This is a genomic window from Ruegeria sp. CDSA034, assembly GCF_059612275.1.
This window is the reverse complement of the sequence record NZ_JBXWQH010000010.1, coordinates 112,819-164,655: the sequence shown is the minus strand read 5'-3', so window position 1 is coordinate 164,655 and position 51,837 is coordinate 112,819. Positions and strand designations below refer to the sequence as shown.

Here is a 51,837-nt window from a genome sequence, read left to right as displayed (position 1 = left end):
GTCACAAAATGGGGCAGAACAATCAGCCAAATCACTCCATCACTCATAACAACACCAATCAACGCTGCAGTGAATTAACAGTGGACATGGCGTTGTCATATTGGCTTCACCCTTATCAACAAATGCTGATGCTCGGGCTTTTAGGGCAGAATGATGGGGTACGGAGGCGCGTTAAACATCTGCACAAACTGGGCTTAAGAACAGTACCGCTTCACTATCGATACGTTCCGCAAGATGCCGATACTAAATGTCTGGTTTCGGCATCTGGTTGTCCTCAAACATGAAAAGGACTAATTGGAGGCCTTGGTTTGAGAGGATGGCTGTAATCGGTAATCTTCTTTATTAGGATCGGCAAAACAACATGATAGACTTAAGTAAAATTCGGCCATTGCGAAGAAGCCGCAACTACGAAATTTATCAGCATCCGTTTATTGAGCGCGCGCTGTTGAAAGTCCGGGTGGATGAACCGGTGCGTAACCACGTAATTCCTCGATATGCCGAGAGGCGCTATGGCAACCTCCGTCAATGGAACCGGGAAGCAAACGAATACTTAGCCGCGTTGACACGAGGCTGCCCCGAGATTGAACGCCTTGCGGATTTTATGGGGTATGCTCCAACATCTCAAGGACCAGCGCTGGTGGTCGAAAAGATGACCGGTCCTGATGGCGATTTGGCGCCAACGCTGGAATCGGAACGGGCCGCATTGGGCGATGACATATCAGAGCGCAAACAGCTGCACAGTGAATTCATGGAACTCATGGACGACCTTGAACGTGGCCGGATTATCGTGGGCGACCTAAGTTTTGAAAACATTGTACGGGCGCAAGAGCGCAATGGAAAACTGGTCGTTATCGATGGCTTGGGCGAAAGAGTGCTGTTTCCGCTGACGCTGGTTTCTGATTTAGCATTCCGCAAGTCCATCGAGCGTCGCCGGACGCGCATGGGCCAGGCATTTGGTCTAGGCTAATGACACCCGCTCTACGGCAATCAACCGGCGTCGATTTGGCTTTGCTGCATAAGCCACCAGCTAAATAGGCGCCTTCCCGGCCTAACCAAACAAGGACCTGTTGGACCTAATCAACAGGGCTTGTCAGACGACTAGCTCTTTGCCGCGTCTATCAATTCAAAGAACTTTTTTCGAACCTGGCCGAGCTTACGGTCATTGTAACTACGAACCCATCTTCGCAGAGGAATGACTTGTTTAGACCCAAAGCTGTCAATCCAAACCCATCGCCCGGATCCGTCGGGCCATGTTTGATAGACAAGATTGCCAGTGTTCTTGTTGCTTATGATGACGCGTTCATCTGACAGTTGGTCGAAGTGACTATTGAGATCGCTCAAATGCTGAGGGGTGAGACGATCTTTGGCAATCAACTGACCCAGACTTGGGGAAAGCTGTCCATCCGGATCAGAAATGCGTTCATAGACAAGCGCCAAACCTTTGTCTGTCGGTGCGGTGCCAAACACCCTGCAAACGGGCATCACTTCCGGACTTTCCTGATGGCGGATCATCAGAAAAAAGGCTTCATCAAACTCACGCATGAAACCCTTAAAAGCGGTAGCTCTGCGAAACAGTCGGTCATACCACTTGTCGGTTACAAGCCTCGAACCTGCATCCATCGTGTGAGGTTGCGGAACCTTTAACAGCAACCCCTTGTCAAATGGGTGTTCATATACGAATTGCCTGTTTCCCTTCGCGATAACAGGGTTGTTTCCTAGTTCAAGCAGAGTGGGATTTTGTTGGCATTTCATATTTTCTGTTTAAGTTGATTCCGAACCAGCGCAAGTTGTTTTTTGACCATTGAAATTGTTAGGTTAAACGCCGGAGACAATTGCGATCATGATGCTTGGAGTTCAAGCTGCACAGGGACGGTCACCATCTTGATTGTGGCCGGGAACCTATGGGGTCGCCGCAGTATCCGTCGCTATGCCCCAGCGGATGCGCCCGATCTCAGGAAGGGTCAAGTCCAAACGCTGACCACCTGACTGTACCATCCGACACTCTTTGCAAGCGATGACAAACAACTTGGAAATACCGGTGCGGTGTCCTGAGTTTTCAGATCTTTCGACCCTTGCGCACCCGTAATTTTCCGTTTCGAGGAGGTTTCGGCTATCACTTCGTATTCATAAGCCAGCACCGGCGGGTAGGGCTCTATTGCAAACTTTTGGCTGTTGACGCGCTTAGCTTTAGAGCGTGGATGGCTTTCGATCCCAGCTAGTCGAAAGTCAGTTCATAATCTCTTTCAAAGGCGCGCAATATCCCAAGGATGTGATCCTCTTTGCTGTGTTTTTTATGTCAGATACGGCGTGTCCTGCCGTGATCTTGAAGAAATCATGGCCGAGCGTGGCGTTGCAGTAGGTCATACGTCGCTGAACCGCTAGGTGACAGAATACGCTGGTGCCATCGCCGAACTAGCGCGCAGACGTAAGGGGCCGTGTAACCACTTCTGGCAGATGGACGAGGCTTACATCAAGGTGAAAGGCGCGTGCGTTTATCTCTTTCGAGTCGTTGACAAAAGCGGAGCTAAAACAGCTGGCATCAAGGCCATAAACAAGATGCTAAAGGGCTTTGGATGCCCGATGCTAATTGAGATGCTCAGGCGGAAATATTTGAATGGCATTGTGGAACAGAATGATTGATTTATCAAAGGACGAACCCGCCCGATGCTCGTCTTCAAGTCCTTTGCTTCAGCTTCAGCCACTCTGGCAGACATCGAAGTCGCGCACATGATCCGAAAAGGCCAATTCACACCTGGACTTTGCCCCTTTCAACAGGTCGAAGAACTGGCGGCCTGACACCGCAGGTCGGATGCATTTCTCCGAGCTGTAGGAAACTTCGCAACAGAACCTTTCATGGGTGCCATAAGGATCATTGTCCTCGGTCAACCCGTCATATGCTTGGACGGCCTCAAGACTGGCCTTAAAGACTCTGGCCCTTCGTTATCGTTTGCCGTGGTAAAGATCCAATGACCGCTGCTACCTGCAGTTTCACGCTTGCGGAATCCATCATTCCGTTCCGAAAGCCGGGCGCTAATCTGCGCTTGTGACATGGTGGTTTCTGCGATTTGTGCATTCATGATAAGGTCCTCCTTCGACGATACGTTGGCCGATATGCACCCGGCTTGTCCGCCATCGTTTGAGTTTGTTCCAATGGACCAAAGGTGTGGGTTTCGCCCTAACGTCCATTGGCCGTGAGACATCGAGACCGGCACCTTTTCCGCGTTTTTTCCCTGGAAAGGAGCGGGGCCGATGGAAAAGACCCGTTTCTGATCTGAGGGCTGGGCGTCAGGCTGAAATTGGAAGAATTTGGGAGGGGCCCGCGCTCTGTGCGTGGGAGGAACCGTGATTTTCATGGTTTCTGTTTGAGGCGAATTGAAATGAGAAATTGGAGCCGGACCAACGGTGCGGCTCTCTCTTCGCGCCTTGCCCTGGACCGGTTCAGATACGAGAGATTTGACCCCCTGGCGCCCAAGGAAACAAGCGCCGCAGACCGCAAGGCGGTCAGCTATCGCAACGATTAGAGTCACGGTGAGCCGCGCGCCCCGCGCGAATTTTAACACGCCAAAGGTATGACACCGTCAGTGGTTGGATGCGTTGACTTGTTCCCAATTGAAAAATCAATGGATCACGGCATTTAGTGTCACATAATATCCAATTCTCAATATGATTGCGTTTAAGCAGGAGTACCTATTGGGAAACGATGTGAGGTTTGACCAAGCTGGTAGATTGGAGATAGATCCTCATATGGCTCACCACCCTATCTTATGGACATTCCGTCGCTGCCCGTACGCGATAAGGGCCCGCCTCGCATTGGCGAGTTCACGAGTTACAGTCGAGCTGCGCGAAATTCTCTTACGGGATAAGCCAGAGGCTTTCTTAAAAGTATCCCCATCCGGAACAGTGCCCACGCTTCGACTTCCAGACAAAGTTATAGATGAAAGTCTGGAAATCATGGTTTGGGCGCTCCAACAAAATGATCCACAGCGGCTTTTGGACATGCCTCAAGAAGGTTGGGGTCTGATTACGGTAAATGATGGTCCATTCAAGGCGGCTTTAGATCATACAAAATACACCACGCGGTATCCGGATTTAGACGCCAATGAGGAACGCAGGAAAGCGGCAAGCTACTTGCTCAGCCTCGACGAGAGGTTAGTCGGGAAGGCCTGGCTTTTCGGAGATCGCCCCACCCTTGCCGACCTGGCGCTTCTACCGTTTGTGCGCCAGTTTGCGCATATAGATCGGGCATGGTTTGACGTTCAGGAGTGGCCGAATCTAACAGCGTGGCTGGATCAATTCCTGGACAGTGAGATATTTTTGCTTGTGATGAGTAAATACGCAACTTGGTCAGAGGGCGACTCTCCGATTTGGTTCAAAGGCTAAGTCGAACACGTCGTATCTCGACCCACAGCCGACATCCAGCAGCCAACCGAGATGCTGCAGGTGCACCCCGCTTTGCCGCCATTCGCTACACCGACAAGATCAGAGGGCTGTCAAACTCAAAGATTGCGAAACCAAACAGCTGTTTATCGCAGTGCTGCTATTGGCCCCGTTGGTGAAATCTTGGGTGCAAGATTTAGATTCAGCTTTGAAACTCACCGTCGGACAACTCTCGAACGCAGTCCAGTAAGGCGCTTGAGTATCGAGACGTTTCGTCTTTCAACCGAAACAACGGCACAGATACGCTGACCGCAGCAATAGGTTGGGCATTTTCATCCAGGATGGGCGCGCCAAAACATGCAATGCCGGTTTCGTTCTCCTGACTGTCAAAAACGAACCCCTGCGCGCGGCATTGATTGATCTGCGCGCGCAATTGAATTGGATCCGTGGTTGTGAACGGGGTGATCGATTCCAGAGTCGCATTTTCCAGGAAAGCGGCCAGCTTTTCTTCAGGCAAAGCCGAAAGGTAGGCTTTGCCGACTCCGCTGGAGTGAAGCGGGACAAACGTGCCTATGGTCGAGTTCATGCGCACCGTCTCAAGGCTTTCAATCTTGTCGATGTAAACAAGCCCTTCGCCACTTGGCACCGCGAGATGTACGGTTTCACCCGTCTGATCCCTGACGCGAACCAAGGCATCCTGCGCCCTCTCACGAATGTCAGACTTGGCCAGCGCAGAACGGGCAAGATTGATCAGGCGTGGACCGGGTTTGTAGCTTTTGTCCTTTAGTTGCACGATCAGCCCTTCGGACTCCAAGCCATTTAGCAGGCGATACAGCGTTGGACGCGTAAAGGCGCATTCATCCAGAAGTTCGGCCAGTGTTGGCGGGTTTCTGCGATCGCAAATATGCTGCAGCAGGCTGATGCTACGCGCAAAGCTTTGGGTTCCCGGGACCTGTTTTGCCATTCCTACCTCTCTGATTGACGGGGCGTCTTGACGGTGCATATTCTATATATTGCAAACGATGTCCACATTGTAGAACAGTAAAACTGATCGCAATGGGTAGGAGCCGAAATGCCACTGACCGAAACTGACGAAAATCCGCGCGTGCCATACAAGCATCCGATGCCGCAGGATGCCTTGCCCGAGATTGTGGTCCCTGACGCGTTGGCCGAAGATGATCCGCGCATGTGGGTGCAACAGGCTGAGCACGCATTTTTTCGCCCGCTTTGCCTGAATGTCTCGCAAGGCTACTGGATGAACCTGCTGAAAGTCACCAAGTCCGGTGTTTTGTCGCGCCACCGCCATGCCTGCCCTGTGCATGGTTTCGTGCTGAAGGGGCGCTGGCACTATCTTGAGCATGATTGGTTTGCCGAAGAAGGCAGCTATGTATTCGAACCGCCCGGAGAGACCCACACACTTGTTGTGCCCGATGATGTCCAGGAAATGATCACCTATTTTCAGGTCAACGGGGTGATGTACTACTGCGATCCCGACGGAAATCACCTGGGCTATGAGGATGTGTTCACTAAGATCGATATGTGCCGTGCGCATTTCGAAGAGGTTGGCCTTGGCGCTGACTACGTGAAAAATTTTATCCGGTAAGACATCATGAGCAATGTAACCTATGACTTCGCAGGACGTACCGCCGTTATCACCGGCGGGGCAGCCGGGATCGGAGCCGAAATCGCAAGCCATTATGCGGCTGCCGGCGCCAACGTGGCGATCTGGGACCTTTCAGAACCAAATGACGCCCCCGCGGGTGCAATCGCTTGCAAAGTGGATATCAGCCAACCAGACCAGATTGCCTCAGCAGTTGCAGAGACCAGAAAAGCCTTCGGTGGCATAGATTTTCTGTCTCACAATGCGGGTTTCGCCGGCCCAACACTTCCGGTCGCGGAAAACGATCCGGCGGTCTGGGCCCGCGTAATTGAGGTCAACCTGATCGGGACTTTTTACTTGGCTCAAGCCATCGTTCCCGTGATGCAAAAGGCTGGCTTTGGTCGGATCGTCAACATGGCCTCGCTTGCAGGCAAAGAAGGCACCCCTAACGCCTCGGCCTATTCGGCGTCCAAGGCAGGCGTCATCGGTTTCACCAAGTCGATTGCTAAGGAACTGGCGCAGACTGATATTCGCGTCAATTGCATCGCACCCGCCGCCATCAAAACGGCGATCTTGGATCAGATGACGCCAGATTTCGTGCAAATCATGATCGACAAATCCCCCATGAAACGCCTCGGCTGGGTTGAAGAAGCAGCGCGCATGGTGATGTGGCTAAGTTCCGAAGATTGCACATTCAACACCGGCGCAGTCTTTGATCTCTCAGGTGGAAGAGCGACCTACTGATGGCGCACGTTCGGGATTTTACGCCTGGCCCCGTGGAAGTGGCTGCAACTGTGGTGGCGGCACAGCATGGCCCCCAGGGCCTGTATGTTGTTCCCGATTTTTCATAGGCCTACGTGCGTGCAGCGCTGTCAGAGCAGAAATACGACCTCCTCTGTTTTACCCATTTTGAAACTTCGACCGGATTGCAGCACCCGGTCGATGCCCTCGCCAAAGTCGCCTCAGAGGCGGGCGTTCCTATTATGGTCGATAGTGTCAGCGCACTTTGCACATATCCCGCGCATTTGGATGGCTGGGGGGTGTCGGTGATGACGGCCGCCTCGCAGAAAGGGTTGGGCTCTGTACCGGGGGTCGGGATGATCGCCGTTTGAGATGAAGCCTGGAACCTGATCAAAGCGAAACAGTCTCCGCGCGACGGCTTCACGGATGTAATCCGATGGCGGGATCAATACGACGCCTCAAGAAATTGGCATCCAAGCCTGACATCCATGCCCGTGGCGGTCGTTCACGCGCTGGACGTCGCGCTGGATGACATGCTGAAAGAAGGGCTGTACACCCGCTACGCCCGTCACGCCGAGGCACGCGATTTCTATCGCGATGGTCAGGCGGAAGTATCTAAATAACATCGTGGAACAGGACTATCGCCTCATCAAGAGACACACTCGACCGATGTTAGGGTTCAAGGCCTTTGCTTCAGCGGTGGGTTCGGCACAAGTGTGGGTTTAAGTCGTTCAAATTCAATACGGCCACGCTTGTTAGGATCCAAGTCGTCAACATGATCCGGGAACAGCAATTCTCTAGCGCAACGAACTCGAGCTTTCGGATGTCTGCTGGGATTACAGGATAACTTCGCCTGCCATAACGTCGACGCTGGTCTATCAAAAACTTTGCGACACAAGCCAGCAGGGATCTCATCTGGCAAGTTTTGGATATGGAATCCATCAGAAAGTTAGCGGAAAATGCTAACATTCAATGCGCAGATCGACCCAATAAGGGCGGTGATCGGAACCAGTTGCGCTGCAATCCACCCAGGCCCTCTCTACTGAATGGACCAAATCAGGAGTGATCAAACAATAGTCCAGCCGCAAAGGCTGTGCAGGTGCGCGATCAGGCGGGTCGGGCCACCACGTAAATCCGTCGCCATCGGATCTATTCTTTGCAACGACCCAGCTGTCCGCAAGGCTGTCCCAGTGTAGGTTGTGACCGGTCGCTATGTCAGGTTCGCCGGTCAAAGCAGTGTATTCCGGACTGTCAGGAACTAAATTGAAATCGCCCAGCATAATTGTACTACTGGGGGCTTTCGGCTCATGTTCACCCTGAGACCAATCCATGGCGTGAAAATTTGCCAACTCGATAGGGTCATGCTTCGGTGCCGATCCGGTCCAAGATCCACCACGAGCCCGCGCACCCTGATGCAGGGAAATCAGGTATTGCACCTGCAGCAACTTTTCTCGCCGGGACGCAGACGATAAATGCAGAGAATAGACCCGCAGCGGACCGCCCGGGGTATCCAGGATACATTCCAGCGCGCCAGTCTCCATCCCAAGGCTGCAAGCGGTAGCAATCTTGGGTAGCAGGTGGCGGCGCACCTCCAGGATACGGTATTTAGACAGCAACATCACGCCGAATTGGCGACGGCGGTTTTCAACGCGGCCGTCTGTGCCGAAGCTGCTGGCGTCCATGTCGAACGCCGGAAAATAGCTCCAATGGTAGTCGGGCAGGAAACCCGCCAATTGTGTCGGCTGGTCTTCCATGCCACTGCGACGCCAGTTGCGCTCGACCTCTTGCAAGGCGATGATGTCGGCGCCGCGCACCTCATCGGCGATACGAGCGGAATCATAAACCCCGTCCATACCCAGAGTGTAGCGGATATTGTAGGTTACCAATTTCATGGAACTGCTCAATACAGCGACGGGTTGTTTTGGGGCCGCCCACCGCTGTTTTCCGGAGCTTTGATTACAGCAGCCAAGTCTTGACCAGTGCGCCGTCGAACATGGTGCCACCACCCGGATCGCCTTCCCAACCGCCGATCTGTTCGCTGACCCCATCGATAAAATCATTGAACATCGGGATAATAGCGCCGCCTTCGTCGCGCACCATCAGACCCATCTCGTGGTAGAGCGATGTGCGCTTGATCGGATCAAGCTCTGCCTTGGCCTGCAACAGCAGTGCGTCGAAGTCTTCGCGCTTGAAGCGAGTATCGTTCCAGTCGGCATCCGATTTATAGGCAGTGGAGTACATCTGATCCTGCACCGGACGGCCTGCCCAATAGGACGCGCAGAATGGCTCTTTGTTCCAGACTTCGGACCAGTAGCCATCGCTAGGCACGCGCTGGATCTCAAGCGGGATACCTGCCTTGGCCGCACTTTGCTGATACAGCGCTGCGGCATCCACCGCGCTGGGGAATGCAGCGTCCGACACTTTCAGCACAATCGGTCCATCGTGACCGGATTTTTGGTAGTAATGGCGGGCTTGATCCGGATCAAAGCTGCGCTGCTCGATATCGCCGGAAAACAGCGGATAAGCAGCGTTGATCGGCATGTCATTGCCTACGCTGCCAAAACCGCGCAGCACCTTGTCGACCATCTCCTGCCGATCGACCGCCAGTTTCAGCGCCATTCGCAGGTCGTTGTTGGCAAACGGCGGCGTGTCGGTGTGCATGACAAAGACATAATGGCCGCGGCCCGATATGGTTTCGATCCGCAGGCCAGGCGCGCGACCCAGCAACTTGGCGATCTTGGGCGACACCCGGTTGATGAAATGGACCTGACCGCTCTGCAGCGCTGCCGCGCGGGCGGTGTCATCGTTCAACACCAGGATCTCAATCTCATCGGCGTGGCCTCGGCCCTCGTCCCAATAATTGGCGAATTTTTTGAATGCGTAGCGGGTGCCGGCTTCGTTGACCTCGACCGTGTAGGGCCCGCTGCCAATGCCTGCAGCCGGGAGCGCCATACCACCATCCGGCTGAACCACCAGGTGGTAGTCCGCCATCAGGTATGGAAGGTCTGCATTTGGTGTATCCAGGGAAACGCTAAAATAATCGCCATCCACCTTCATCGACTCGATGCCACGCATGATACCCAGCGCACCAGATTGTGCCTCTTCGTTTGAGTGGCGCTGCATGGTCTTAAGTACGTCGTCCGGCGTCAACGTTTTGCCGTTGTGAAATTCCACACCCTTGCGAATCTTGAAGGTCCAGGTCTTTGCGTCATCGGACGCCTCAACCGACTCCGCCAGGCGGGGAACAATCTCACCCTGAGGGCTGACTTCCACTAACAAATCGCCAAAGGCCGTGAGCACATTGGCTGTCACGGAACTGGCTGACAGTGCCGGATCCAGGCTATCGGTGCTGGCGCCGCCTTGCAGGCCCGCACGGATCATACCACCCTTTTTCGGACCTTCGGCGCGCACTGCAGAGGCCAGAAGGCTGTTAGCGCTGGCAGCGGCCACACCCAGCGCGCCAAGGCGGCCGATGAATTCTCGGCGGCTTGTGAAGCCTTTGGCCGCCTGTTTCACATAGTGATTGATGATGTCAGACATGTTTTCCCCTGCTGGCTGCACCGGCCCCAGCAGGGCCATACAGCCTTCTTGTTGTTCATGTGCCCAAGTCAGGGCATTCGCAGATTTGTTGACAGAAAGTGGCTTTATTTACTACGTCCATTTGGATTAAATATTGCAAACCAATTTGGAGTTCGCACGTGCCAGGGCAAACCAAGCATTTTGCTCCGCTGCCATTTTTGAAACTGGATCGCGAGGTTGGCACACCACTCTATCTGCAACTGGTTCAGCACCTGCGCCGGATGATCCAGAACGGGGAAACAAAAAACCTGGGCAGAAACTGCCCTCAACCCGCTGGCTAAAAGAACACCACGGAATAGCCCGCAGCACCCTTGTCGCCGCATTTGAGCAATTGGCCAGCGAGGGTTACCTGCAAAGCCAAACCGGTTCCGGAACTTTCGTCAACCCGGAGTTTCCAGGCCTAAACCCCAGCGTCAGGAACGTGCCGGAAACCACCCTTCCACCAAGGTTATCGAAGCGCGGCCAGGCGGTAACAGAGGGCCTGGATTCATCTTACTTTGATCCGGTCATAGTGCGCCCCTTCCGGGCCAACATTCCTGCCATAGATCTGTTCCCACACAAGATCTGGGGCCGGATCGAAAACCGAATCCGCAACCGGCTCGACAGTACGATGATGGCCTATGGCCAGCCCGGTGGTTTTGTGCCCCTGCGTGAGGCAATCTGTGATTACGTACTGAACCGGCGCGGCCTGAAATGCAGCCCGAGTCAGGTCATTGTCACTACCGGCTCCCAGCAGTCCCTGAATCTGATTGCTGCTCTGCTGCTAAACCCTGGCGACAAAGTGTTGATGGAGGATCCATCCAGCCCGGTGGTACGGGCTACCTTTCTGGCTCAAGGCGGAGCCGTCGTTCCTGTCCCGGTGACTGAAACCGGTGCAGCCGTTCCGCCTGACGGCCCGAATTCTGATGGGGCACGTCTGGCCTATCTGACACCCTCCTGCCAGTATCCTTTGGGCGCCGTGATGCCGATAGCCCAGCGGTTAGAATGGATGGACTGGACCCGCCGCAATGATGCCTGGCTCATCGAGGACGATCTGGACAATGAGTTTATGTTCGGCGGACGCCCTGACCCGGCGATCTACTGCGACGACCACCATGCGCGTACCATCTACGTCTCCAGCTTCAACAACGCGCTCTTCCCGTCGCTGCGGCTTGGCTTCATCATTGCACCCCGGGCGCTGGCCAGACCGCTGATGGCGCTCAGCGCCGTCACTGACCGCGGCCCCAACACATGGCTGCAGGCGGTGTTGGCAGAGTTTATTGAGCAGGGACATCTGAACACTCATATCCGACGCATGCACAGTGCCTATACACGTCGCCGCAAAGCGATGATTGACAGCTTTGCTCGCATTGCCAACCCGCTTGTAACCTTGCACAAGAACACTAGCGGGCTGAGAGTGATTGCAGACCTGCCTGCCAGCCTGCCGGATACGGAAATGCTGGATGTGTTGGATGCGCACGGCGTGGCGGCCTATGCGCTCTCATATTATTGCATGCAGCGGCAGGACTTGAATGGGTTATTATTGGGTTTTGGCTGCACCCATGAGGATGACATTCCGGCTGCGGTTGCGGGTCTTTGTTCATGTCTCTCTGAATTCAACAACAATAAAATTTGAGGAAGCAGACTTTCACCTGAACAAAGTATTACCTTTTTGGGACTTGGGCATTGTCAGGTTGTTTTCATTGACTGAGAGTTGCCATGCCGAGATGGTTTAGGCGGCCTGTTGGCCGCTGTACTGAGTCCACAGATTGACGGTATCCGCTCGTGAATGGCGATAAGAACAGGCTGAAAGACGGTTGCGTTTGGGTCGGAATGGGGCGGCGGTTTGATCGTGGACCGACAAGAACGGTTGCGCCTGAGAGGGTGACTTGAACTGGCCCATAACCTTCTGTCACCGCCTCGTATGTCCGTGCAAAGCCTCAACGCGATTGTTCAGGCGAAGATCAGTCTCCCGGGCCGCTTCTGCCATCGCAGCGCGGCAAGAACGTAGTCTGTCCGTGATGGTCACGCGCGGTTACCCAGGTCTTGAACGGCTTCCTGAATAAGCGCATCGCGGCGGCCTTGTCGCGACACGGCTGAACAAGGATATCAAGTGCGTCGCCGTTGCCATCGACCGTGCGCCACAGCCAATGTTCTCGACCATTGATAGGCACTACGACTTCGACGAGGTGCCATTTGTCCGCCGGACGTAGCCGATGACCGAACGCGGGAAACGGAAACCCCTGAGGCGGGACAGATCAGACTGATCCAACATGGCATCGCGCTACAACCACAAACCCATTTTTACAACCTGGCAACGCCTTCTAACCACCAGGCACATCTGGGTTAGTCCCAATAGTTTTCGATATGAGAGATAAATCCGGGAACAAAAACACAGCTCTTTGACCCATCACCAAAAAACTGATTGGCGACATGCACGCCTCCACTCTTCACATAGCGCGTCGTTGGCAGCATTTCTTCCCCTGCTCGACAGCTTCCAACTTAGCCAAGATGCATCTGGGTACGGTCGCAAAAATAGTTAGGTAAAAAAAACAATTGAATGGATTTGAGTCGCGCCTAAGTTACGTCTTAAGCAGTGCGTGCCCAGGCACGACGAGTTTTTACACCATAAAACCAAACGTGTGGGTGGCTAAAAATAAGTGAGAAAACCAGCTTGCTATCATGCGCAATCCTACCTGCTCGTAACTCGCAATTGTTTTGTTGTGTTGCAGGAAACTGGTGATGAAACCACGCTCAATGGTCAAAACGACTTGACCCATTCTAGACATTCGAACACTGCAAAAATTGGGATGACTGCTTCAGCAGAGCCGGACTTCGGACACTGCGCAACATCGCACTGTTAGTTCGCCGTTCAGCAGGACCTAGAAGACCTTGGCCGCTTATCTCTCGGATGGATTTCCGAATTGGAAGTTCAACTGGCGGTTTGTCCTGAGGTAAGACAACGGCGTCCCCAAAGCCTCCTCTGCTTTTAAGATCACAGAAGCCGAAGCACGGGCGTCTTCACCTGCATCATGGTGATGAAACTCAAGGCCGAGGTATTTCTTAAGATTTGCCAACCCGTGCCCGCCGGCGCCCTTCAAGGACGGCCATGCCCGACGGGCAATCGACACGCTATTTGTCCAATGCGACGAGATCATTGGCAGCCCATACCGGGTACAAGCAGCCGTCATCGCCTGTTCATCAAACGTACTGTGTTGCACAAGATTGTGGGTGTTCAGGACTTCAAACAAGGATGCGTAAACCGTTGGGAATGTTCCAGCCCCAATCACGGTTTCGGCAGAAATCCCGTGAAGCTCAGTATTGAAAACCTCGAATGGTCCCTCGGGGTCAATCAGTACAGAATAGGTTTGCATGGAACCAGTGTCGCTAACAAAACAAAGCCCAATCTGGCATATGCTACCGATAGAATTGCTCGCCGTTTCGACGTCCAACGCAATAAATCGAAAAGGTCCGGCAGGCGGCGTATTAAGATGTTCAAATTTGTTCAATGTGTCCACCGTTTGAACGCTCTGAATCTGTCGGATTTCCTCAGCTTTCGCTGCCAGTTAGACAACTGAACATCATAGTTTTTGCAGGTCGAATGGGTCTTGGCAAGCCGTTCTAGCGCGCAAGGAGTTTAGTCTGCCTATACGACGCTTCACTCACGGCCCATACCTGCCGTTCAACGAGCAGCGCAAATGCCGTGGTGCGTCCGTCAAACCGAATTTTCGACCTGAGCGCTATATCTGGAGGTGGTCTACTAGCACTCTGCGGACCAAGCGCCGATTCGTTGCAGACACACGAATGGCGGCTTCAGTAAATTTCCCTGCTTGATGTTGGGCGGCAGAGAAGCTGATCACCAAGCTGGAAACTGTCGCACCTGACAAGTACCGGACGTCGTTTCTTCAGCCGGATGAAGTACTGGGAGCCGCGGCCTTTCGCCTGGCTATTTGGCGCCGCCAAAAGATAGCCGTTAAATATTTGGAGCACTCAAGCCAACAGACCCGTCGTGTGATCTGGCCCGTACTGCTGGGTTATCGGGACACCAGCCGCATCATCGCTGCATGGTGCGAGATGCGAGAAGGCTTTCGGTACTTTCGGACAGAACGGATCATTAAGGCGGAGGTCCTCAATGACAGCATTCCTCGGCGAATGGACCTACTTCGTGCAGAGTGGCGTAACGCGGCGGATGCAGAACGTAAGCGTTATGAAGAGGAGGCAAAAGACAAGGGTTCCGAAGGACTGCTTTGAGGAAGCAGCAGCGCAGCGGCAGGTTTGGGCCGTCCTCGTGTCAGTTTTTAGCCAGGCAGAGGGCTTTGCCGCGATGGCACCGAGGTCCGTAAGGAGCCCTTTGTGCCTGATGCTGCTTTTTGCCCAAATGTCGGCTGTTCGAGCTTTGTCGATTTCCACCTATTCAGTTTCGCGGAGGGCCGTAGCGAAGTCAAATTTCACCGGACAAAGGCTGCCGTACTGCGGGAGGTGCCGCCGACGGGCGGAAACTTGATGTCTTTTCTCAAAACCTTGACGTGCCCGCACAATAAATCTGATCTGCGGATTGCCAAATTGGTCTCACACACAGCGCATCAACAGCGCCAAACCGAAAGGGACCAAGAAATGAAAAAGACACTGATCACATCCGTCACTGCACTCGCCATTGTTCTGAGTGCTGGAATGTCCATGGCCGGTCCGTTGCGTGACCACGGTCGGGGCGGGAATGTACATGATGTTCGCTCAACGATTTCGCAAGCAATCAGCCACTCTGACCGGATGGCCAAAACCCAACAAAGCAATAGCATGGCTGACGGTCGCTTCGCTGTGACATCAAAGCAGGATCTGGGTCAAACCAATCTCTCCTCGACCCAGCAGCAGAGTACATATGGAACGAACTGGAGCTCGGAATTGCCCAATGTCGTAGCCATCGGTATTGCAGACGGTGGTAGTTACACTTGGATTATAGGAAATACGTCGGGTGGCGGCCTCGATGATAACCCAACCTGGATGCACCACCGGTAGCACATTGCGGACCTAGGCGGGTCTTCCTAGAGGAAACGCGACATGCCGCTATTTATCACCGGGCCCGGACAGCTAGTACCAGGATCCCGGCTGAACCGGTCTCTCTATGAGGCCGGTTCAGCACATTGTCCATACGGTAAGAGCGCAAGGAAATCGACCTCGACCCAGTCCAAACTTTCGGCTGGTACAGCGTATTTTTCGCGGTTGCGCGTGTTGATTTATGCCCATTCAAATTGGCGAGCGGTTGCCTCAAAGCCAATGCCTACCTGGCAGTGAACGCCCCACCAGATATTGCACTGTAGGCGGGCGCCAATTTGATGCCTTCCCTCAAAACCTTGACGTGCCCGCGCAATAAACCTGAGCCGCAGATTACCATGTTTATTGCACACACAGCGAAATGAACACGCTTAGCTGGAACGTGCTAAATGATGAAAAACGTAATGATTGCATTCGTCACTGCATTCGCTATTGCTATGTGTGCTGGAATGTCCATGGCCGGTCCGTTTCGAGGCCATGACCTGCGCGGATAAGCACAGGACGTTCGCTCCGCAGTTTCGCAAGCACATAACCACGCTGGTACAAAAAATGTCAGTGATCGCAGTGTTTTGACACACAGCGATGAACGTCGATATGACACAGTTTTCCCTATGGGAGAGGTTGCAGCGGACAGGTGTTTGGCGGGCTGGAATTTGGCATCGACCATCTGTCATCAGGTGTCGGTAACCGCTTGGCCAGCGCCGATATCTCGGCCGTCGGCTACGATGCTACCCTCAGAGCACTTTTGGTTGCGGACAGTCAGTTTTATATCGACGGTCAGCTGCGCGATGGGTATTTCGACAGCCAGATAAGCCCGAACGGTGAGGCCGCCGTGGATGCCGATGACAGCGGGTATGAGATTTCCATTGATATTGGCACGCCTGTTCATGCTGCTGAACGGCGTTGTTGAAGAACTCGACTAAGGAGAATTCACAATGTGAATCCATGTGATTAGGAGGGCGGAATGCCAAAGCCGACTCCCACTCGCCATCGCACGAAGAACTGGGCCAACTACAATGCTGCTCCGAGAATGCGTGCCTCGTTGTTGATTTGGATTGATCGGGGATGACCAGGCTGGCGCGGCCCGAAAGCTGTTCAAGTTGCCTCTGCGGCAGACTGCAGGTGTGGTTGCCAGCCTGCTGGAGTTGGCAGGGCTGAATTCACTTCGAGCCGCTACAGCGGTAGCCCGGTCCTGCCGGACCTGATCAACCAAGTCCCGGAAGACCAGCAGATCGGCACGGTGACTGCCGATGGCGCATATGACACCCGACGATGCTACGCGGCCATCATCGAACGACAGGCCACCGCAATCATCCCGATCCGCAAAAACGGGCGTCTTTGGAAAGAGGACTGCCCGGCGGCCAGGCTCCGGAACGAGATCCTCCGCGCCGGTCAAGGGGCCAGCGCCGCGCGGAACGCGCGTCGTCTTCTCGACAAAATTCCGGTTCCTACCCCGCGTGAGGCACGCGTGGGTCCCTCCCGGATTTGGCCGTTCCGACCCCTTGACATTTGTGGAACGTCACAGATCTTTGATCTCACTCGATGCCCAAAACCTTAGTAAATCAGTGAAGCGCATCCTTCAATTCTGACCCAAACGTCAAGCATTTTTGACCCAACACAAATAGCAGCATTCATCGACACTGCGGCCAATGCCCCATTCTCTCAGTCGCACTACAGCGATCAATACTTAGGGTTCGGGCGTTGACAAGCTCTCGGCCGGGCTGCGCTGTTAGACGGCGATCACCCAGTGGCATTGCACGTGCCAATCATCACCAATGTTTAACTCAACCCACCAAGCAGACAGAGTATTGGGGTCAGCTACCTCTCGTCGCTAGTGCCGTTTCGAACCTGCCAACAAGAAATACCTAGTGAATTAAATATCAAATTTCATTGTCACCGAGTCTCAAAAATTGATTGGTATTGCAGAAACTTTTGACGCCTCGTTCAGCTCAGCTAGAGTGCCACAATGTTGCAGCCAATTTAAGGATCGGGGACCGGATGCCTCAATCGATTTTTGTTCTTGTGCATGGCCTCTGGCATGGCGGTTGGTGTTGGTCTCGGGTCGCCGACATCCTCCGGACACGGGGCCATCAGGTTCACACGCCGACCAATACCGGTGTCGGGGATCGGTCACATTTGATCAACGCAGAGATTACCTTGGAGACTTTTGCGCGCGACATCGAACAGCATATCTTGTTTGAAGACCTCCACGACCTGGTTCTGGTCGGTCACAGTTTTGGCGGTGCCACGATTTGCGGAACCGGCGATAAGGTGGCTGAAAGGATTTCAAAGGTGATCTATCTTGATGCAGCAATATTGCAGCCGGGCGAGAGCTGGTTCGATTTGCTGGATTCCGAAATTGCCCAGGCCCGCCAGGATCTGGCCAATCAGTTCAGCAACGGCCTTAGTTTGCCCCCGGTTGACCCGGAAATTCTGGGTTTGACTAAGGCGGCGGACATCGCTTTCCTGAAGCCGCGCTTGACCCCACATCCTTTGGCAACGTTAAAGACGTCATTGGCCATGCAAAAGCCTGCAGGAAAAGGGTTGAACCCCCATTATATTCACTTGTCAGATCCGCCCTATATGCCTGCAAACGGATCGCTCGACCGCGCGAGGCAATATGGCTGGCCCATTTCCGAAATTGCCGCCTGTCACGAGGCGATAGTAACCGCACCATTGGCTGTTGCCGATGAATTGGAGCGCATCGCGAACGAGAAATGACAGGATATCTCAAGTTCCCAATCTGGGTGAGTAAAAGCGAATTTAGTACACGGCTAGTGTTGTGATCTGGTAGTCAGATCTTCGGTATCGCTACTGTTGAGCACACAACAGTACTAGCCTTGACAGAATGGGCGTTGATCTTGTGCGGACACCAAAAACCCTATTGGCGCCGCAGGTCGGGACGTTCTCAACGTGAAGCAAAGTCAGTTCAGATCAACCGAACAAATTGATAATCACCCGTCAATTACTCACTGCAATAATGCGCCAGTTTTTGGGTAAAACCACCGTGACTTGCAGGCGAAGTCCAAAACCGTCGGGGCCCCCGCGTGGGCTTTCAGCTCAACACGTTGCGCCACTGCAAAGCTGAAGCGGCAGTTAGCGCCCGATTATGTTGCTACTTCGCTTCAGTGAGTGCCCGAACGATACAGACCCCTTGAGACGTATTTTTGCCGTCTGCCAGAAAAGCCAACTCTGCAGCTCTTTTAGACTTTGATGACTGGAGTTCAGCTCGGGCTTCGGGTGAGAGCAATGCAACCATGCACTCAGCCAGTAATAGGTTTTGATTGTCAGTCATGTCGCTATGCGACAGGTATTTCACATAGCTGTCTGTTGCCAGCTGGTCTGCGGACACAAATTTTGCCGGTATCAACACGAGCGAGCAGATAGTAGCCAACCTCATTACTTTCACTGTTCGTAAGTTCCTGAGCGGTGTTTGAGCTTTGGCTGACGCTAATAGAAATCGCGCTTCGGTATACAGGCTCTGTCGGGCCTGGCGCCTAACAGAGTACGCTTGTAATCGGCGACCAGCTTTGTCACCATTAGATCGACCCCAGTATTCGTACGATACCAACCTATGTTCACCTGCAAGGACGGCCCAGAGCCGGCATCCAACCCATTGTTTTGATGCTGCAATCGCAACCCGTATCGCAGGCTTTCGCTGCGCGTGATCGAAAAAGTAGCCACGGTGATCTCCGAAATTCTGTTGCCTTGTGTTTGGCAAGGGCAAGGGAAACGATCGGCGGCAGATTATGCTCTTTTTTTGGCATCGAACCATCGTTCACGGCACGTATCTATCATTCAACCGGCGGGCACCGGACTGTGCGGCAAGCGCACGCCTTGCTGAAGCAATAGGGCTTGATCGAAGGGCAATCGGCTTATTCTAATTGTTCTGCTGCTAGGGATTGGTGATGGTGGTGCCAAGGCAGCAAGTACAAGGGGCGCTGTTCGGCCAATGTTGAATATTCCGAAAGAAACGATCAATAACTGGCAGAGAATTGTGAACCTCATCGCCAAATTGGCGGATGTGCCTGCCAGTCTGGTGATGCGCACCCACACCCCCGAACACTCAGTCTTCGTCAGGAACGATACTGCGGACCACCCTTATGACGTCGGGCTGTGTTTCAGATTGAACGAAAAACTCTACTGCCATGGCGTTCTGGAACAGGGCGAATTGGTGGTGGAAGACGCGCAGTACGATCCCCGATGGGCGGACAATGACGACATGGAACACGGTATGAGTTTCTATGTCGGCTTCCCGCTCTACTGGCCGGACGGGTCTGTGTTCGGGACAATTTGCGTTTTGGACTCGAAACTGAACCGACGTGCTCTGATGTTCCGCGAAGGGCTGAAAGAGTTTGCTCGCGTGATCGAAGCGGACCTTAAACTGCTTGTCGAAGCGGACCGACGCGTTCAGCTTGAACGACAACTTCAGGAAAGTCTGGATCAACTGGAAACACGTGTCGAAGAACGCACCGCCGAGTTGGAAGAGGCAAACATCGCCCTGCGCGTTTTGCTGCAAAGCGTTGAGCGGTCGCGCGATGACTATGACCAGAACATCATGCGACAGATCAAAGGAGTTGTCGCGCCGACTTTTGCCAAGCTGCGCAGCCGGGTCATAGGAAACGATGCGGCGCTGGTCTATCTTGATATTCTGGAAGAGAATTTAAGATCCATCACTGCCTCGATGTCCGACGAAAAGCGGGATGTGTTCGAACAGCTGACCCCGTCCGAACAGGACATCGCCCAAATGATTATGCGCGGCCAGACCACAAAAGATATTGCTCAGGTTTTGTCGCGTGAGCCGAGCACAATCGAGTTTCATCGCAACAACATACGCAAGAAACTGGGCTTGCGGAAAACGGGTCAGAACCTGCGTACCAAGCTGCGGTCCCTGCAATAGGTATGGGGGCCAGCCCCATGATTTACTCTTGGTTTTCTCACACTCATCTGACCGACTACCGTTGTTACCCTTTTGTCCATGGTGCCAATCCGGGTGCCGGGCAACAACAGGGAAACACATAATGGAACGAGAAGACCTAAAGCTGGAACCGACATTGGTGAATGGCAAGAAAGACGATCTGACGCCAGGCCTTTCGCGACGTTCTTTTTTCATGGCCGCCGGAGCAGCAGGAGTGGGCGGTGCTGCGTCTTTGTTGTCCAGCACATCGGCTCAGGCGCAATCGACAGACTGGACCCAGCCGGGGAACAACAATGGTGTTATCGAATTGCAGAAAACCACGGGCACTGCTGTCGATGGCGATCTGGGGATCGACTTCTACGGCCATTGCGCGCTGAAATTCACCTCGCCGAGCGGGGCGACGGTGTTGTTCGACCCATGGCGCGATGACCCGTCCGGTGCCTGGGGGCTGTGGTTCAAGAATGAATTCCCCGAGGTGCCAGTGGACATCTGCATGTCCACCCACACGCATTTTGACCACGATGCCATTCACCGCCCGGTCTCAACTATGGTGCTGGACCGGATGGTTGGAAACTTTGAGTTTGCCGATATCAAGATCACGGGGTTTGCCGACAAACACGCGTGCCAGGCTCCGGGTTGGTACAATTGGACAAACGCCTTGGCTGAATTCGGCGTTGAAGCCTGCCCGCCCAATAATGTTAGCCATATGGACATGGTGGTCTATGTGATCGAGGCCGGTGGGTTGCGAACCCTGATCTGGGGCGACAATAGGCACAACCCGCCGCAGGAATTCTGGGATGCCATCGGGGAAATCGACATCCTCACTCTGCCGGTGGACGGATCGCAACACATTCTCAGTTATGGTCAGGGCGATGATATCGTGTCGCGCCTGAACCCCAAAGTTATCATTCCGACACATTATCTGAGCGAGACCACCAGCTATACCCTGACCACCTTGCAGGACGCGGATGAGTGGGTGAAGTCCCAACCCAGCTACAAGATGTTGGACGGCGCCAATCTGTCGCTGAACGCGGCGGACGTTGCAGGAATGGACAAAGAGTTCATGTATTTTGGCAACCACGCCCAGACGGGGTAACGGCTGGCTTTGCGCCCTTGCTCAACTCAGTAGAACGGCCAGCGAATTTTTCCGCTGGCCGCTCGTAGTTTCAAAATTTGTTTTCGAAAATAACATAGCTCGGCGAATTTCAGTCGAATTGAAGGCTCGCGGTCCAAACCTGCCTTTCACCGACCAATCAAATGCTGCGGTCGCAGCCTGCTTCGCCGTCATTCACTGCAAGTGCAAAGTTACGTGCACGCCGGAAGCCGGGAGCGCAATAGAGCTGCCCTTAGAAGAAATACTTGATGCCAAAGTAAGGCCCGTGCCGGTCGGCGTCATAGGCGAATTCTCCTGAACTCAGCATGTCGCTGTAGTCGACGCTGAAATAGCGGCATCCAAATGTGAGGGCGGTTGTCTCTCAGGGTTGGAAATCAAAACCAACACTCGCACCGATTTGAAGGTCATTTCCGCCAGCAACGAAGCAATTCCGGGCCAGTTTTGGCTCAGTCGCCACATCCCGCGCTTGCCGATTACGGGTTCTATCCAATCCTGATCGGCGCCCAATACAGGCGGATTGCCAGGCGTCGGAGTGGAGATGTCTGTTTCCTAACTGATGGAGTTGTACCTCTGTCCCGCCTGAATATCGATTGCATACCGCTGGTTTTTTGCACCAAATCCTCCGTCAACGATACGGTAAGCACCTAGCACGCCAGACCATTTTGACGCACGTTTACGTTCAGCTCGGCACCCATCGAGCCAGGCAGCGTCGTATCCTGTTCGATGCCAACTTAGTTGGCGTCGACGATTATTCCAAAATCCCCATTCCATGCCTCATACCGTCCGGCCGCTGCGAAATCGAGCACGTCCAGCACGTCACCGAGATCCAGATCCAAGTCAGCGGATTGTCCAGCCACGGTCGATGTCCCTGTGGTTCTTAGGGGTGTGAACAGATAGAACGCTGCACCATGACGCCAGCCGGTTTCGTCCTGATCCGGCGCGGGCAGTGATTGAGCACCGGCAAGTGTCGGCAGCGTAAGAAGGCCGGTCGCAAGCGTGATTGCGCCGAGTAGTGAGAGGTGAGACATAGCTTTGTCCTTGGGGTTCATGAAACTTAGTAGTTGAATCTGAGCCCGATCCCGATGCCTTGGTCATAAGGGCGATCAGCGCCGATCCCGATCAACACATCTGCATAGAGGGCAATACCGGGGCTGAGATTTTTGCCAATCTGAAGCTCAGCGGTTGCAGGCCAGGCGTCGTTTTCCCAATCATATGGCGCTTTGATATCTGCTTTGGCCCAATACCCATCACCGAACGGCTGAAGCGCAATCAGGCGCATTGCAGTTTGGCTGACATCGGTCGACCCATTATACGATGCGAAATGCTGGACCAAAGGGATCAGCGTCATGCCAGTGTTTGTGTTTGCAAAGGCAAAGCCACCAAACGGGGCGATCTGATCCGACCCGGTGCCTATACCTTCCTCGGGGTCGCCAAAATCAAGGATCCACTCCAGCCCGAGCGCGGATTTGACGGCCCAAGTGTCATTCAGGGGTTTTTGTGACGGGAAATAGATCAGCTTGAAGCTGGTCTTTTCAAACCCGTTGAACCTCTCCCCGGTCGCATTCGTCGAATTGTAATGGAGCTCATATTTCAATTTCAGATCAGGTCGCAGCATGTATGCGCCATCAATGAATGCATCCTGACGGTCTGCGCCGCCCTCCAGATCAAAATACTGATAGCGAATGTCCGTGTTGTTGACCGCAGCCAATGGGTTTGACGCGTTTTCCTCTGCTCCGGCAGCGCTACCCGCTATCAGCAACGCGGACGTCAGGATAGAATGAATGAAAAAATGGCTGGCCATCATGTACCTGAAAAGTTCTCGTGCGATTGATGAGATGGTGGCTTTGCCACCACCGTCCCAAGTTCGTTATTGCCAGCTAGAAAAGACTTCCCTGGTTAGTTCGCTTTCAGGGCGAAGGTTCTCGATTCCTTCATAAGGAACACCCTTTCCGAGTGGCAGATGCGGGTGTTTGGCAATGGTTTTCTGATGGCGCTTGACCATGTCCTGAAAAGACGCCCCGGACCATAGGGAGTACCCGATAAGGGGATGTTCCTCGCGTGGGTCGCGGTAGACATTGAACACGGGAGCCGCTGCGCCGGGTTGGCCGGGGGCAGGCAGATGCATCTTGAACTCCTGCTTGACTACTGAGCGCAAGACCGGCCCCTCGTACACATAGACGTAATCGCGGCGCGAGTTGCCTTCGCCCTCAAGCAGCAGCGCGGTCTGGTCAATCCCGTCAATCACACGGTCGCGCGGAATGCGGTCGGTTGCCCCTGCAATCCGGGCAAAGGTAGTGAACAGATCCGAGACATGCACGATATCACCAGCTGCGCTTCCCGGTTCGATTGCTCCGGGCCACCGGATAAATGCATCTGTACGCACGCCGCCTTCCAGGTGCTGGGTCTTGCCGCCGCGATAAATCAGCTGGTTTAGACCTGATGTCCCCTCGTAGTGATACATCAAGCCATTGTCAGCCATGATCATGACGACGGTGCTGTCTGCCTTGCCAGTTTCATCGAGCTTGGCCAGAACTTCGCCAATCCAGCCGTCCAGAACCTGTAATTTGTCGGCATGGAAGCCACCATTGCGGGAAACGGCCTCATCAGGGTAGGCAAAGTTCAGCGGGTAGAGCGGCCAGTACTGCATGAAAAACGGGTCGTCCTGCGAAGCCAGCTTCTCCAGCTGCTCCAATGCCTGACGCTGATAGCGCAGGTTCATTTCCTCGTATTTTGCCTGTGTCCATTCTTCGCCCGGCGCTATGTCTACTTCGCGAGCAAGGCCGCCCGCTTCACCTTCTACGCCAGTTACCAGCCCGTAGGGTTTGAACCGCTGGTCCAATTGAAACTGGTTGGACTGACCCGACGCATGGAAGCCAAGCATGTTGTTGGCAACCATCGCATCTCGTGTCATCAAGCTGAGCTGAACCTGCTGATGCAAGGGAAAGGCCGCCCAGTCAAACCCCTGATTGTGCGGGTAGGATTGTTCAATATCGCCCTGATGCCATTTCCCGACATGGGCGGTGTTGTACCCTTCTTCCTTCAGGATTTCGGCAATCGTCACCTCTTCGGACGCCAGGCCTTCACCGACCAGAGCAACCTTGACCTCTTCCACGCCCGCGCGCACCGGGTGTCGGCCGGTCAACATTGCCGTTCGTGTCGGTGTACAGGACGGCTCGGTATACATTCTCATCAAGGACATGCCTTCTGTGGCAAAATCGTTGATGTTGGGTGTATCGAAACCGGTGACGTAGTTCATCGTCCGGTTGCCCATCTGACCGAAACTGACATCGTCAATCAGAATGTAAAGAATATTAGGTGGTTTGCCGCCATTGGCGCCGCGGATCTCGGAAAGCTTCGCTTCGATCTCCGTATCCTGAGCGTCCCATTGTTCGCCAAATTGCGCGCGGAGAAAGTGGAATTCTCCATCATGAATGATGGGCGCATCCTGAGCGAAGCCCGCGCCAGCCATCAGCACCATGGCAGAGGCATGTTTCCATATTGATCTCATCGGTATCTCTTCCCCATTTTCGAATTACATCTTTCCTGCGCGCCGCAGGGACTGGGCGATTTCATCCCTAAGACCATCCAGGGTCTCGCTGATGTCGCATTGAATCTGATACGATTGGCTTCCCGGCTCAGCATTCATGGAGAGATACTCGTCGCTGAGAAGCTGGTAGTCTTGGCAGATCTCATCGAACACAGTGTCCACGCGCCGTAAGTCCGCAATTGCGGCCTGGTGGTCGGGAAACAGCGTATCAAGTTCGAGGCCTTTCAATTTCGATGTCTCGTTCGATAGATCAGCAGATATACTGGAGTGTTGGACGAATTCACTTTTAACAATAGGTATATCGGGGCATAATACGGTGTAGTCATGGATGTAACTCGCTGAAAATATGAAAGTATTTAGAGACAAGTCACCTCCTCTGAATGAGGGCATTGCGCCTGACGCTGAGGATGTGCGGGCCGCACTTCAACGACTTGTCAGATCCTCGACTTTCGCAAGTTCACAGCGATTGCAGGACTTTCTTGTCTATGTTGTCGAGGAATCCCTTAACGGCAGGGCCGACGAAATACGTGCCAAAACAATCGCCATGGATGTCTATGGCGGGACCATGTCCGAGATGGCACGCAGAGAAAATGTAGTGCGGGTGGACGCTGGTCGCCTGCGTCGCAAGCTGGCCGACTATTATGTCGAAGATGGCCGCGAAGAAGTCACTGTTTTCGATCTGCCAAAAGGCGGATACGCACCTGAGATCTCGATTAGGTCGCCCGGGACGGATCAGCCTGAAGTTTCCGAGAGGGAAACTAAGAGGCACACTTGGCTTCGCCCGTTCGTTGGGATTACAGGGGTTTTCATTTTTATCTGTGTTGCTGCTGCAATTGCGTTAGTGTCGACAAATCGTGGGGTTCCAGTCAACCTGCCAGTCGATGGCCTGAGCCAAGATGAGCGCAGCGCCATTTTTGATGCATCCCCCATGCGGCTTCAGGCCGTTAACCTGGCCAACTCAGGCCGCGATTTGATTTTTCCGGCGTTGGAGCCCGCGCGGCTGAACGGAGCCCTGACAATATTCAAAGGGGCAATCGAAAACGACGACAGCTATTTCGGAGGCCACGCAGGAGCCGCGCAGGTTGCAGCAATGATAGCGTTGGTTTCACCGGACGCCGATCCGACCGGGGACATGCTGCGTTACGCGGACGCACAGGCCAACAGGGCCATTGAATTGGCACCAGAAACGGGGTGGAGCCAATCTGCAAAGGCCTGGGTCGAATTTACCAAGGGAAATTGGCCTGAAGCTACGGAGTTCTCGTACAGGGCACAGCGTTTAGCACCAAACGACGTGCATGTGCTGGAGTTCGTCTCACTGATCTTGTTGTACGCAGGTGAATTCGAAGAAGTCGTGACGATCAGCGAAGATGCGCTGTCGAAAATAGATTTGGACCGGGGTTATGTGTTTCAGAACGCGATGGGGTCTGCAAAGTTTCATCTGAAGGATTTCGAAGGTGCCGTTTCCGCCTTTGAGCAGGTGACCAAAAAGGGCGGCCCCGTCGGCCCTGTGTCTGTGGCTTATCTTTTGGCGGCTCACCAGATGCTGGGTAACGAAAGTGAAGCTCAGGCCTTGGCGGATAAACTCTCGCGTGAGTGGCCTGACAGTCGGGTGGATATTTTGTTTCAGAGATTGTTCGCGGACCGGGCATACGGAGTGGAATTAGGTGAAGCTATGAAACAAGCCAATTGGAAGCCAAAAGTTAACGAATGAAGCTCGTGTCTTGGCTATCGGAGCCATTCCAGTACGAACTGGCCACGGTGGTTGTTTAACCAAACATCGTTTCCAGCTAGGAAGCGTTATAGCTCACTGCCTCATTGCCGCTGGAGTTCGCAGACGGCCCTATCCGGACTTTCACTTTGAGGGGAAGATTATTACCTTTTCTAGAAGTAGGCAGTCCTATTGTGCCTCACTCATCAGATCGCGAAGTAGTTCCGCATGGGTCTTTCTGGTCATCTGGCTTACGTTGAAACGTAGAAACGAGTTCTTGGATTGAGTTGGGCTAAAGACATTTCCAGGCGCCAGAACGACACCTTTCTTGAGAGCTTTTCGCGCTATCGCTGCAGCATCCTGTCCGTCTGGCAGCTCGCACCAAAGATAAAATCCACCTCTGGGTTTCACAAAAGGCCTAATGCCTAACGCTTCTAACTCGTCGGTTGCGCGGGTACGGGCGCGATCCAGTTTAGCCCTGAGCGCCTCCATGTGTTTGCGATAGCTACCGTCAGTGAGCGCCGAATGTAGCAATTCTGTCACCATAGGGCTTGGACCTCCGAAGCTGATCGCAACCTGAAGTTCGGTCAGGGAGACAATCCAGTCAGGACGCGCTGCAATAAATCCACATCGCAACGATGCCGACAGGGTTTTGGAAAAACTTCCAATCGTGAGAACGCGGTTAAGCCCATCCAGGGAAGCCAGTCTTGGCGAAAGATCAGGTTCGAACTCAGAGAAAATGGCATCTTCCACGATTTGCAACTCATACGCTTCGGCCAGAGTCAGTACACGATGCGCAGTCGCCGCAGTTAGTGTCACACCTGTTGGGTTGTGCAATGCTGAATTGGTCAGATAGAGCCGCGGCCGCTCTTTCCTAAGCACGTTTTCAAATTGGGCAAGGTCGGGGCCGTTAGGCGTGTAGGGGACACTGACAATGGTAATCTGGTGTGCTCTCAGAAGGGCCTGAAAGTTGAAATAACATGGATCATCCACCAACACAGTATCGCCAGGCTTGAGTAGCAATCTGCAAATCAAATCCAGCGCCTGCGATCCAGAATTGGTGAGCAAAACGGTATTGGGATCTACCTCTATGGTCTGGTCGCACAGCATTCGAGCCACATGCTGGCGCAGACCGGAATGACCCTGTGCACAGCTGTAATCTGTAAGCACATTGTCGCCTCCACGTGCCACACGGCGCATTGCTCGCCGTAGCGACTCGACAGGCATCCAATCGGCAGGCATCCAGCCACATCCAGGCTTTGCCATGTCCTGGCTGGCGTCTATCGATTGTCGCGCGACCCAAAGCGGATCAATCTCGCGCTCAAGCAGCGGTCCAGTTTGCGAAACCTCGAACGGTTGTACGCGGTCTGACACAAAAAAACCTGAGCCGCGACGAGCAAAGATAACTCCTTCAGCGGCCAAGACATCATAGGCCTCTACCACTGTCGAAGGTGACACGCCCAAGCGAGTTGCAAGGCCCCGGACTGAGGGAAGTTTGTCACCCGCACCAAGTGCCCGCGATCGAATAAGACGCGTGATATGTTCCATCACAAGAGTTCTACGGGTCGCAACGGCCATACTCGATCTCCTCTGTATGGGACCATACAGCAGTACAGTTTTTTCCAATTGTATTGCTTTGTATCTGCGTTTGTCGCGCCACTCCAGCTACAAGGTTCAAAAAAGGACCGTTAATTTATGAACTCCTCGTTTTCTGGCTGGGGCAGCGGACTGCTCGGTGTATTGATCTTCAGTGGGTCACTTCCCGCAACGAGGGTGGCGGTCAGTGGTCTAGACCCGTTCTTCCTGACATCCGCCCGAGCGGTTCTTGCGGCTGTACTTGCGCTTTCCCTGCTGGCCTTTTTCAAAGAAAAGCTACCTTCGCGTGAGAACCTGTTTTCTCTTGTGGTTGTAGCCTTGGGTGTAGTGATCGGCTTTCCGCTTTTAACAGCGCTGGCGCTACAGCACATCACCGCTGCACATTCCATCGTTTTCATTGGCCTCCTGCCGCTAGCCACCGCGACATTCGGCGTTCTGCGCGGCGGAGAACGCCCGACCGCGTTGTTCTGGGTATTCTCGATCCTTGGCAGCTCGGCTGTCGTCGGCTTCGCCCTCAGCCAAAGCGCTGAAGTATCACTCGTCGGGGACCTCTTCATGGTCGCTGCCGTCCTCGCTTGCGGGTTGGGCTATGCGGAGGGTGCACAGATATCGCGCCGCTTCGGTGGATGGCAGGTGATTTCCTGGGCGCTGGTCCTATCCTTACCTTTTATGGCTGCTTTCGCGATTTTGACATGGCCCCCTACATCAAACGGGCTGACCCTGCCGGTCTGGCTCAGTCTAGGCTACGTCTCTATCTTTTCGATGCTGGTCGGTTTTATCTTCTGGTATCGCGGTTTAGCACTAGGCGGCACAGCAGGTGTCGGACAGCTTCAACTTCTCCAGCCGTTCTTCGGCCTGATCCTCGCGGCTCTTTTGCTCGCGGAGCCCGTTGCGCCGTCTATGATCGGGGTAACGATCTTTGTGGTGATTTGCGTAGCCGGGGCAAAGCGTTTCGCCTGGCGGCCCATTCCGGACTCATGATCCAAGATTAAGATATCGCAGTGCACCCATCGAACCTGCCGTTCGCCGCAAGCGCGAGATAAGAGGCTCCAAGAATTCGCACAACCTCAGTTGAATTGTAGGTCAGGCTACGCTTCGGGACCCAACCAATCCTGTGTCTTACCGTCGGCCTTCAATTTCTGAGCGAGCAAGCTCAGCTCTTTGTAGATAATTCCTGCAGCAGGGTGCCAAGCGGCTACATCTTTCGCTTGTTGCGAGACGACAAAGGTGTCGCCTCGTGATGCGGGTCCCGTAAGCGCTCCCAGTGGTCCATAGGCGGCAACATTCTCACAGGTGGCATGAAGCAGCGTGGTGTTCAGTTGCTTTGCAATTTCATCAGGCACTCCTGCGGTAGCCCAGGCTTCACGCGCGATCGCCTGCAAAACCACAGTGAAGTTATTCGAAATCACGGCGGCCGCATGATAGAGGCTTTTGCTATCGGAATTGATATGAAATGGGATTCCACCAATCTCGGTCAGAAAGTCCTTGATAAAATCCAAGGCAGAAACTTCGCCCTCAATGCCACAAAGTGTTCCCTCGAATTGCTGGATCGCGGTTGCCGGCTCTGCGAACGTAAGTACCGGGTGCACGCTGGCCAGTCGCCAGGCTAGCTTCTGAAGCGGCGCCATTTCGTCTGCCGGGAAAAAACCACTGCAGTGAAACGCAACTGGAGGCGTTTCATTGACATCGTGTTGACCAACAACTTTTGCGAGTTCGGTTGCTGCAATTGAAATCTGAGAATCCGGCACCGCCAAAATCCACAGGTCGGCCGGCGCTAAGTCTGCATATTTCTCCACCGCTCTGCCCATTCCCGCAATTTGGGCTGCGTTTTGCGCTGATCTAAATCGAGAACTCAGTATGTCCTGAACCGAATACTTGGATGAGTGTCGCAAAAGGCCGAGGATGGTTTGCCCCACGCGACCGGCACCAACAATATTTACTCTGATTTTTGCCATTCAATGGCCTCCGACCTATACGCTCTTGCTTCCTTAGGGAACATGCTAAGCGACAGACCAATTCATCAACACCAGTTTATCCAAGGCAACAATCAACCGGAGCGACCCATTCCTGCCGTTCGACCTTGGTCACCGTCGCCGGGACGCGACCCGTCAGAGGAGACATTCGCCGCGAGCGCGAAAACGGGGGCCGGTCGAACTCAAAGTCAGCGGACAAAAACGGTCTTTTTTCTCTGGCCAGAGTCCTCGGGCACAACCTCATGAGGCTCAAGAAATTGCTGAGATGGAGGGATAATTTCGTATGAGCGATACCTGAACTGCGACTCCTTGTTCGTCACCTGACCGGACCGTACGCCAACTCGCCGCTGGCTACGCAACGGGCAATTTTTTGCCCGAACACTGCGACCTTCGAGTCTCAGAGTGGTATTCCGGCGAGATGGGTATATCCTAACATCGCAACACTGCATTCTTGTTTTGCGATGTCAGGATATCAAATCCAGAGACGGTGTTGCTACCTCGCTCTGGAACTCAGGCGGCGGTCTGATCAAGCAAGGCAAAGTCTGAAGATTGGCCGTTCCAGGAACGGCGAACACGGAGACAGAAAATGCGGCCAGTGGACAAACATTCTCCTCCCTCAGCGGAAGAGATCCTGCAACTGACCCGCCTCGATCCCATTCCCTCTTATCTTTCGCCTAGCCTTTATCTGCCGGTATTCGAAGCACTCGTCGAACTCAGGTTAAAGGGGATCGACGCCGACTGGAACGTCGTGCTCAATTCCGGCTGGCGGTGCTTGGGTCTGGCCCATGCGGCGCTGCTACTGCATCAGGACCATACAGCCACGCTACGGCGCTCGCTGGCCTTGCAGCAGCTCAGCGACGATTTCACCGACGCGGCCCTCGAGGAATCTTTCAACGATAGGAACCGGGCCGAGTTGATTGCCGAGCTTCAGGCCGCCGGCGAAGAGATCGATCCCTTGGCCGGTATCGATGTCCTAATGGCCGAGATCGAGGCGGACCCGCACTTCGCCGACCTCAGCGGCGAGTTCGACGATATTCGCTCCGAACTGGAGCAGATCCACACCAGTACGTTCGAGGAAACGAGTGCCCTCCTGGATCAGGAGACCGGCGGCCCGCTCCTCGATGAAATAGTCGGGCTTCGCCAAAAGGCCATGCAGACACTGGTTGAGGGGGACGCGATGATCCTCACCGGTCTGTCGCGCGGCCTTGTCGCCGTGGCGCATGCCGGCTTCAACCTGACCGAACGGAGCGACACGGTGATCAGCGCTTTCGTCGCAACCGATTATCTTCCAGCGGCTAATCGCTTGATTGACCGCTTCGCCAAACAACTGCGCGGCCTCCAGATGGAGCTTTTCGTCGCATGCGCCCGCAATGCGCTCGACGAGGCGGCCCAGGCGGCGCTGAACATTGTCGTTGAATCCGAGCGCGCGCTTCCCGCGTTCCTGAGGTCACAAGCCATACTTCGCTACTCCATTGCGGAGCTTCAGAACCTCGGCCGCAACTCCGAATCGGAAGCGCTCGGCCGTCAGGCTGCGCGCGCCGGTGGCCTGACCCGGGAAGCGATTGGCAGCCATGCCGCCGCCGCACGCATCATGCAGGAGATCGCGTCCGGTTTCCGCGCCGAAACGGTCGCGGAGCTTGTCGAAAGGGCATCGAGCACCGCCTTTGACGGCGATCTTCCCGACGGCAAGAACACTGCGCTCAATGCCCTGTCCGACCGGCCGGATGGCGAATTTGTAGAGGTCGAGGGCTTCGTTAATACGATCGAAGTGCTCAACCCTCCGGGCAAATCCCGCGTGAGCCGCGTTGGGCTGATAGATCCGTCGAATGGCGCGACCTTTCCCGCCGTGGTCCTCTTCGCGCATCTACCCCATGCCGGGCTGACGGAAGGCGCCTATGTCCGGCTGAATGGTACGATCCAGTCAAGCTCTGACCTCAATGAGGATGAACCGGCCGTCGAAATTGACCGGCTTGCCCTTGCCGAGCTTGCCAAGGAGAATTGGCGGATCGCATTTTTGCGCACGGCTGAGCCCTGGTATGAGGTCTGGCGCAGCAACGCCAACATGATCTGGTCGATCGGCCCGCACCTCCCGCAGGACGAGCAGGAACCGATTGCCCTCGGTGCGGCTGACCTAATCTACCCGCCCTTCGTTCGAGATTGAGGCCAACTATGTCCTGTGAACTGGAGAAACATCTCGTCGAACTCGCCGATAAGCTCGTTGAGCACTACCACGATCAGATGGAGAAGGGCGATGAACACCTGCAGGATCTTCTGGAGGACATCCCCGGCGCTTGCGAGCATGTCGGCATTCCGAAGCTCAATCATTTGTTTCCGTCGAGTTCCGATGGCGGATACCTGCTCGAAGACCCTCTCCGGCGCGGGTCGAGGCGCGAGCTGAACGGCGAGTGCTTTGACGCGATCCAGGCCTATCGCTGGTTCAGGATGGTCGACGTGTACAAGAGGACGAGCCTTTGGATTAAGGCCAACAGAATGCGCGACCGGTTCAGGGATCGGCTGCAAGAATGCGAGCACGAGAACAAGGAAGCCTGAGCGGTCCCTGCCACGGACACAATACGAGGGAAAGCCATGTCAGACACATGCCAACTCGAGCACCTGCGTGTGGAGATCTACGAGAAATGGATCGGGTTCCATTCCGGCCTTTGGTGGGACTTCCATATGGAAGAGCTAGATCTGAAGCACGAGGTTCATGAGGCCTGCCCGGTCATCGAATTCGAGACCCCGCCCGAATGCGCCGAGGCGCGCGGAAAGCTTCAGCAGCATCGGTTCTGGAAGATGGAGCCGCTTGAGAGAACTATCGATGCGCTGCGCGAGAAGCTCTACGAACACCAGGAAGCGCTGGAAAACTGCGAGCATGAGGCCAAGGCGTTCAAGCTCGCCTGATTTCAACGACACTTAAAGTGCCGGGCGCGACAAGATTTCCTTCGCGACAGCGAGGCCACGAGCGGTAACGGTAGAAGGGCCGGCGAGCCATCCCTCAATGATCTCGCTTGCCGCCTTGTGCCGGTCCGGCTGGCTGCGCTGCGCTGCGAGCATGCCGATGACCCAGTGATTGTGGGCAATGCGCGTTTCGCGTGCAATGGGCTGGATGTCCGGGTCGGCCTCGGCGAAGAGCGGCAGCGCTTCGGTTAGGTCGCTCGGTGTGGAAAGCAGCGTGTTGTCGACCGGCGGCTCGCCATTGTCAGACCACCAGCGCCGCGCATCCTCGGGCCGGTACCCGAACTCCTCCCTGAACTTGCTCGCGAATGGGCTGACGAACGGCCAGTCGCCGCCGGCCATGATCCGCTCCACGATCTCGATCGTCGTCGCCCGATCGCCCCGCGCCTCCGGGTCATAGAGGACGCGATCTTTAACCGCCGCATGGATCGGGCTCGTCGCGTCGGTGGTTAGTTCCGTTTCGGGCGCAAGGCCGAGCGCCGCGACCGGCAGCAGCGGCGGCGCGCCGAGGCCGAGGCAGTGGAGCCGGTCGAACGCGCCGCCGGCATCTCTCGCCCCGTCCGAGAGACCGCGCACGACCTGGGCAAGGCGCACATAACGCCGTGGCGCCGGGCGAGCGAGCTTCAGGCTTGCCGTCCCCATGACGTAGAAATCCGTGGCTGTCGGGTCACTTGCAAAGCTCGCCACGCTGAGCGCGACATTCCTAACGCCCGCCCCCATCGCCTCCTGCCCAGCCGCGCGCGCGGTGTTGTAATCGACCGCGCCGAGCACCGCATAGATGAGGCGCCCCGCCACGGCCGGATCCTCCGCGACCCGCCGCCAGAGCCGAATGCTTCGCCGGGCAAGCGTCCGATATCGGTCGACACTCCACCTCGTGATTTCGCGCTCGATACCGAGCGCCATCAGGCAGGCCGTCCCGAAATCCTCATTGGCGATGAGGTCGGTCGGGTCCATGGAAAGCTGCGCCGCAAGCAGCGCGTCGTGGTCACGCATCTCGGATTGCGCCTCGGCCGCATCGGTCACCGAGTCGGCGAGCGCCGATGCCCGGTCGCGGAGGGCATCGGGGACATCGCGCCCGCGCGGGATGCGCCCGACCGTCCGCCGGATCTCCTTGACCTCATCGCGAACAAGCGCCGCCTCGTGCCCGAATCCGGCGGTGACCTCGCCAATCAGTTCGATCGTGCCATTGTCGGCAAAGAGTGGCAGGCCCATGGCGCGGACCTCCGCCGCGTCCTGAAGTGCCGCTGGCGTGATCCGGTGGCTCGAAAGGAGATAGCCATGCGCCTCGGCGCCGGCCTCGGCGAACGCCTTGAGCGTGTCGCGCCGGAGATTAGATATGAAGCGCATCGGCCCGCATCCTTACGGCAGCTAAAGATAGAATACACGATTTCGCTAAGTCATAGAAATTGTTAACGCCCTATTCCACGCCCAGATTGTTAATCAGACACGGTTCTGGGGGGGGGATGATAGATTGAATCTCTTGCCTGGCGTAGAGAATAACTGTTCAGACAATCCCTCTTACCAGACAGTACGCGCTCTACGTTCCTACGGAGTCTGATAATGCAGACCGATCAGGTTTGGCTGGTGGATTAGCGGCAGCTTCAATAACCCTAGATCTCAGCGCCTTTGTCAAAATCGGGTGTTTCCACCGGTGAAGCCGATACCACTTGCCTTCGCAAGAATGGCAAGCGAAGCCATAAGCATAATTTTCCATCTTGATCGCATGCGAGCAACAACAACATGCGACGCAAGATGACACAGTTCAGCAACATCGGGTGCTGAAGTGTCAAAGTCCCTAGGTCATGACCCCCATGTCAAAAAACGGCCGTTTTTAAGCATTGTCGGGCTGTATACTGAAAGCCCTGCAAAACCTTGTGCCACAAACCCTTGGCACCCCCCTTTTGGTTTTTTTCACATTTTTGGCCGTAGTCCGAAGAGCGGACATTGATGCGATGCGCGGCATTGGTCGAAATGGGCTCTCTGCTGCCATTCTTTGCGACGCGCCTCCGCGCGAAGAAAGCCGTTACCAACCGTTGATCACAATTCGGTTTTTCGCTCATGCTGCATGTCGCGAACCACGCAAACCGGATCTTCCCTAAGTGGAACGCAGATTGCGGTGCCGCGGGACAGTGTGACCTTTGGCTGCGACTATATCAAGGGCCGCTTTCCGATCGGACTGTCAATATCGGTCGTTTTAGCCAACGAATACGCACGTTAGGTTGCCAGTGCCGTCGACCATGCGTCCAATCCGTTTGCAGTCTTTATCTCCCTTTTTCAGGTGCTTGCGCCAACCGCCCACTTAATAGAGGAACGGCACGAATTTCGCGGTTTTTCCGGCATAGGCATTGAATTCCTTGCCATAGCGATCCGCCAGATACTCGTCGAGTGGCGGGATATGGTAAAAGATGAACAGATAGGTCATCAGCGCCGGGATTGAGAACGCCCAGATTGAGGCCGTCAGGATCGCCCAGCCGGTGAACAGGATGCTGTCGCCCAGGTAGTTGATGTGCATTGAATAGGCGAAGAGGCCATCTGTGTAACACCGCCCCTTGGAGTCCGGTAGCTTCTTCCACGCACGGCGTTGCAGTTCGGAGCCTGTGTTCAGATATGAGCCGATCAGAAGTAGCGCGATCCCGATCCAATCCCATGGACCAAACGGTGTGGCTTGACCGGAAAGAAAGCCAGTTCCGAGCAGCAAGAAGCCGATTTCGAAGATAGCGATGAAGACGGTCAGCCCCAATCCTTCGGACAGTTCGACCTTGCGCTGCAGCAGTACGAACAGGGTGATCATGTGGCGCAACCAATAGAGTACTGCCGCCCCTGCCAGCAGTTTGCCTCGGGTAGGATCGGCCCATTCGAAACCCCCGAAAGCCAACCAGAGGCAGACCGCCACAATGGTGCTGTGCAGAAGGGCAAAGATCAGTTTGATCCCGAACGAGCGATCATGTGCGCGGTCCACGCCGCCGTATTTGGTTATCATCAATCTATCCCTAGTCTCGTAGCAATCATGGGCGCGTCTTAGAACGGTTTGAACACCATCAAAACAAGCCTGGTGATGCTCATGATGAATGCGGCACCACCGATCGGTGAGTCTTTCTTGAACGTGGTTTCATAGCTCTCGGACAGCACCGAAACGCCCTTGTGGGTGGCGGCGACCGCTGTGTCATGCAGTTGTCGTTCGATTCGGTCCCCGATCAGAAATGCCAGAAGCAGAGCGAGCCAGAGGGCAATTGAGACCACAATCCAACCGGTCCACCAGTCATAACTCAGCAGCAGCATCATCCACAGGCCCGAGGCCGGGATGATGAGAAGCGATGGCCCCATGAAGATCCTGTTGATCCGCGTCAAAACCCGTAAATGGGCGGCTGCCTCTACCTGGGTCGCGGCGCGGGCATGGGCGTGGATCACGCCGTTGATGATGGTCGCCCCCACCGTGATGAGTGCGGCAAGCAAATGGGTCAGTTTCAAGGAAAGGAAAATATCTGGCATGGTGCTCATCCCTTTTAGACCACTTGGACTATTTAATATTTGTGGACCCCACCTTCAATCCGTGTCAATCGTAATTGGACCACATGGACGAAAAAATGCCGAAAATTGTTGATCATGACGCCCACAGCCAGGATCTGGCGCAACGGGCGGCCAAATACTTCTCGGATCACGGTTATGCCGGGACCAGCATGCGCAAGGTTGCGGCCTATCTGGGTGTTTCGAAAAGCGCGCTTTATCACTACTTTCCGACCAAGGAAGACCTGTTCCTGGCCTGCACCAAACAGGTTATGGCTGCGTTTGATACGGATATTGTCGACCCGGACCTTTCCGAGGAAGAAAACCTGGCGCGCCTGACAGATGTCCTACGTCGGAACTTTGCTATGGAGATGGCGCTGACCTTCGAGTATCTGCGCGGCAAAAGCCCAGCCGAGGTTGCCGGGGACGAGGCTATGCTGGTCGCCATGGATGCCTATCGCACAGTGGCCGCGCGCATTGTCGGAGAAAAGCGAGCCGAAGATGCCTTGGCCCGCTTGTTCGGCGTTTTGATGCTGGACTACATGTCCGGGCGGTAACGACACACATGCCTATTCCGGCTGGTAAGGCTCCTCGCGCAACACATGGCTAACCAGGATCTTGAAGAACAGGATCGGCAGGAACCATTCTAGATAGGGTGGGCTGTCAAACACATAAAGCGACAAAAGCAGAGCGGCCGCGTAAAGTGTCGCTGCCACCGGGCGTCGCAGATAAAGCGGCGATTTGAGGATGATGACACTGGATGCCATTAGCATCCCATACACCCCGGCGACCCACAAAACGTCAAAACCCTGAAAAGCCCAACTGAAGACCACGATCTGAAGCAAGTGAATCGCAATGAAACTCATGTGCTGCTTGAAGCCCTCACCCTCGCGGAAGAACCAGCGCTTTGCTGCTGAAGTCGCGTTTGTGATCACCCCACCGACCATGTCCACGGCCAGAAGCGCGATGATCACAAACTGCCAGATCGACCAGTCAAACTGTGCATAGAGCCCGACACCGACAACGCCAGTCGCGAACAGAAACGGCGGATAGAGTTGAATGTTTTTTTCGGCCTTGGTGGCACCGGGGCCAATGAACTTGTCGATTGCACCCCAGATGCCGGGACGGAATGCGGGTAATTCCCAATTAATTGTCATGATGTGACCTTCCGAAAGATGGTTTCCGGAGGTCGAATACGGTCATCGGAAGGCCGTGTCAATTTTTTTAGTCCAATTGGACTATTAAGGAAATTAATAGAATTGCCAGATCGAATTTACATCCGAGCTAAAGGTCCGTTTCTAACACATTGCGACGCTTCGGGCTAAGTGCATCAGTCAATATGATGGGCTCACAGCGGATGTTGTCGGATCGACGCGTGGCCCGCGCGGACGGGTTCCGAACTCTTGGATTGCCCAGCTCGCGTTAGCCCGTCAGATCTGTTTGGACTACTAGTCAACCGCCGACATACACACCCGACTTAGGCCGATAGAATATCTTCTGATCGTGCAGCCGCCCAAGCAGATCCTGAATTCGGTGCAAGCTGTCATTCCGTTCTTTCTTTTCGTCTTCGCTTTCACCAGGGGCTCCAACCGACAATGAGGTTAGTGCGCGCCGCAGGGATACTTCAATCAGATCGATGTCCTCGACTGAGAGTTCGAACAAATCGTTGTATTGGGGCATTCTGGTTACTCCTACCCGGGCGTGGGTTTCCAGAGTGCATCACGTTCCAAAGTAAATCCACCCTTGCATGATGCGGTGCTCAAGGTGGTTCTCAGAACTTTTTGGTTACTGGCCAACCGTAATGATCGCCGTACATTTGGCTTAAATGACAGTGTTTTTAAGCCGACAAACAGTGAATTCGCTGCGTTTGCCCGAATGTTGGCTATGCTAACGCCTGCCAACCTGATGATCGCCAATCCAGGCGCGCTGATCCCAGGTTGTGATTTCACTCGTCAACCACCTCATCACAGGCCCTTGGTCGGTCGCGTTTATTTTGAGGAAATCCACCGTCCTCAGGATCGCGTTCTGTGCGAATTCGTACTCCAAAACCTTTAACTCGCCGCGCAGGACTTCTCGCTCCACCGAAACGACCGGCAACTCTGCCCAGCCCAAGCCACCCATCACAAGCGCTTTTCTAGTGATCGGGGTACTTGAGGTCCAAATGTCCGGGCTGAAAATGCGGTCTCCAGCGATTGAAGCGACTGAACTCGGTTCCACCGCTTGACGGTATTGCGACAGGTCTTTCCGCCCCACGGTCGCCAGTTTAGCCAGCGGGTGGTCAGAGTGACACACGGGCACGACCCTCTGAAACCCGACGCCGAGGCATCTGTAGCTTTGAGCCTCCTTGGGTGCCTCACATACAAAAGCAGCGTCCGCATCACCTAACTGAACTGCCTTGAGAACAGAAGCCCTCGAAAGCTGCTCCACACGGAGCTCTAAGCTTGGGAACCTATCGGCTGTGCCAGTTAACAGGCTTCGAACACGATCCACCAACAACCCATCTTCGACAAAGAAGGAAAACCTGGGCTCAATAGATCCGCTCAGCGCTTCGGCTTGCCCTCGGAGCATGTCCATGCTGCTCAATACCGACCTTGCGTGCTTCAGTAATGACTCACCGGCATCCGTTAACACGGGTCGATAGCCATCTCTGTGGAATAGCGACAGATCCAGATCGATTTCCAGATTGGAGATCGTCGCGCTGACGGCAGATTGTGCTTTGCCCAGTTTTCGCGCGGCGGCAGAGAACGAACCACACTCAACTGCGGTGACAAAAGCGCGTAACTGCTCGATCTCGGGCATTCGTAACTCCATCGGTAAACCATATGGACTTTAACTTTCTATATCTATCCTTCCTCTGATTAAAGAGCGTCTGATCAAGAGATTTCTGCTTTGAGGACACACGGTATGAAAGCGCACTCCCCATTGAGCTTGGCAGCGGTAATTGCGTGCACATTCACTGTCGGCACAGCGACCGCGCAAACGACAGCCTGCAGTACTGCTTTGGACATTGATCTGCCATCGGAGTGCAAAGACGTGACAGTTAGTCATCCGATCGACGGGCTTGAGAATTTTCGTGAACTCACGACACCTGATGCGGGGATCAAGCCCGGTGTGCTCTTTCGCTCGGATCAGTTGGACGGCCTTTCCGATGCCGCCATTGCCGAGCTGAATGGCCTCGCTATCGAGACCATTGTTGATTTGCGCACCCCGGAAGAACTGGAAACGCACCCAAACGCGCAGATTCCTTCGGTGGATTTCAACGTCAATCTGCCCATTGGCTCAGATCCAGCCGACATCGCCAAGATCATGCCCATCGAGATCGCGTCTCAAATCCGCCCTATGTGGTTTGAAGGCAAGTTCGATGAGATCGACCAGTTGCTTGCGGATCACGATGTCGACTTGCGCCAGATCAGGATTGACCGTTACCGGGATTTTGCGACCAAGTTTGATCCGAAAGTGTCCCGGTTCCTGCATCTGCTCACCGATGCGAACAACTTTCCGATGCTATTTCACTGCGCAGGCGGAAAGGACCGTACGGGATACATGGCGGCCGTCACCATGTTGACTTTAGGCTATTCCGAAGAGGATGCCGTGCGCGACTACCTGACCACCAATGCCTTCACCTACGACGAGCTCGAGCAACTGGTTGGCAAGGGCCCACACTCGCTGCGTCCGGCCTTCGGAGCGCATCCGGAACAAATCAAAGCCTCCCTTCAGGCGGTCAAGGATGCTCATGGTTCTTTTGACACTTATCGCCGCGATATTCTCGGCATTAGTGATGAAGAAGTGGAGTCGATTAGGCAAAACCTGCTTTTGCAGGACTGAGGCGCTGACAAAAGGATGAAATAGTTACAAAGGGTGGCCGCTCAATTTCTTCTCGCGGCGCGCAGCGTGGACCAATTGGCGGGGTGCGCCCGAAGTTCTTGACGACTTCAAGCTTGGGCATAGCGTGGTGGTAGCCGATGACGCCGGCAGCATTTCTCTCTCACCGGGCACCCTAACAAGAACTGACGCGAAACCTCAATCAGGCAATTGACGAACGGTTTGGTCTGTATGGCGGCAGCAAGTTTTATCATATCGCAGTCATTGTTGGCGGCTGCATGCTGGCCCCGCCAGGTGCACCGATCTTACTGAGCCCAAAGTCAGCCCTGATTGCCGAAGTTTCTATCTGGGATGATGCGCCAGACCATAAGCTGACCGATCAACCCAAACAATTCACAGTGCTTGAATAAACAACGCTGGCGTCCTTCATTGCAGGTTCAGCTCATATGCGCACGAAGCGGGAGCAGTTAGATGGCCTATCCGAAAACCCAGCTCAACAGATCGAAGCATGGCTTGTTCGGCAGCAAGAAGAAAATGCCTGGCTCAGTAGTCGCGGGATGGAAGGTCAGCCAGAACATCTGGAAGCGTCTTGGAACGATAAGAAGATGTTCGGCTCGCCAATAGCCGACATTCGGCACCCTGCGGCGTCAGTTGCTTCCGGGCTCGCAGCTGGCCTCGGAGCGAGCCCAGCATTGCCCCTACCACTTCTGTGTTAATCCAACTGACGATCCAAAGGACATCTGGCAAACTGCTTGTCGCTGCATCGCGACTTCACTGAACCAGTCGTCGTACATCGCGAAACATTTTTGGTACGTCCCAAGAACTATAAAGAATGTATTACGCAAATTTTGGACGCTCTGGAACGCATTGGGGCCCGAGAGGAATTGGCTCAACCAACCCTATCCACAGTAGAAACCGACGATGGGCTACTCCGTTCGTTAATCCCTCACCTTGCAGGAAACAAAAACGATCTTCTTCTTTTGTTTTTTGACCGCCTGAACGAGCGTGGGAAGGCGAAGTTAGGCACATTGAAAACTATTGAGGGTCAAGACGTCTGCGCCGAACATGTATTGAATCTGCTTCTTGATGGTCTTCTAGGTGATGAACATCTCAGCAAAATGGTAGATGAGCTTTGGCCTTGCGCGAATTCAGACCAGTTTATTCAAGCGCGGTTATAGGGCCTGTATCACCAGATATGTGACGAATTGATTGATAGCATGGCGGCCGAAGGGAACGGCGTAGTCAAAGCTGATCGTTTTCATCAGTCCTAGAAATTTGAACCTTTAGTACCCAGGACATCAATTGAGGTGACGGCTAACCTGATCGAACAGGAACATCGGTTCATAATACGTCGTATTCGGCACATGTGCGGGTTCAAATTGTTTAATTTCACCTCGGCTACTCTGGAAGGCATCGAGGTCTCCAATATGCTCCGGAAGTGGCAATTCCAGAGCACAGTGACGTCTGGATATCTGCTATTTGCCGCGATCGCAGAATAGGTGCGACTAGTAAGTCGCCGCCTCAGACCGCTTTAGAAGTTTGCGACACATCCTGTCGCAGTGCATGATTTTGCAGCGGTGGCAGTGGTTCAGTCCATTAAGCTAAATGCAAAATGTTCTGGAAGCTCCCGAGTCAGTCTGGTCGAAATACTCTACACTTGGGTTTGGGAAATTTTCCACCAATAAGAAGAGTAACACGCTAACAAGAAACAACACAGTGACAGCTTCGATGGAAGTAAGAATGCCAACCAGTTTTTTCACACTGGTCCTCCGAAAGGCGTAGGTAAACAGCAAGGAACTACGTTTCGCCGTTTTCTTGGCGTTAATAAAGCGCAAAGATGCACCATAATATACTGATTAATAAGTGCAAAAATTAAACATTAGGCTAATCCTAATGTTTGGTGAGGAAGTCAGTTATTAGAAGGATCGCGCTGCCCGTATATACCTGAGTGGAATTTCGCAATGCTCGGGGAGGCGCAATTGTCTGACAAGGTAAATATCGCGATCGACGTGCGGGATGCAGTAAAACGCTACGGCGATTTTACGGCGCTTAAGACGATCTCGCTGTCGATCATGGACAATGAGTTCTTTACACTCCTTGGCCCGTCCGGGTGCGGCAAGACAACTCTGCTGCGAATGATCGCCGGTTTCGAGGCCGTAACCGAAGGTGCCATCTACCTCTATGGAGATGAGATCGAGAACCTGCCGCCCAACAAACGCCCAGTTAATACAGTTTTCCAGAACTATGCGCTGTTTCCGCATATGACCATTCTGGATAACGTGGCGTTCGGATTGGAAATGCGGGGCAAGTCGAAATCCGAGGCCCGAAAAAAATCAGGTGAGATGCTGGAGCTGGTGCAGCTTTCCCAGTTCTCGGCACGTAAGCCCAGCCAGTTGTCGGGTGGTCAGCAGCAGCGTGTAGCGCTTGCCCGGGCCCTGGCACCGCAGCCCAAGGTTCTGTTGCTGGATGAACCATTATCTGCGCTGGACCTAAAACTGCGCAAGGCGATGCAACTGGAGCTGAAGCACCTGCAGCGCGAAACCGGGATCACCTTTATCTTTGTCACCCACGATCAGGAAGAGGCCCTGACAATGTCTGACAGGATCGCGGTCATGTCGGCAGGCGAGTTGCAGCAGCTGGGTGCACCGACCGATATCTATGAGCGTCCGCACAACATGTTCGTGGCGGATTTTATCGGCGAAACAAACCTTTTGGAGGTCTCCGTCGATGGTATTGATAACGGCCGCGCAACCTGTCATCTGGGCGGTGGGCATGAGTTGACTTGCAACGCCGTCGACGGGGTTGGCGTTGGGTCCAAGGTCCACATGTCGATCCGCCCCGAACGTCTGTATATGTCCGCCGAGCCGGTTGAGACCGAAGGCCTGCACGGGCGCGTCAAAGACAACATCTTTGTCGGCACCGACATCACCACAATAGTGCATCTGGACGAGGGTCCTGATTTTGTCGTGCGCACTTCGAATTCAGATCGCGGCAACAAGCGTATCTTCGAGCCGGGCGCCGAAATGTTTGTCAACATGGAGCTGGGGGCCGCGCGCCTCCTGGTGGACTGATGGCAGCGGGTGCAGCAAGCGGCGGCAGCGCAACGACAGACACATACAAAGAGGCCCGTACATGGCTGTTGTTGCCTGCATGGGTGACACTGTCCATTCTGGTGCTGGCCCCAGTTCTCATGATGCTGATCTACTCTTTCCTGACGAAAGAATTCCGCGGGGGTGTGATCTGGGAATTCTCTCTGGCTGCCTACGATCAATTCTTCTTTGATCGCGGCTTGTTCGGGGACGAGCCCCCCAAGATTGAGTGGACCTATATCACTATTTTCTGGCGCTCGATCTGGCAGGCGGCGGCGGCGACGCTGCTGAGCCTCGCGATCGGGTTTCCGACCGCCTATTTCATTGCGACCCGGTCCGAGAACATGCGTCCGGTCTGGGTATTCCTGATCACCATCCCGTATTGGGTGAACCTGTTGATCCGGACCGTGTCGATGAAATTCTTGCTGCGGGATCAGGGGCCGCTCAATGATTTTCTGATGAATATCGGCCTAATCGACAGCCCCCTGCACATTGTGAATACGAACTTCGCGGTGCAGCTGGGCCTGTTCTATTCGTACCTGCCCTTCATGGTATTGCCGATTTATGCGGCGGTCGAACGCTACAACTTTGCCCTGTCCGAGGCAGCGGCGGACCTTTACGCGTCGAAATGGACGACGCTGCGACGGATCTTGCTTCCTGCGGTCAAACCTGGCGTGTTTGCGGGCTGCATTCTGGTCTTTGTCCCCTCGATGGGATCGTTCCTTGCACCCGACCTGTTAGGTGGCGCCAAGAACTTCATGATCGGTTCGCTGATTGAAGAACAGTTCAAGGGCAATGCTGGCAACTGGCCGTTCGGAGCGGCGGCATCGATGGTCCTGCTGACGATGGTGCTGATCATTCTGATGTTCTCGGCCCGGCAACAAGCCAAAGCCGACAAGGCGGGGGGCTGATCAATGGCAAGCAAGCAATTCGACATCAAGTCATATCCCGGTTTCAAGGGTATTACACTGCTGTGTCTGGTCATCCTTTATGCGCCGCTGGTCGTGGTCACGATCTACAGCTTCAACGCGTCGCAATCACTGACCAACTGGGAAGGTGTATCGCTGCGCTGGTATGCAGATGTGTTTACCGGCCCAGAAAGCGGCAAGTTCAAAACGGCAGCGAAGAACAGCTTTATCATCGCCATCATCGCGGCAACTACGGCGACGACCATCGCGACCCTGGCGGCAACGGGGATGGTGCGCGGGGGTAAGTTCCGTTTTCGCACTGTGTCTTTCGGGTTGATCAGCCTGCCGCTGATGGTGCCGGAAATCGTGCTGGCGGTAGCGACCCTGATCTTCTTCAATTCGATCGGTTTCGAACGCGGGCTCCTGACGATCCTGCTGGCCCATATCGCGTTCTGCATTCCCTTTGCCTACCTGCCGATCTCAGCCCGCATGCAGGGGATCGAAGACAGCTATGAACAAGCGGCACTGGATCTCTATGCCACGAAACGGCAGGCATTCACCAAAATCCTTTTGCCATTGATGATGCCCGGCATCATTTCGGGCTTCCTGCTGGCGTTCATCGTCAGCCTGGATGATTTCATCATCACCAATTTCGTGAAGGGTGCGGGCGTCGAAACGCTTCCTACCGCGATCTTTGGCTCGGTCAAGCAGGGGATCAAACCGAATATCATGGCGATTTCGACCATGTTGCTGAGTGTGTCCATCGTCATGGTCACGATCAGCTATTTCGTCAGCAAGTCTGACAACACAAAATAACCAACAGATGGAGAGTCACATGAAACATATGATGAAAAGCGGCGTCGCTGCTCTTGCCTTGGCCATTGGCGCAAATGCCGCAGCAGCCGAGGGCGAACTGGTTCTGTACCACTGGTTCGAATACATCCCGCAAGAGCTGCTGGATAAGTTCACCGAAGAAACCGGCATCACTGTCACCATGGACACATACGACTCGAACGAGTCCATGTTGGCTTCGCTCAAGGCTGGTGGCATCGGCACTTATGACGTTTCTGTGCCTGGTGATTACATGGTCTCGATCATGGCGGGTGAAGGCATGCTGGACACGATCGCCGATGGTGAGCTGAAGAACAAAGGCAACATCGCCCCCGATTGGGCCGATCCCAGCTTTGACCCCGACCGCCAATCTTCGATTCCGTATCAGTGGGGCTCGACCAGCTTTGCAGTTAACCGCGATGCTTATGACGGGGACATTCAAACCACCGACATATTGTTCAACCCGCCGGCTGAATTGCAGGGTCGCATCAACATGCTGGACAGTCAGGGCGAAGTGATGGCCATGGCCGCGTTGCACATGGGCATTCCGCAGTGCTCCACAGATCGTGAACAGCTGAAGGCGCTGAACGCCATGCTGCAAGAAGCCAAACAGCATTGGGCCTCGTTCAACTCAGACACCGCGAAAGAGGTACTGGTTTCGGGCGATGCGGCTGTAGGTCAAATCTATGACGGTTTCTCTGCCAAGGCGCGCGAAGAAGGCGCCAACGTCGAATACGCCTATCCGACACAAGGTTACATTGCGTGGATGGATAACGTGGTTCTGCTGAAAGATGCGCCCAACCGCGGCAACGCGCTGATCTTCATGGATTTCCTGCTGGAACCTGAGAACATCGCTGCCGTGACCAACTTCGCGCAATACAACGCGGGCGTGAACGGGGTGGAAAGCTTTCTGGACCCAGCGCTGGCAGCGCAGCCTGAAAAGAATCCACATGCCAATGCCGGACCGGGTGTCTTTATCGAAGTTTGCGATGAGGAAACTCAGGCGGTGTACGACCAAATCTGGACCAATCTGAAGAAGTAATTCAGGTCACATACTTATCTTGAATGCCCCTGGTTTCCGCCGGGGGCATTTTGGTTTGTGGCAAACCCCTTGTTGTTCACCGCCTGATATCTTCGAGGATGCGATCCATCATTGCGTCGCAAGCGTTCAGTTGACTGATCTCCAGGTACTCATCCGGTTTGTGGCCCTGACGTTCCATTGATCCGGGCCCGCAAACAACAGTCGGCACGCCCAGTTCGCTGAAGAACCCGGCCTCTGTACCGAAGGCCACCTTTGTGGTGACGTTGCTTTGCGCCAGTTTCTGCGCATAGGCAATGACGCCTTCGGTCTGGGCGACCTCCAGTCCGGGATAGGCGTTATACTGTTCAACCTCGATACGCGCCTCGGGACACAGGTCCTGATACTGTGCACCGACCCTGATGGCCGCCTCCAGAATTTGTGACAAGATGTCTTTGCCATGATCCGAGGCGACATGACGGTATTCAAATGTCAGTTCAGCGCGATCCGGCACAATATTCAACGCCTTGCCGCCAGACATCATGCCCACATGGAACGTGGTGTAGGGCACCGAATAGGCCGGGTCGCTGTTGCCGCTTTTGGCATAGGTTTCTTGCAACGCGCGCAATTCACCTACAAAATCAGTTGCCAGGTGCAGCGCGTTGACGAATTTCGGGGCCAGAGCTGAATGCCCGCTTTGGCCGTGGCAGACGGCACGTAGCGCGGCTTTTCCTTTGTGGCCGACGGCCACCTGCATCTCGGTCGGTTCACCCACAAAACAGGCGCGTGGCTGGCCCAGCATAGGGGCGAGCCGGTCCAGCATGTGCTGGATGCCGACACAGCCGACCTCTTCATCATAAGAAAGCGCGATCTTGAGAGGTTCGCGCAGATCAGCCCCGGCGGCACGATCCGCCAGCGCCATGACAGAAGCCACGTACCCCTTCATATCCGTGGTGCCACGCCCATAGACGCGATTGCCTTCACGGGTCAGGCGGAATGGGTCCTTGGTCCAACTTTGGCCTTCGACCGGGACAACATCAGTATGCGCGGATAGTAGTACGCCATCACCCGCAGGTCCTTTCTCGGCATAAAGCCCGGTCTTGTCGCCACCAGGGTCGGTGATGCGGTGAACGGTGAATCCGCGCGCCTCCAAAAACTCTTCGACATAAGCGGCAAGCTCAAGGTTCGAGTTTTTGCTGACCGTATCGAAGCCAACAAGCCTGTCGAGAATATCCAGGGTAGAGGTCATAGGATTGAACCTGTTTTTTGGTTTGACAGCCGCTTTGGTCTTGGCTGTGAGAGGGTCATTCTCTCCAAGCCTATACGACGGGCAAAATACTTAAATCTGGGAATGGCGAAGCAGAGGTTAGGAGATCTCTAAGTCACGCAATCACCCTTCGTCCTGCGCAAAAAGACCAGGAAGCGATCCTGAATCTACGGCATGAGCACAATGATCAATGAATGCTCTTGATGTGTTTGTTTCATTCTCGGCCCGCGCGCGCAGCAAGCCAAGACGCATTGGGCGCATTTCCCCGGCCAAGGGCACAAAGATCAGCTTTTTGCCATCCGGCGACAAAACGTTGAGGGGGCGGATATTGGCAATCGAAAAACCGAACCCGTTCGCCACCAAAGATCGCATGACCGACATATCTGCGGTGCGCTCCGCGATATTCGGTTTGATATTGGCTTCGCGGAAAAAGGACAGAAAATACTCACCACTAAATGGCAGGTCCAGCAAGACCATTGGGCTGTCCTGCAGGTCGGGGATCGTCAGCTCGCTGCGATTTGCCAGCGGATGACCTTCGCTCAGAACGACATAAGGTGGCAGTTCATGGAGTGGCCGGAATTCGAGATCGGCGGGAATGTCCAGATCGTAAGTCAGGGCGATGTCCAGTTCAGCCCGGCGCAACTGGCTGAAAATAACGGCCTGATTCAGTTCACGCTGTTCGATACGTACATCGGGATAGGTGTCCTCGAAGTCGCGTCGCAACCCCGGTAGAACAATCTGAGCAAATGTAACCAGACACCCGACGGACAGGATACCCTGTACCTTCCCGGTGATTTCCCCGGCCAGTGTGGCCAGCAACTCGGCCTCGCGCAGAACGAACTCGGTACGTTCCATGATTTTGTGCCCGGCCTTGGTCAGCGACAGACCACGCGCGTGTTCGCGCACAAAAAGGGCGACGCCGAATTCCACTTCCAACTGGGTGATCGCCGCCGAGATCGACGGCGACGAGACGTTCAGCTTGTCGCTGGCGGCTGCGATGCTGCCTGCCTTTCCGACGGCCACAAAATACTCAAGCTGTCGCAGCGTGTATCTGAAAGGCAAAGGCGCATCTCCGCGGTCTTGCGGATCAAGCCTTGTACTTGATCCAAGTCGTTTTCAAAGCAGTATACTTTTCAAGCGAGTGCAATGACAAATCGCGCCCAAACCCTGACTGTTTCATGCCTCCAAACGGCGTCATTGCAGACAGCGCGTCTACCGTATTCACCGAAACGGTCCCTGCCATCAGCTTGTCTGACACCCGGCAAGCGCGGGACAGGTTATCGGTCCAGACTGACGCTGCCAGTCCATAGACCGAGTCATTGGCCATCGTCACGGCCTGGTCTTCGGTGTCGAAGGGAATGACTGACAGGACGGGGCCGAAGATCTCATCGCGCGCCAGCGGGTTGTCATGGTCTACGTCGTCGAAGATGGTCGGTTGGACAAAGCAGCCCTTGCCATCCAATGTGATCCGTTCGCCCCCAGTCACAAGGTTGGCGGTTTTCTTGCCTTCCTCGACAAAGCGCATGATCCCCTGTGTCTGCTTTTCATCAACGATGGCACCCATTTTCGACGCCGGGTCCAGCGGGTCACCGGGTTGCATCGCCTGCGCACGGGCGATCAGCTTTTCGACAAACGCATCCTTGACCGAGCGTTCCACGTATAGCCGCGAATTGGCCGAGCAGACCTCGCCCTGATTGAAGAAGATGCCAAAGGCGGCCATGTCAGCGGCCGAGTCCAGATCCTCGCAATCGGCAAAGATCAGATTGGGGCTTTTGCCACCTGTTTCCGGCCAGACCTGTTTCAGATTCGACTCGCCCGAATACTGCATGAACATCTTGCCGATTGCGGTCGACCCGGTGAAGGCAAGGCAGTCCACATCCATATGCAGACCCAGCGCTTTGCCCGCAGTCACGCCAAAGCCAGGCACGACGTTGAATACACCATCCGGAACGCCAGCCTCAGCCGCCAGTTCCGCCAGTCTCAGCGCTGACAGGGGCGACTGTTCGGCCGGTTTCAGCACAACCGAGTTGCCGGCCGCAAGCGCCGCGGCGGCTTTCCATGTGGCCATGTCCAGCGGGAAGTTCCACGGTGTCACTGCTCCGATCACGCCCAGAGGAACACGTTTGACTAGCGCCAAATCGCCAGGCCCGGTTGGGGCGACTTCGTCATAGACCTTGTCGATAGTCTCGGCATACCACTGGAAGAAATGCGCCGAACCGGGGGCATCGATAGTGGCAGCATCCGTCACTAATTTGCCCATGTCGAGACTGTCCAGTAGCGCCATCTCTTCCAGATTGTCGCGGATCAGGTCGACCAGTTTCAGCATCACCGCCTTGCGGTCACCGGGGGCCATGCGCGACCAGCGGCCATCCTCGAATGCGGCGCGGCCTGCGGCGACGGCACGGTTGATGTCTTCCTCATCGCATTCGGCAACCTGAGTCAGCACTGCGCCTGTGGCGGGATTTATGCTATCAAAGGTCTTGCCCGATGTGGCATCGACAAACTTGCCGTCAATGAAAGCCTGCCCACGAAATGACAGACCGGCGGCGCGACTTTTCCAATCTTCGTGCGTATAATCCAACATGATGTCTCTCTCGCTGATTATTCGTCGCCGGGTACGCCATAAGAAGGCGCTTCTCTCGGGTCGAGCGCGCGCTGAATATAGGCGTCCAGCTGCGGTTTATAGATGTCCCAGGCGGTTGCGATGGCCTCAATCGGGCAACCCTCGGTCCAGTCGCATCGTAGGTCGGCTACCGGCCAGCTGACCTTGTCGACGATCTTCATGCCTGCTGAATGTACCGGACCGGCCTCGCCCCCCGCGTCCAGACCGGCGCGCATGGCTGCGATCAGGCGGTCTCCGATATGACCCGAGGCCGACAGAAACCCGTCGACGATGGCCTGCGGGACGCCGTCGTTGTCCAGAAGATTGCCACCCGAGGCGACGTTTTCGGCCTGCGCTTGTGTCCAGATGCCAAGGCTGTTGGGACCGGAATGGATCGCCGTGCGTCCAGCGGTGTCCACGGCCAGAACCTGACGGTACTCAATGAATTTCATGCGGGCCGTCATCTCGGCGATGGCCTCAGGCGCGGTTTTACCTTGTTCCATCAGATCCAGCGTCAGCGGGCCAAGGCTGGGGTCGGTTACGTTCTGCGATGCGACAGCACCGACACTGGCGCGGGCAAACGAACAGCGGGCGGCCACGGCGGGTGAAGACGACGAAATCGCCAACCCGAACATGCCGGTATCGGCACAACGGGCGACCAGTGAAAAAGTCATATAGACCTCCTTAACGACAAAGACCGGGCTGCGCGGGGTGAGAGCGTAAGTGCGCAGCCCGGTATCCTCAAATGATCGGCAAGATCAGTCGGGAATGACTGCGGTGCCGTCAATCTCAACCAACCAGTCCGGGCGTGCGAGTGCCTGAACCACCAGCCCCGTCGAGCAAGGGTAGACCCCTTTGATATACTCGCCCATGGTGCGATAGACGGCCTCGCGGTGGCGGACATCAGTGATGTAGACGACGACCTTGACCAGATGTTCCATTGAACCGCCGGCCTCTTCGATCAGCTGCTTGATGTTCTGCATGACCTTGTGGGTCTGCTCGACCGGATCGTGGCTGTCGATATTGACCGCATCATCCAGGTTCTGCGGGCACTGGCCACGCAGGTAGACGGTTTTTCCACCTTGCGTGACGACGGCCTGACACAGGTCGTTATCGAGGTTCTGCTCGGGGTAGGTTTCTTTGGTGTTGAATTTGCGAATGCGAATGTGCGCCATTTCGGTGTCCTGTTGTCTTATTCTGCGGCTGCTGGGGCGATGATTGCCGCCTGACCATCGTAATCGGCATAGGCGCGCTGGATCGCAATCTGATCGGCTATGTATTTCGCATCGTGCCAAACGCCCCAAATGAAGGTGGAGCCACGACGTGACTGCCAAGGCAGGCCAAGGAAGTATATGTCAGGTTCGACCGAAACGCCGCGCTGGTGGATCGGCGCGCCTTTGGCGTCAAATGCGTCCGCCTTGATCCAACTGAAATCCTGACGGAAGCCCGTGGCCCAGATGATCGTGGAAATACCCTTTTTGGCAAAATCGACTGACCCAAGCGGATTGGTCAAACAGTCCGGGTCTTCAAAGGGTTCGCGCGCCTCAGACTCTTCCGGCAGATCAATTCCGGTGCGTTCCACATAGGCGTCAGCAAGATCAAGCATCTCTAGATAATTGGCGTCGCCTGCGGCTACGTTGCGCTGTAGATCATCCGCGAA

At 54.8% G+C, this 51,837-nt stretch carries 50 protein-coding genes and 3 pseudogenes (1 of these 53 only partly in view); 29 read left to right on the top strand and 24 right to left on the bottom strand.

The window, feature by feature from the left end; all coding sequences use genetic code 11:
• Together AC2FLJ_RS16420 and AC2FLJ_RS16415 are read left to right on the top strand one after the other, a co-directional pair.
• Nucleotides 1-284, top strand: a 284-nt coding sequence (locus AC2FLJ_RS16420) for a hypothetical protein (protein ID WP_282170428.1), incomplete at its 5' end; no start/stop codon positions are given.
• Nucleotides 285-361: 77 nt separating this feature from the next.
• Nucleotides 362-967 carry a YrbL family protein gene (locus AC2FLJ_RS16415; RefSeq protein ID WP_282121617.1) on the top strand — a complete coding sequence of 202 codons (606 nt, stop codon included), beginning with the start codon at nucleotides 362-364 and terminating at the stop codon, nucleotides 965-967.
• Between the two features lie 131 nt (nucleotides 968-1,098).
• Here AC2FLJ_RS16415 and AC2FLJ_RS16410 read toward each other — a convergent pair whose 3' ends face one another.
• Nucleotides 1,099-1,752: a YrbL family protein gene (locus AC2FLJ_RS16410; RefSeq protein WP_496698991.1), complete on the bottom strand. Its 654-nt coding sequence runs from the start codon at nucleotides 1,750-1,752 to the stop codon at nucleotides 1,099-1,101.
• Between the two features lie 481 nt (nucleotides 1,753-2,233).
• Between AC2FLJ_RS16410 and AC2FLJ_RS16405 the strand changes: the two are divergent.
• Together AC2FLJ_RS16405 and AC2FLJ_RS16400 are read left to right on the top strand one after the other, a co-directional pair.
• A pseudogene (locus tag AC2FLJ_RS16405) lies at nucleotides 2,234-2,796 on the top strand (IS6 family transposase).
• Between the two features lie 894 nt (nucleotides 2,797-3,690).
• The gene (locus AC2FLJ_RS16400) at nucleotides 3,691-4,380 is read left to right on the top strand and encodes a glutathione S-transferase (RefSeq protein ID WP_432653529.1); all 690 of its coding nucleotides are present in this window, start codon (nucleotides 3,691-3,693) and stop codon (nucleotides 4,378-4,380) included.
• A 199-nt stretch (nucleotides 4,381-4,579) separates the two neighbouring features.
• Here the strand turns inward: AC2FLJ_RS16400 and AC2FLJ_RS16395 are convergent, their stop codons facing one another.
• A complete protein-coding gene (locus tag AC2FLJ_RS16395) occupies nucleotides 4,580-5,341 on the bottom strand; it encodes an IclR family transcriptional regulator (RefSeq protein WP_496706767.1) in 762 nt (253 codons plus the stop codon).
• Between the two features lie 108 nt (nucleotides 5,342-5,449).
• Here AC2FLJ_RS16395 and AC2FLJ_RS16390 point away from each other — a divergent pair, with 108 nt between their 5' ends.
• The 5 genes and pseudogenes from AC2FLJ_RS16390 to AC2FLJ_RS16370 form a co-directional block, all read left to right on the top strand.
• Complete coding sequence (locus tag AC2FLJ_RS16390) at nucleotides 5,450-5,980, top strand: 2,4'-dihydroxyacetophenone dioxygenase family protein (protein WP_496698997.1); 531 nt, start codon at nucleotides 5,450-5,452, stop codon at nucleotides 5,978-5,980.
• 6 nt (nucleotides 5,981-5,986) lie between these two features.
• The gene (locus AC2FLJ_RS16385) at nucleotides 5,987-6,721 is read left to right on the top strand and encodes an SDR family NAD(P)-dependent oxidoreductase (protein ID WP_496698999.1); all 735 of its coding nucleotides are present in this window, start codon (nucleotides 5,987-5,989) and stop codon (nucleotides 6,719-6,721) included.
• 113 nt (nucleotides 6,722-6,834) lie between these two features.
• Entirely contained in the window at nucleotides 6,835-7,089 is a 255-nt protein-coding gene (locus tag AC2FLJ_RS16380; RefSeq protein ID WP_496699001.1) for an aminotransferase class V-fold PLP-dependent enzyme, read from the top strand.
• 117 nt (nucleotides 7,090-7,206) lie between these two features.
• The gene (locus tag AC2FLJ_RS16375) at nucleotides 7,207-7,341 is read left to right on the top strand and encodes a hypothetical protein (RefSeq protein ID WP_282170421.1); all 135 of its coding nucleotides are present in this window, start codon (nucleotides 7,207-7,209) and stop codon (nucleotides 7,339-7,341) included.
• Nucleotides 7,325-7,420: pseudogene (locus AC2FLJ_RS16370) on the top strand (IS6 family transposase); the annotation flags it as partial. The gene AC2FLJ_RS16375 and the pseudogene AC2FLJ_RS16370, both read left to right, overlap by 17 nt.
• A gap of 260 nt (nucleotides 7,421-7,680) precedes the next feature.
• On the opposite strand, the gene AC2FLJ_RS16365 reads toward AC2FLJ_RS16370, so the two are convergent.
• Entirely contained in the window at nucleotides 7,681-8,610 is a 930-nt protein-coding gene (locus AC2FLJ_RS16365) for an endonuclease/exonuclease/phosphatase family protein (RefSeq protein WP_496706763.1), read from the bottom strand.
• A 64-nt stretch (nucleotides 8,611-8,674) separates the two neighbouring features.
• Nucleotides 8,675-10,258 (bottom strand): ABC transporter substrate-binding protein, encoded by a 1,584-nt coding sequence (locus tag AC2FLJ_RS16360; RefSeq protein ID WP_496706761.1) that lies wholly within the window; start codon nucleotides 10,256-10,258, stop codon nucleotides 8,675-8,677.
• Between the two features lie 133 nt (nucleotides 10,259-10,391).
• Here AC2FLJ_RS16360 and pdxR point away from each other — a divergent pair, with 133 nt between their 5' ends.
• Entirely contained in the window at nucleotides 10,392-11,912 is a 1,521-nt protein-coding gene (pdxR, locus tag AC2FLJ_RS16355; protein WP_496706759.1) for a MocR-like pyridoxine biosynthesis transcription factor PdxR, read from the top strand.
• Between the two features lie 328 nt (nucleotides 11,913-12,240).
• Here pdxR and AC2FLJ_RS16350 read toward each other — a convergent pair whose 3' ends face one another.
• Both AC2FLJ_RS16350 and AC2FLJ_RS16345 read right to left on the bottom strand, forming a co-directional pair.
• Nucleotides 12,241-12,450, bottom strand: coding sequence for a DDE-type integrase/transposase/recombinase (locus tag AC2FLJ_RS16350; protein WP_496706758.1), 210 nt, complete (start codon nucleotides 12,448-12,450; stop codon nucleotides 12,241-12,243).
• A 726-nt stretch (nucleotides 12,451-13,176) separates the two neighbouring features.
• Nucleotides 13,177-13,785 carry a 3'-5' exonuclease gene (locus tag AC2FLJ_RS16345; RefSeq protein WP_496699011.1) on the bottom strand — a complete coding sequence of 203 codons (609 nt, stop codon included), beginning with the start codon at nucleotides 13,783-13,785 and terminating at the stop codon, nucleotides 13,177-13,179.
• Between the two features lie 343 nt (nucleotides 13,786-14,128).
• Here AC2FLJ_RS16345 and AC2FLJ_RS16340 point away from each other — a divergent pair, with 343 nt between their 5' ends.
• From AC2FLJ_RS16340 to AC2FLJ_RS16310, 7 genes and pseudogenes are all read left to right on the top strand, one after another.
• Nucleotides 14,129-14,527: a helix-turn-helix transcriptional regulator gene (locus AC2FLJ_RS16340; protein WP_496706772.1), complete on the top strand. Its 399-nt coding sequence runs from the start codon at nucleotides 14,129-14,131 to the stop codon at nucleotides 14,525-14,527.
• Between the two features lie 363 nt (nucleotides 14,528-14,890).
• Nucleotides 14,891-15,289, top strand: a complete 399-nt coding sequence (locus tag AC2FLJ_RS16335) for a hypothetical protein (RefSeq protein WP_496699017.1) — start codon at nucleotides 14,891-14,893, stop codon at nucleotides 15,287-15,289.
• Between the two features lie 670 nt (nucleotides 15,290-15,959).
• Nucleotides 15,960-16,235 carry a hypothetical protein gene (locus AC2FLJ_RS16330; RefSeq protein ID WP_496699021.1) on the top strand — a complete coding sequence of 92 codons (276 nt, stop codon included), beginning with the start codon at nucleotides 15,960-15,962 and terminating at the stop codon, nucleotides 16,233-16,235.
• A 54-nt stretch (nucleotides 16,236-16,289) separates the two neighbouring features.
• Nucleotides 16,290-16,715, top strand: a pseudogene (locus AC2FLJ_RS16325) (transposase); the annotation flags it as partial.
• Nucleotides 16,716-17,323: 608 nt separating this feature from the next.
• Entirely contained in the window at nucleotides 17,324-18,046 is a 723-nt protein-coding gene (locus tag AC2FLJ_RS16320; protein WP_496699023.1) for an alpha/beta hydrolase family protein, read from the top strand.
• Between the two features lie 1,231 nt (nucleotides 18,047-19,277).
• A complete protein-coding gene (locus AC2FLJ_RS16315; protein ID WP_496699025.1) occupies nucleotides 19,278-20,225 on the top strand; it encodes a LuxR C-terminal-related transcriptional regulator in 948 nt (315 codons plus the stop codon).
• 121 nt (nucleotides 20,226-20,346) lie between these two features.
• Nucleotides 20,347-21,339: an MBL fold metallo-hydrolase gene (locus AC2FLJ_RS16310; RefSeq protein WP_282170410.1), complete on the top strand. Its 993-nt coding sequence runs from the start codon at nucleotides 20,347-20,349 to the stop codon at nucleotides 21,337-21,339.
• A 749-nt stretch (nucleotides 21,340-22,088) separates the two neighbouring features.
• On the opposite strand, the gene AC2FLJ_RS16305 is transcribed toward AC2FLJ_RS16310, so the two are convergent.
• The 4 genes from AC2FLJ_RS16305 to AC2FLJ_RS16290 all read right to left on the bottom strand — a co-directional run bounded on the left by AC2FLJ_RS16305 (nucleotide 22,089) and on the right by AC2FLJ_RS16290 (nucleotide 25,132).
• Nucleotides 22,089-22,385 (bottom strand): hypothetical protein, encoded by a 297-nt coding sequence (locus AC2FLJ_RS16305; RefSeq protein ID WP_496706755.1) that lies wholly within the window; start codon nucleotides 22,383-22,385, stop codon nucleotides 22,089-22,091.
• A 26-nt stretch (nucleotides 22,386-22,411) separates the two neighbouring features.
• A complete protein-coding gene (locus AC2FLJ_RS16300; RefSeq protein ID WP_480683278.1) occupies nucleotides 22,412-23,161 on the bottom strand; it encodes a hypothetical protein in 750 nt (249 codons plus the stop codon).
• Between the two features lie 63 nt (nucleotides 23,162-23,224).
• Nucleotides 23,225-24,865, bottom strand: coding sequence for a sulfatase-like hydrolase/transferase (locus AC2FLJ_RS16295; RefSeq protein WP_496706753.1), 1,641 nt, complete (start codon nucleotides 24,863-24,865; stop codon nucleotides 23,225-23,227).
• Nucleotides 24,866-24,889: 24 nt separating this feature from the next.
• A complete protein-coding gene (locus AC2FLJ_RS16290) occupies nucleotides 24,890-25,132 on the bottom strand; it encodes a hypothetical protein (RefSeq protein ID WP_496699031.1) in 243 nt (80 codons plus the stop codon).
• Between the two features lie 118 nt (nucleotides 25,133-25,250).
• Between AC2FLJ_RS16290 and AC2FLJ_RS16285 the strand changes: the two genes are divergently transcribed.
• Nucleotides 25,251-26,615, top strand: a complete 1,365-nt coding sequence (locus AC2FLJ_RS16285) for a tetratricopeptide repeat protein (protein ID WP_282170406.1) — start codon at nucleotides 25,251-25,253, stop codon at nucleotides 26,613-26,615.
• 186 nt (nucleotides 26,616-26,801) lie between these two features.
• Here AC2FLJ_RS16285 and AC2FLJ_RS16280 read toward each other — a convergent pair whose 3' ends face one another.
• Nucleotides 26,802-28,160 (bottom strand): aminotransferase-like domain-containing protein, encoded by a 1,359-nt coding sequence (locus tag AC2FLJ_RS16280; RefSeq protein ID WP_496706770.1) that lies wholly within the window; start codon nucleotides 28,158-28,160, stop codon nucleotides 26,802-26,804.
• A 147-nt stretch (nucleotides 28,161-28,307) separates the two neighbouring features.
• On the opposite strand from AC2FLJ_RS16280, the gene AC2FLJ_RS16275 reads away from it, so the two are divergent.
• Nucleotides 28,308-29,189, top strand: coding sequence for a DMT family transporter (locus tag AC2FLJ_RS16275; RefSeq protein ID WP_496699035.1), 882 nt, complete (start codon nucleotides 28,308-28,310; stop codon nucleotides 29,187-29,189).
• 107 nt (nucleotides 29,190-29,296) lie between these two features.
• On the opposite strand, the gene AC2FLJ_RS16270 is transcribed toward AC2FLJ_RS16275, so the two are convergent.
• Complete coding sequence (locus AC2FLJ_RS16270; RefSeq protein ID WP_496699036.1) at nucleotides 29,297-30,163, bottom strand: Rossmann-like and DUF2520 domain-containing protein; 867 nt, start codon at nucleotides 30,161-30,163, stop codon at nucleotides 29,297-29,299.
• A gap of 604 nt (nucleotides 30,164-30,767) precedes the next feature.
• On the opposite strand from AC2FLJ_RS16270, the gene AC2FLJ_RS16265 reads away from it, so the two are divergent.
• Genes AC2FLJ_RS16265 through AC2FLJ_RS16255 form a run of 3 tightly spaced genes read left to right on the top strand, consistent with a single transcriptional unit; the run spans nucleotide 30,768 to nucleotide 33,082 of the window.
• On the top strand, nucleotides 30,768-32,342 hold the full coding sequence (locus AC2FLJ_RS16265) for a hypothetical protein (RefSeq protein WP_496699038.1): 1,575 nt from the start codon (nucleotides 30,768-30,770) through the stop codon (nucleotides 32,340-32,342).
• An 8-nt stretch (nucleotides 32,343-32,350) separates the two neighbouring features.
• Nucleotides 32,351-32,731, top strand: coding sequence for a hypothetical protein (locus tag AC2FLJ_RS16260; protein ID WP_282170402.1), 381 nt, complete (start codon nucleotides 32,351-32,353; stop codon nucleotides 32,729-32,731).
• A gap of 36 nt (nucleotides 32,732-32,767) precedes the next feature.
• A complete protein-coding gene (locus AC2FLJ_RS16255; protein WP_282170401.1) occupies nucleotides 32,768-33,082 on the top strand; it encodes a hypothetical protein in 315 nt (104 codons plus the stop codon).
• Nucleotides 33,083-33,094: 12 nt separating this feature from the next.
• On the opposite strand, the gene AC2FLJ_RS16250 is transcribed toward AC2FLJ_RS16255, so the two are convergent.
• From AC2FLJ_RS16250 to AC2FLJ_RS16240, 3 genes are all read right to left on the bottom strand, one after another.
• A complete protein-coding gene (locus tag AC2FLJ_RS16250) occupies nucleotides 33,095-34,483 on the bottom strand; it encodes a hypothetical protein (protein WP_282170400.1) in 1,389 nt (462 codons plus the stop codon).
• A 952-nt stretch (nucleotides 34,484-35,435) separates the two neighbouring features.
• Nucleotides 35,436-36,116 (bottom strand): DUF1295 domain-containing protein, encoded by a 681-nt coding sequence (locus tag AC2FLJ_RS16245; protein WP_282170399.1) that lies wholly within the window; start codon nucleotides 36,114-36,116, stop codon nucleotides 35,436-35,438.
• 38 nt (nucleotides 36,117-36,154) lie between these two features.
• Nucleotides 36,155-36,625 (bottom strand): DUF2269 family protein, encoded by a 471-nt coding sequence (locus tag AC2FLJ_RS16240; protein ID WP_282170398.1) that lies wholly within the window; start codon nucleotides 36,623-36,625, stop codon nucleotides 36,155-36,157.
• Nucleotides 36,626-36,720: 95 nt separating this feature from the next.
• Between AC2FLJ_RS16240 and AC2FLJ_RS16235 the strand changes: the two genes are divergently transcribed.
• Nucleotides 36,721-37,197 carry a TetR/AcrR family transcriptional regulator gene (locus AC2FLJ_RS16235; RefSeq protein WP_282170397.1) on the top strand — a complete coding sequence of 159 codons (477 nt, stop codon included), beginning with the start codon at nucleotides 36,721-36,723 and terminating at the stop codon, nucleotides 37,195-37,197.
• A 12-nt stretch (nucleotides 37,198-37,209) separates the two neighbouring features.
• Here AC2FLJ_RS16235 and AC2FLJ_RS16230 read toward each other — a convergent pair whose 3' ends face one another.
• The 3 genes from AC2FLJ_RS16230 to AC2FLJ_RS16220 all read right to left on the bottom strand — a co-directional run bounded on the left by AC2FLJ_RS16230 (nucleotide 37,210) and on the right by AC2FLJ_RS16220 (nucleotide 39,439).
• Nucleotides 37,210-37,797 (bottom strand): hypothetical protein, encoded by a 588-nt coding sequence (locus tag AC2FLJ_RS16230; RefSeq protein ID WP_496706750.1) that lies wholly within the window; start codon nucleotides 37,795-37,797, stop codon nucleotides 37,210-37,212.
• Between the two features lie 295 nt (nucleotides 37,798-38,092).
• On the bottom strand, nucleotides 38,093-38,320 hold the full coding sequence (locus tag AC2FLJ_RS16225; protein WP_282170395.1) for a hypothetical protein: 228 nt from the start codon (nucleotides 38,318-38,320) through the stop codon (nucleotides 38,093-38,095).
• 207 nt (nucleotides 38,321-38,527) lie between these two features.
• Entirely contained in the window at nucleotides 38,528-39,439 is a 912-nt protein-coding gene (locus tag AC2FLJ_RS16220) for a LysR family transcriptional regulator (protein ID WP_496699044.1), read from the bottom strand.
• A 201-nt stretch (nucleotides 39,440-39,640) separates the two neighbouring features.
• Between AC2FLJ_RS16220 and AC2FLJ_RS16215 the strand changes: the two genes are divergently transcribed.
• From AC2FLJ_RS16215 to AC2FLJ_RS16190, 6 genes are all read left to right on the top strand, one after another.
• Entirely contained in the window at nucleotides 39,641-40,465 is an 825-nt protein-coding gene (locus AC2FLJ_RS16215) for a tyrosine-protein phosphatase (RefSeq protein ID WP_496706748.1), read from the top strand.
• Between the two features lie 749 nt (nucleotides 40,466-41,214).
• Nucleotides 41,215-41,640: a hypothetical protein gene (locus tag AC2FLJ_RS16210; protein WP_496706746.1), complete on the top strand. Its 426-nt coding sequence runs from the start codon at nucleotides 41,215-41,217 to the stop codon at nucleotides 41,638-41,640.
• 783 nt (nucleotides 41,641-42,423) lie between these two features.
• The gene (locus tag AC2FLJ_RS16205; protein ID WP_282170389.1) at nucleotides 42,424-43,533 is read left to right on the top strand and encodes an ABC transporter ATP-binding protein; all 1,110 of its coding nucleotides are present in this window, start codon (nucleotides 42,424-42,426) and stop codon (nucleotides 43,531-43,533) included.
• Complete coding sequence (locus AC2FLJ_RS16200; RefSeq protein WP_108862424.1) at nucleotides 43,533-44,462, top strand: ABC transporter permease; 930 nt, start codon at nucleotides 43,533-43,535, stop codon at nucleotides 44,460-44,462. The genes AC2FLJ_RS16205 and AC2FLJ_RS16200 overlap by 1 nt, the downstream gene beginning before the upstream one ends.
• A gap of 3 nt (nucleotides 44,463-44,465) precedes the next feature.
• Nucleotides 44,466-45,275, top strand: coding sequence for an ABC transporter permease (locus tag AC2FLJ_RS16195; protein ID WP_282120977.1), 810 nt, complete (start codon nucleotides 44,466-44,468; stop codon nucleotides 45,273-45,275).
• Nucleotides 45,276-45,294: 19 nt separating this feature from the next.
• Nucleotides 45,295-46,332, top strand: coding sequence for an extracellular solute-binding protein (locus tag AC2FLJ_RS16190; RefSeq protein ID WP_282120978.1), 1,038 nt, complete (start codon nucleotides 45,295-45,297; stop codon nucleotides 46,330-46,332).
• A gap of 76 nt (nucleotides 46,333-46,408) precedes the next feature.
• Here AC2FLJ_RS16190 and argE read toward each other — a convergent pair whose 3' ends face one another.
• The 6 genes from argE to AC2FLJ_RS16160 all read right to left on the bottom strand — a co-directional run.
• Nucleotides 46,409-47,557 carry an acetylornithine deacetylase gene (argE, locus tag AC2FLJ_RS16185; RefSeq protein ID WP_282120979.1) on the bottom strand — a complete coding sequence of 383 codons (1,149 nt, stop codon included), beginning with the start codon at nucleotides 47,555-47,557 and terminating at the stop codon, nucleotides 46,409-46,411.
• A 141-nt stretch (nucleotides 47,558-47,698) separates the two neighbouring features.
• A complete protein-coding gene (locus tag AC2FLJ_RS16180) occupies nucleotides 47,699-48,637 on the bottom strand; it encodes a LysR substrate-binding domain-containing protein (protein ID WP_108862429.1) in 939 nt (312 codons plus the stop codon).
• Between the two features lie 25 nt (nucleotides 48,638-48,662).
• Complete coding sequence (locus AC2FLJ_RS16175) at nucleotides 48,663-50,159, bottom strand: aldehyde dehydrogenase (RefSeq protein ID WP_496699054.1); 1,497 nt, start codon at nucleotides 50,157-50,159, stop codon at nucleotides 48,663-48,665.
• 17 nt (nucleotides 50,160-50,176) lie between these two features.
• Nucleotides 50,177-50,851 (bottom strand): DUF1028 domain-containing protein, encoded by a 675-nt coding sequence (locus AC2FLJ_RS16170; protein WP_282153277.1) that lies wholly within the window; start codon nucleotides 50,849-50,851, stop codon nucleotides 50,177-50,179.
• Between the two features lie 84 nt (nucleotides 50,852-50,935).
• Nucleotides 50,936-51,352, bottom strand: coding sequence for a RidA family protein (locus AC2FLJ_RS16165; protein ID WP_108862432.1), 417 nt, complete (start codon nucleotides 51,350-51,352; stop codon nucleotides 50,936-50,938).
• A gap of 17 nt (nucleotides 51,353-51,369) precedes the next feature.
• Nucleotides 51,370-51,837, bottom strand: the 3' end of a protein-coding gene (locus AC2FLJ_RS16160) for a flavin-containing monooxygenase (RefSeq protein ID WP_282153278.1). It continues 813 nt past the right edge of the window; only the last 468 of its 1,281 coding nucleotides appear in the window; the start codon falls outside the window, past its right edge — the gene reads right to left on this strand; the stop codon is at nucleotides 51,370-51,372.

Bases quoted from the DNA above. Each gene is read 5' to 3' on its own strand.
- AC2FLJ_RS16415 (WP_282121617.1), top strand. From the start codon at position 362: ATGATAGACTTAAGTAAAATTCGGCCATTGCGAAGAAGCCGCAACTAC.
- AC2FLJ_RS16410 (WP_496698991.1), bottom strand. From the start codon at position 1,752: ATGAAATGCCAACAAAATCCCACTCTGCTTGAACTAGGAAACAACCCT.
- AC2FLJ_RS16395 (WP_496706767.1), bottom strand. From the start codon at position 5,341: ATGGCAAAACAGGTCCCGGGAACCCAAAGCTTTGCGCGTAGCATCAGC.
- AC2FLJ_RS16390 (WP_496698997.1), top strand. From the start codon at position 5,450: ATGCCACTGACCGAAACTGACGAAAATCCGCGCGTGCCATACAAGCAT.
- AC2FLJ_RS16385 (WP_496698999.1), top strand. From the start codon at position 5,987: ATGAGCAATGTAACCTATGACTTCGCAGGACGTACCGCCGTTATCACC.
- AC2FLJ_RS16375 (WP_282170421.1), top strand. From the start codon at position 7,207: ATGCCCGTGGCGGTCGTTCACGCGCTGGACGTCGCGCTGGATGACATG.
- AC2FLJ_RS16365 (WP_496706763.1), bottom strand. From the start codon at position 8,610: ATGAAATTGGTAACCTACAATATCCGCTACACTCTGGGTATGGACGGG.
- AC2FLJ_RS16360 (WP_496706761.1), bottom strand. From the start codon at position 10,258: ATGTCTGACATCATCAATCACTATGTGAAACAGGCGGCCAAAGGCTTC.
- AC2FLJ_RS16335 (WP_496699017.1), top strand. From the start codon at position 14,891: ATGAAAAAGACACTGATCACATCCGTCACTGCACTCGCCATTGTTCTG.
- AC2FLJ_RS16320 (WP_496699023.1), top strand. From the start codon at position 17,324: ATGCCTCAATCGATTTTTGTTCTTGTGCATGGCCTCTGGCATGGCGGT.
- AC2FLJ_RS16315 (WP_496699025.1), top strand. From the start codon at position 19,278: ATGTTGAATATTCCGAAAGAAACGATCAATAACTGGCAGAGAATTGTG.
- AC2FLJ_RS16310 (WP_282170410.1), top strand. From the start codon at position 20,347: ATGGAACGAGAAGACCTAAAGCTGGAACCGACATTGGTGAATGGCAAG.
- AC2FLJ_RS16305 (WP_496706755.1), bottom strand. From the start codon at position 22,385: ATGTCTCACCTCTCACTACTCGGCGCAATCACGCTTGCGACCGGCCTT.
- AC2FLJ_RS16300 (WP_480683278.1), bottom strand. From the start codon at position 23,161: ATGATGGCCAGCCATTTTTTCATTCATTCTATCCTGACGTCCGCGTTG.
- AC2FLJ_RS16295 (WP_496706753.1), bottom strand. From the start codon at position 24,865: ATGAGATCAATATGGAAACATGCCTCTGCCATGGTGCTGATGGCTGGC.
- AC2FLJ_RS16285 (WP_282170406.1), top strand. From the start codon at position 25,251: ATGAAAGTATTTAGAGACAAGTCACCTCCTCTGAATGAGGGCATTGCG.
- AC2FLJ_RS16280 (WP_496706770.1), bottom strand. From the start codon at position 28,160: ATGGAACATATCACGCGTCTTATTCGATCGCGGGCACTTGGTGCGGGT.
- AC2FLJ_RS16275 (WP_496699035.1), top strand. From the start codon at position 28,308: ATGAACTCCTCGTTTTCTGGCTGGGGCAGCGGACTGCTCGGTGTATTG.
- AC2FLJ_RS16270 (WP_496699036.1), bottom strand. From the start codon at position 30,163: ATGGCAAAAATCAGAGTAAATATTGTTGGTGCCGGTCGCGTGGGGCAA.
- AC2FLJ_RS16265 (WP_496699038.1), top strand. From the start codon at position 30,768: ATGCGGCCAGTGGACAAACATTCTCCTCCCTCAGCGGAAGAGATCCTG.
- AC2FLJ_RS16260 (WP_282170402.1), top strand. From the start codon at position 32,351: ATGTCCTGTGAACTGGAGAAACATCTCGTCGAACTCGCCGATAAGCTC.
- AC2FLJ_RS16255 (WP_282170401.1), top strand. From the start codon at position 32,768: ATGTCAGACACATGCCAACTCGAGCACCTGCGTGTGGAGATCTACGAG.
- AC2FLJ_RS16250 (WP_282170400.1), bottom strand. From the start codon at position 34,483: ATGCGCTTCATATCTAATCTCCGGCGCGACACGCTCAAGGCGTTCGCC.
- AC2FLJ_RS16245 (WP_282170399.1), bottom strand. From the start codon at position 36,116: ATGATAACCAAATACGGCGGCGTGGACCGCGCACATGATCGCTCGTTC.
- AC2FLJ_RS16240 (WP_282170398.1), bottom strand. From the start codon at position 36,625: ATGCCAGATATTTTCCTTTCCTTGAAACTGACCCATTTGCTTGCCGCA.
- AC2FLJ_RS16235 (WP_282170397.1), top strand. From the start codon at position 36,721: ATGCCGAAAATTGTTGATCATGACGCCCACAGCCAGGATCTGGCGCAA.
- AC2FLJ_RS16230 (WP_496706750.1), bottom strand. From the start codon at position 37,797: ATGACAATTAATTGGGAATTACCCGCATTCCGTCCCGGCATCTGGGGT.
- AC2FLJ_RS16225 (WP_282170395.1), bottom strand. From the start codon at position 38,320: ATGCCCCAATACAACGATTTGTTCGAACTCTCAGTCGAGGACATCGAT.
- AC2FLJ_RS16220 (WP_496699044.1), bottom strand. From the start codon at position 39,439: ATGCCCGAGATCGAGCAGTTACGCGCTTTTGTCACCGCAGTTGAGTGT.
- AC2FLJ_RS16205 (WP_282170389.1), top strand. From the start codon at position 42,424: ATGCTCGGGGAGGCGCAATTGTCTGACAAGGTAAATATCGCGATCGAC.
- AC2FLJ_RS16200 (WP_108862424.1), top strand. From the start codon at position 43,533: ATGGCAGCGGGTGCAGCAAGCGGCGGCAGCGCAACGACAGACACATAC.
- AC2FLJ_RS16195 (WP_282120977.1), top strand. From the start codon at position 44,466: ATGGCAAGCAAGCAATTCGACATCAAGTCATATCCCGGTTTCAAGGGT.
- AC2FLJ_RS16190 (WP_282120978.1), top strand. From the start codon at position 45,295: ATGAAACATATGATGAAAAGCGGCGTCGCTGCTCTTGCCTTGGCCATT.
- argE (WP_282120979.1), bottom strand. From the start codon at position 47,557: ATGACCTCTACCCTGGATATTCTCGACAGGCTTGTTGGCTTCGATACG.
- AC2FLJ_RS16175 (WP_496699054.1), bottom strand. From the start codon at position 50,159: ATGTTGGATTATACGCACGAAGATTGGAAAAGTCGCGCCGCCGGTCTG.
- AC2FLJ_RS16170 (WP_282153277.1), bottom strand. From the start codon at position 50,851: ATGACTTTTTCACTGGTCGCCCGTTGTGCCGATACCGGCATGTTCGGG.
- AC2FLJ_RS16165 (WP_108862432.1), bottom strand. From the start codon at position 51,352: ATGGCGCACATTCGCATTCGCAAATTCAACACCAAAGAAACCTACCCC.